Origin of the sequence: Sphingobacterium sp. UBA5670, from assembly GCF_002420705.1 — a bacterium.
Classification (GTDB): Bacteria; Bacteroidota; Bacteroidia; order Sphingobacteriales; family Sphingobacteriaceae; genus Sphingobacterium.
This window is the reverse complement of sequence record NZ_DIIM01000030.1, coordinates 15,260-72,930: the sequence shown is the minus strand read 5'-3', so window position 1 is coordinate 72,930 and position 57,671 is coordinate 15,260. Positions and strand designations below refer to the sequence as shown.

Here is a 57,671-nt window from a genome sequence, read left to right as displayed (position 1 = left end):
CCATTATTTTGACATACTGATGGATTCGGTGGAGTGGGTAAATGACCGAGCTATTATTTTTGGCAATGAAATCGTTACCAAACGAAAAGTAGCCTGGTATGGCGATCAAGCGTTTGAATATAGCTATTCCAATACCACCAAAAGAGCGCTCCCCTGGACAAAAGAACTCCTAGAGCTGAAGAGACTGGCAGAGGAAACAACACAGGAGACCTACAATTCCTGTTTGTTGAATTTATATCACAATGGCGATGAAGGAATGGCCTGGCACAGTGATGGGGAAAAAGACCTCAAAAAAAATGGTGCAATTGCTTCGTTAAGTTTTGGTGCCGAACGAAAATTTGCATTTAAGCATAAGACCAGTAAGGAAAAAATAGATATCATTCTAGGACATGGAAGTCTATTGGTCATGAAAGATATGACGCAAACCTATTGGCTACATCGACTTCCACCTACAAAGAAGGCTTTCCATGCACGGATTAATCTGACATTTCGGACCATTGATAATTTTTCTTAAAATATTCTTGAAGGCAATGAAAGACATCATCAAAGGCTAGATTCGCACTGCAAAGAACTTTATGCATGGCAAAATCGTGTCAGCTTCTGTAAATAAAAGCTGACACGACCGACTGAATTATTTTAGGTTGTCCCAGCTATTGTCTTTGGCTGTATAATCCATAAAAATACCACCATCCAATGTAATATTTTTCACCTTTTTAGTCGATGACCAAGATAAAGTTGCTTCTTTTTCATTATGTTGCCAAATTGCCGGCGTCTGGTGTTTTGTCTCTACAGATCCATCTGCATAGGTAACTAGCACATCAAAAGGAATCGCAAATCCCCCCACATTGGTGATCGTAAGCGTATTTTTACCACTAACTTGCTTAAAGCTACTCACTTTGAGGTCGATGTAGTTGTTGCTGAAATACCAGTTTTTCCAATACCAGTTTAGATTTTGTCCAGCACCAGCATTGATGCTATAAAAGAAATCCCATGGCGTCGGATGTTTTCCATGCCATAGCTTCATGTAATGATGTAATGCTTTTTTAAACAGTTCATCGCCCAGGTAATCCCGTAATGCAATATAAGACAATGCGGCCTTAATGTAGGCATTGTTGCCGTACCCTAAACCACTTAACTGAGAAGTCATCGTGATCAGGGGCTGATCTTCCTCTGTAGAAGGATCAAATATATATCGTTTTACGCGTGCATCTTTAAAAAGCTCTTTGTTCTTGTCTGCCCCGATCTCTGCATTTCCAATCCAAAATTCCAGTGCCGTAGCCCATCCTTCATCCATATAGCCGTAGCGTGTCTCATTGATTCCCATATAAAAAGGAAAATAGGTATGTGCGATTTCATGGTCCGCTGTTTGCCGCGCGTCCACAAAATTATCCGGCACACTCGAATCGTTGATCATCATCGGATATTCCATATCAGCAAATCCCTGAACCGCTGTCATCGTCGGATATGGATAGGTGACACCGGGCCAGTTTTTGGAAAACCAGTCGATACAGTATTGCTGCCAGCCAATATAGTGTTCAAAGTCTGGCGTTCCATCAACGTAGCTGGATTGAACACTCACTCGTTTGCTTCCTAAGTCGACACTTCCACCATCCCAGATATAATTATCACTCACACTGAAACAGAAATCAGGAACATAAGCGGCTTTAAATTTCCAAGTATTCCACGCTTCCTGTGCTGTCACTTTTCCCGCTTTTATCTCAGCATCTGTAGCAATATGTATTGGGGTATCGCTAACTTTTGATTTTTCGAAACGTTCTAAAATAGGTTTCTGCAATACTGCTGCGGCATTTGTCAGCTCACCTGTAGCCCAAACCACGAAATTCTTTGGAACGGATATTTCAAATTGATAATCATTGAAACCATTGTAGAATTCCTGTCTCCCATTATGTTCCAAAACATCCCAGCCATTATAATCGTCGTATACAGACACTCTTGGATAAGAATAAGCACAATAAAAAGTAGAAGCATTTAACAAACCGTCACGGTCGCTTTCTACAGATAAAGGGTATTCCCAGCTGATCTCCAATGTTGCAGTGCTTCCCGGAAGGATCTTCTGTCCAAAATCACCTAGTTTGACGGTCCCCCAATCTTTACTGTTTACATCGTAGACCTGGCCATTCAGTTTAAAGGATTTAATCTTCAATCCCGAAGTTAGGTAATCGTCTGAAGCGTAGGCCGCACGTACCGCATTGGGCTTGTGTACATTGTTGACAAATCGTATAGCCAGCCGTTTCAAGGTATCCGGGCTATTATTGCTGTATAAAATGGTTTCTGTTCCACTGACCGTTTTTGTGGTAGGATCCAATTGAACCTGCACATTATATTTGCCAAAATTCTGCCAATAGTTTTTCCCTGGTTCACCCGTAGTTGTACGCGTGCCCTTTTCTATCGCTTGCTTAACATTTCTTGGGGTATACAATTCTTGTGCATGAACAGCTCCAGTCAATAAAAGCAAAGTCAATCCGTAATTAATTATAGTGCGTCTTATCATATCCTAGTTTAAATAATCAAACTAAGATAAATTTGCTGTGATTTGCAAGTTTAATTCTCCAGCTCCGCCAGAAAAATAAACTTCTTCAACACAATACCGGATTTGCATTTGTTCAAAGATCAAAAAAGGCAGGCTCCGAGTGCCTGAGAAAACATTTTAATTTTTTTTACGTTTAGTTTTAAGATAAACCCGAATGTATGCATCAACTTCTACGTTATAACGATTTCTTCCGATTCGCTTTTTTAGGAATGCTTTTTATTTCAATCCCCACGTTGCTTTCTGCCCAAACCGATGCAAAAACAGACTCTCTTGCAGAGTACAATCATCGTCGCGATTCTATCCTTGCCAGTCAATATGATATATCTGACCTCATTGGAAGAATAATACATCCAAAACGGAAAAAAGAACATTCGAGCAAACGTTCCCCCATCACCTTGATGCCCAATATTGCATATAACCCGACAATTGGCGGCCAGATTGGAATTAAAGCTGTCGCCGGAAAAGTACTTGGTGACCCGAAAACGACTACCATGTCGATCGCCGCAACATCTGCCTCGATTACGACAAAAAATATTATGGTTTTTTATATCAGCCACAATGTATTTACGCCAAACAACAAGCTGAATTTTCAAGGGGCTTTTGCACTCGTCAAGATGGTTGCTTTAGATGCAGGCTTGGGCATGACGCCTCATGGAAAATGGACCAATACCGATGAAGAAATACTTGCAAATCCTGACCATAAGAAGTATGGCGCCAAGTACAATGCCTTTACATTTAACGAAAAAGTCTACAAACGTATCGCTGATGGGCTGTTTGTGGGAGCTGGATTAGCTTTTGACTTAAGGCGCAAAATCACCAGCAGTGGTCCTAATGGCAATGTTACTCCCAATACTATCTATACGGAAAAGCATGGCTTCGAGCCAGACAGCTATAACTCCAATGGGTTATTGTTCAATTTGCAGTATATGACAAGAGACAATCCCAATAGACCTTACAAAGGCATCTATTCCGATATCGGTGTTCGATGGAACACCACACTGTTGGGCAGCAGCAAAAGTGCAGTACAGCTTACAACCGATTTTCGGAAATATTTTAGTCTATCTCAGTCTGACCCAGCTCATGTACTTGCCTTCTGGTACTGGGGGTCTTATAAACTTGGCGGTACACTCCCTTATTTTGACCTCCCAGGAACTGGAAGGGATGTCGCCGTGAGGAGCGGCCGTGGTTATACCATCGGTTATTTCAAAGGAATTTCTTTCGGTTATGCCGAAACAGAATACCGCTTCCCAATTTTAAAAAATCGCTTCTTGAGTGGAGCTGCATTTTTTAATCTACAGACAGCAAGTGACGAACTTGGCACCAAGCTTTTTGAAAGGTGGCAGCCCGGCGGCGGTGCCGGATTGCGGGTTCTATTTAACAAAGCAACGCGCACAAATCTCTGTCTAGACTATGCTTTCGGAAAATATGGATCTCGGGGTTTCTTTTTGGGGCTCAATGAAGCATTCTAATTCGAACTTAACAGAACCTTCTTTCCCATAAAATAACTAAATTAGCCGATATTGTTGCTTCTTCAGGGTGTAGAACGTGAAGAGATGCATCAAAGGGACTTCATCATGAATTTACAAAACATCCTGCTATACATCTTATTTCTGGGTCTAGTTTCCTGTCATCAGACAAAGGCCCCGAAAACACAGATCACAGCAACAAAAGATACAGCTGCGCGCAGTCAAGAGCAAGTCGCGACCTCTACTTCCGTGCAAAATGCACCAGATACCTCTTGCTATGAAAAACCCCGTTTTGCTGACAGAACAAGCGAACAAGAACAGCAGCTAATGAAAATGGCCAACGATGGCCTTTTCGATAAACTTCATCAGAAATTGACACCCGCGTTGAGTGCCGACCAAAAGGATTATTTTCTAAGCCATGTAAACTACACTATTTTAGCCCTCACGAAAGGGAATATATTCGAGAATGGCGGCAACGATTTAGGATATATTGTTTACAATAAGGACAACCAGCGCATTGAAATCGTACTCTTTGATCAGAAAAACAATAGTTTCAAAACATTGTACAGGGAATTAAAAGTTGTCAATACGCTCCAAAACATGGACTGTTCCTCCAGCTTTTGTACCCTGGATTACCTGATCGCTTCCGAACTGATTTATCAAGAGGATTATATCCGCTTAAATGAATCGAATTATCTGATTGACGACAACTCCTTTTGTGTTGACAATATCGCTACGAACAAAAATTTTGATCTCCAGCGCGGATGTTTAAATAAAAAGTTTTCAAAAGATGCTATGTCAAATACCTTATGTGTACCGACCAGCTCCGTATATGCTAATTTTCAATGCCTAAAATATAACAGGACAAAGCAAGTTTTTGAAATTTATTTCAGTCAGGAATTTGCAGACTAAGCCGACCTAACAATAACAATGAAAAGATTATACATTCTTGCTACCCTGAGTTTATGTGGCAAATTATATGCGCAGGAAGTAGATACCACAACTAATAGACTAGAACAAGTCGAGGTGAAAGCGTATTTCAATAAACAACCTTTATTGCGGTTAACTTCTTCGGCCGCTGTTTTAAGCCGGCAGATGATCCTATCCCAACAATCTCCGACGCTGGTTTCAGCAATGAATTTGATACCGGGCATACGGATGGAAGAACGTTCCCCTGGCAGTTATCGTCTGGCACTGCGCGGCAGCATGATCCGCTCACCGTTCGGTGTCCGGAACGTAAAAATCTATCTGGATGACTTTCCGCTAACCGATGCTGGTGGAAACACTTATCTTAATCTGATAGATCCTTACGCATTAGGCCAAATCAATATCTTAAAAGGTCCTGACGGTTCAATCTATGGAGCCAATTCAGGTGGTGTAGTCTCCTTGTACAGTAAAGGGTTTGATCAGTCTGTCAAACCAGAAGTCAACCTGCAATTAACAGGCGGCTCTTATGGTCTCTTTCAGGAGCAGCTTAATGCAATATTGCCGGTAAGTCAGACACAACAGCTAGCGATCAATCAGAGCTGGACCAGAAGTGACGGATATAGACATAATTCGGCCTTAAACAAGAAGAATATTCAGCTCAATTACAATTGGAAGTACACAAAAATTTCCGAATTAAAATTTACGGGATTTTACTCAGATCTGGGTTACCAGACTCCGGGCGGTCTCACCGCAGCACAAATGGAAAGCGATCGAAGACAGGCCAGGCCAAAGGGGGGACCAAATCCCGGCGCGGCCGAACAGAAAGCTGCGATCTATGATAAAACATTCTTTGGCGGACTCAGCAACCAGACACAAATCAGTTCTAAGATGACTTTGTTTGCCAGTGTATTTGGCTCATCCAATCAGATCAGAAATCCCTTCATTACCAATTATGAAAAAAGGGATGAGAAAAATCTGGGAACACGCTTGTATTTATCCTACACGGACTTGTTGAGCAAGGCCCTAAAATACGAAGTTCAAGTGGGCTTAGAGGCTCAAAAAGGCTGGTATGCTATTGATAATTATGACAATGATAAAGGGATCGCTGCCGATCCTCAGGCCAAAGACAAACTGGAGAATAGTCAACAGTCATTTTTTGCCCGCACCCAACTGGAGTGGCTTGAACGTTTGCAACTAGAGCTGTCGCTCGGATTGAATGGAAGTAAAATAGCCTATCAACAGCGCTATCCTCTTGCCCAAGAAAACAAATCAAGTATCGATTTCGGAAATTCATGGATGCCAAGAGCTGCACTATCCTACTTGGTCACACCAACAGTTGCGCTTAGAGCATCGATTTCCAAAGGTTTCTCCGCGCCGACAGTTGCAGAAGTCCGCTCCTCAGACAATATGGTCAACACGATGCTGAAACCAGAAACGGGGACAAATCATGAGCTGGGGATACGCTGGCATTTATGGAATAGACGGATTATTGTAGATGCAGCAGCTTACACTTACCAAATGAACAATGCTATTATCCGCCAGATACGAGATACAGGAGCTGAATATTTTCAAAATGCGGGTAAAATAAACCAAAAGGGAGTGGAAGCATCGATATTAACTTATTTGATTACACCCCAGACAAGCGGTATTGTTCGGAGCTTACAACTCGCCAGTAATTTTTCCTTCAATGACTATCGTTTCAAAACCTATCAGGTTGGCGACAATGATTATAGCGGTAATAAGCTCCCTGCTGTTCCAAAAACAGTATGGGTAAATTCGTTAAATGTAATTTTCCCGAAGGAATTTCGATTAGATCTTCTTTCCAATCTAACAGCAGCGATACCATTGGATGATGCAAACACCGTGTATGCCAAACGCTATCACCTTTTACAGGGTAAATTATCATGGACCAAGTCCATCGGTTCAGGTCACAAGATCAGAATCTTTGTGGGGGCGGATAACTTGCTGAATGAAGAGTATAGTCTTGGAAACGACATCAATGCTTTTGGAGGCCGATATTTCAATCCTGCCCCTTTACGTAATTATTATGGCGGCATGAGTTTTAATCTTTAAGCTAATAACATGGAATTCCATCAGCACATATTGACCAATATCGACTTCAGAAGGGTGAACCGTTATTCTTATTTTCCGTGGATGGAAGTGGCATTGGCACATTTTCAGATCAATGTTGTGGAGATGACGGTCAATCAGGCTACCTTTCAAGTACTGGAAAATTACACCAACTTTGAGGTCATGATCATCTATACAGCTCCCACAACTGCTGTATTTTGTAACTGTCCAGAAACAGCATTCTGCCGGCATCAAAAAGCCGTTTTAAGCAAACTGTTTACTCAGGAAAACTGGCTGGCTTTTTTTGATCACATCCGCTATCAGCATCTCCTAAAAAAAGTTGCCATTCAATATGGACTAGAAAATGAATCCTCTTTGGAAAACTATTTCTCTGCTCATATCCATGCGGGAGAGCTCCAGTTTTTATTAAAAGACAAACAGCTAACTTCGATAGATGACTTTGATCTGCTGGATGAATCCCAGGCTCCAAAGGTGAAAGAAGGGGCCAAACAGCAACATACTTTTGTTGTGTTAACACGCAATCGCTACTACAAAAATTTACAGATACACCTCTGCCAGGCTCCATTAACCAAATCGGGCATGCCAAAAAATCCCATTTCGGTAAGCGAAAGCCAAGCGCGTATCTGGCGGACCAATGCGGTCGAAGAAATGCAATTTTATACGGCTATCCATCAATTTTCCCAAGCCGTACAACAGGATATCGACGTTACATCAAGCCTACGGGCGATTATAAAAAATCCTTTGCATCTCGATTTTTATCTTCATGATTACGAGAAATCGGAAAATATAACAGCTACATCCCTTTCGCCAATACAGCTTAGTTTAAACAAAGGCGAGATTAAACTCTTTATTACCAAAACCGATGCATTCTTTGCTGTTAAGGGAGAAATTCACATGCATACCCTAACGTACAATTTACAGGATCTCGGTATTCTTCTGGACCATTTTGTGTTGATCGGAAACCAGGTTGTGCTGATCGAAAACAAACTCCACTTCAAATTGATTCGTTTATTTATCCATAAAGGTGAACAGCTGTTGATTCATCAAAGCAAGTTCAAAGAGTTCAACAAACTATTTCTAGAACCACTTGCCCATGCGGTGGAATTGAATTTTAAGGATATTCCCAAAGCCAGCAAGCCGCAACTAAAGGAAAATCTATATTATCAGGATATGCAGGCACTCCTCTTTTTGGAGGAATCGGAAGATTTTGTCAATCTTATTCCTGTCATGCGTTATGGTGAAGTCGAAATTCCAATACTCAGCAAACGAAATATATTCGGCACAGATCATAAGGGCAAACAATTTTTAGTCGATCGGAAGCTGAAAAAGGAAACAAAAGTCATTTCACTTTTACTCAAGCAGCACCCCTATTTTCAAGAACAGATGGATGATGGCAGCTTTCAGCATTTTTACCTGCATCGCAAATATTTTTTGGATAAAGACTGGTTTTTAGATGCTTTTGATGAATGGCAGCATCATGGCATACAGATCGTTGGCTTTAATGCACTCCGAGGAAATAAACTAAGCCAATTTAAAGGAAAAATCCATGTAGAGGTGCTCAGTGGGCAAAATTGGTTCAATGCCAATATACAGGTCAAGTTTGGTCCAAAAAGTGTTTCCTTAAAAAAATTGGAGAAAGCCGTACGTAACCGCTCGCAGTTTATCCCTTTGGACGATGGTACCCAAGGAATCTTGCCTCAAGAGTGGCTCGCTAAATTTGAAGCTTACTTTAATGCCGCCGAAGTGTTAGCCGATGATTTTATTGAAATCCCCAAATATAAGTTCAATGAAATTGACCAAATCTTCGCTAAAAGTGAGATGGATCCCATCGTAATCGCAGAGCTTAGTGAATTGAGACAACGGCTTTCCTCCTTATCCTTATCTGAGGTACAGGTACCACCAACTTTTGTCGGAAACTTACGCCCTTATCAGCAACAAGGACTACAATGGCTGCATTTCTTGGATGGGCTTAACTTTGGAGCCTGTCTGGCCGATGATATGGGGCTCGGAAAAACAATTCAAATTCTGGCTTTTCTAGCCGTTCAAAAAGCGCAGGGACACATTGCCCCTACTTTGCTTGTGCTTCCTACCACACTGATTTTTAACTGGCGACATGAGATCCAGCAGTTTCTCCCTTCTTTTCAGGTGCTCATCTTGGATGGCCCCAGTAGAATAGAAAAAGGCCTGCAATATGAGTCCTATGACCTTGTTTTAATCTCTTACAATAACCTGCTGACGGACATCAACATCCTCAAAAAAGTCATATTCAATTATGTTATACTGGATGAATCGCAGCAGATTAAAAACCCAGATTCCCAGCGCTATAAAACGGTAAATCTGCTAAAATCAAGAAATCGCATCATCTTAACGGGAACTCCGATTGAAAATAATACGATGGACCTTTATGCGCAGCTTTCTTTTATTGTACCGGGTCTTTTAGGAAGCAAAAAATATTTCAAAGATGTGTATACAACACCAATCGATGCGTTCCATGACCGCAAAAGAAAGAAAATGCTGAAAGAAAAAATAAAGCCATTCATTCTCCGAAGAACTAAGCAGGAGGTACTGGATGATCTTCCCACAAAGAACGAGCTGATTCTTTATTGTGAAATGAAAACTGCACAACGGCGTATTTATGATCTCTATGAAAAGGAATTTCGGGATTTTATCTCAGCCAAAGATGGCGATGAAATCAAGAAAAGCCCAATGCATGTGCTGAAAGGATTGACCAAGTTGCGCCAAATATGTAACTCAAGTAAGCTTCTCCAAAACGAGGATCTGACAACATCTGAAGATTCTGCAAAAATCGAAATGCTGATCGAGCAGATTCAGCATAAAAAGGACCAGCATAAAATTATTGTCTTTTCACAGTTTGTAAGTATGCTGAATCTAATTAAGGAAGCCTTGGATAAACAGAAGATTCCGGCGTTAATGCTTACTGGGCAGTCTAAAAATCGAGGTCAGTTGGTTAGTGATTTCCAATCTGACAAGGATATTCCTGTTTTTCTTGTTAGTCTAAAAGCTGGGGGTACGGGGCTTAATCTTACCGCAGCGGATGTTGTGTACCTGGTTGACCCCTGGTGGAATCCTGCTGTCGAGCAACAGGCGATCGATAGAATCTATCGCATGGGGCAACAAAAAGCTGTTACGGCAGTTCGGTTAATCAGTCCAAATACGGTTGAAGATAAAATTCAAACCCTACAGCATCATAAAAAGGAAATTAGTAGCAGTATTCTGGATGATGGTGGAAGTTTAAATGCCTTTTATCTGGATAAAACCTATTTATTGGATCTTCTTCGGTAAATTTTAAAATAAAAAAAAGGACATCAAATGATGTCCTTTCTCCTCTAATAATTCGTCTTCAGCTGCTATTTATTTTTTGTCAGAAATGTAGGTTTTGTTTCCATTTCCATTGATATAATATTTACCTCCTTTTGGACCTAGATAGACCGTATGGCCATTGTATTTTTCACTTGTTGCTTTATCTGAAGTAGCGACTGCATCTCTTTTAACAGCGGTTACCTGTTTTTGCACTTTAGCAGTTTCCTTTTTGACCGCTTTATCCTTTACCTCTTTTTCCTTGACATCCACCGCCGCTACTTTTGCATCAGCCATCTTCTTCGTCTGCATAGACTTTTCCTTGACTGCTGTCTCTTTCTTCTCCGTTGTTTTCACCGGTGCCGCCTTCGTTTTCATTTCGGCCTCAGTAGCCTTAGTTTTTACTTCCTTTACGTTTTGTTCAGACTTTTTGGCTTCTTTTTCCATTTTTTTTGGAGCCGTTTGTGCATAGGATTGTCCGATTCCGAATGCAGCGATCAAAGCTAATGTAGCTGTAATCTTTTTGAAACGATTTATTGCTTCCATAACGCAATTGTTATTTAAATAATTGTAAATAAAAGTACAATGTAAATGCCATATTTCGATTTAATTTTCTAAAATAATACTTTTAACAAAATTTTAACCTGAAAAACGAACTATTCAACAATCTGCTTTCTAAATTTCGAATCAATTATATATTTTACCCCTTTAGCATCTACAAATACAGGTTTTCCATGGTAGCGCTCATTAATCTGTCGATCAATTGCAACGCGATATCTAGTCGTTGAATTAGAGGAGCTATAAGTGATATTTCCCCCAGATTCACCTGAAGCAGTGATGACTTCCGAGCCTTCATATACGCGCTCACTCACTCTTCCTGTAAAACGCTGTCTGCCTGTCGAATTTTTGACTTTCTCCTGTTGATCAGGCTCTTTATCAAGCGGAGCAAGGTCCCAGTTTATCGCATCAACCTGTTGGCTTAATGGGAAAAAGGGATCTACCCACCGATATACAGTATGATAATCGGTCCCCAAGTTATTAAAAGCGTGCATTTGCTGCCCCCTGACGACACTTATCCATCCTCCTAAAATTAGCAGCGGCAGTAAAAAACGTCTAAAGAATATTAATTCAACTCCTAACATATCTTTTTTTCCTTTCGTTCAAATACTCCCAAATAAAATGCCATCTCTCCTTTAAGCTCTCACCTTTAACACATTTTTAACTAAAGTAAATTAGTTTGATATTTAACTGTTTTATATTTAACTTTGTAACATGAAAAATGAATTCACGAATCCAGTAAAACCTTTGGTGGATAGTATCATCGCGTTACGAACGAGCTTAAAACAGTACTATATCCAAAAAATAAAGGAGCAGCGATTGGATATCACCTACGAGATGCTGCAAGTCTTGGCGGCGTTGTGGAAAAATGAACAGATGAATCAGCAAGATATTGCCATCGCTATACAAAAGAACAAAGCAAGTGTCACTCCGCTGATCGACAACCTTTGTAAGCGGGATCTAGTTAGACGCGTCAGTGACCCCAATGACAGGCGAAATAACTTAATCGAATTAACCGTAAAAGGAGATGAATACAGAACATTATTGGACCCTGTCCAGCACGATCTTTATAGCGCCATCCTGCAGGAGATCGCAGAAAAAAAAGTATTGGAAATTACAGCAAGTCTAGAAAAATTGACAGCCATTATTGAGAAGCAATAATGTAGGTTGCCTTGCTTTCCAGAAAAAAAATAGAAGATAAGCAAATGAGTCATGAGTAATTCAACATTAAGTGAAAAAGAAATAAAACGAAGACGGAAGATCTGGACCATCAATATCCTATCTGTTCTGGTCATTGCGGTCACAATTATATGGGGTATCCTGGTCTTCTTCCACATCAACGAATCTGTATATACAGATGATGCCCAGGTAGACGCCCATATTACCCCTATAAATTCGCGGATCAATGGTTATATCAAAACAGTTCGATTTGATGAGCACCAAAAAGTCCACAAGGGCGATACACTCGTCATCATTGATGATGCCGAGTATAGAATTTTATTACAAAATGCACAAGCCGCGCTAGCGGATGCCAAAGCGAGCAAAACAATATCCCAATCTGGAATTGCCATTGCCAGCAATAGCACGGCAATTGCAAATGCCAATATTGATGAAATGAAAGCCCGCTTAGCTAATATGGAAACAAATTACAGGCGATATGAAAGTCTCATCAAAGATGAAGCTGTTACGCAATATCAATTCGATCAGGTAAAATCGGATTATGAGGCCATGCTGGCTAAATATAAAGCCCTTTTGGCACAGGAACGTGTATCCAAACTCAATACACATGAATCCGAGCAGAAACTATCTGTCAATGATGCTTCCTTATTAAAGGCACAGTCAGCAATAGATCTGGCCAAATTAAACCTTTCCTATACGGTTATCACTGCTCCCTATGATGGGGTATTGGGAAGAAGGACAATCGAGGAGGGCCAATTGGTGCAAAATGGAACGCCGTTGGTTAATATTGTCCGTGACGAACAGAAATGGATAACAGCAAATTATACCGAAAGTCAGCTAAAAAGTATTAGCTTAGGAACAAAGGTCAAGATTGAAATTGATGCATTGGCAGGAAAGACCTTTGAAGGTGAGGTAGCCGCTATATCCGAAGCTACCGGCTCCAAATATTCTGCTGTTCCAGTGGACAACTCCACGGGAAACTTTGTCAAAGTACAACAGCGAATCCCGGTCAGAATTAATTTTACGGCATCCAATACGCCTAAAGACCTCGCCATGCTTCGCGTCGGTATGAATGCCATCATTCGTGTTCAATAATTATGAGAGATCGTATATTCAGGGATTGGTTGAGTACTGGATGGGAGTTGTTTTTTTTGTTTGTACTCAATATTCTATTATCTTTCAATAATGGGATCCCCTCTTCCATCAACAGCTATGTCATGAGCGGATATGCTGGTATTAGCGCAGATCTCAGCATGGCCACTTATTGTTATTATGCGGGAATGGTATGTGCCATACCTTTGGTATTTAGGTTATTGAAGCTATTCTCTAAAAAGTCTATATTAATTGTTTCCATCTTTATCATTCTTGCCTCCAATGCGGTTTTGGAACATGCCAATAATGGTGTCAATATCTGTATGGCGACATTCTTCATCGGGAGTGCCAAGATTATCGTCACCATGGCTATCATTGGTGAAATGATCCCTTTCCTCATGCCCCGTGGGGAACGTTATCAGCTGTATGCAGTCTATTATCCGATGACAATGGTCATTCCAGCCTTGGCAAGTTATGTATCGGCACTATTTGCCACACGCTTTTATTGGGAAACTGTCTTTCTATTTCAAAATATATTACTGGCCGTAGCACTGCTCATCTGCATTATCTTCCTGAAATCTACTGATTTCAAAAAGGTACCACTGTATCAATATGATTGGTTCGGAAGCATTTTACTTTGTATTTCTTTATTGAACTTTGCCTATTTCAGTACGTATGGCCTGACACAAAACTGGTTTCACTCCAAGTTTATTTTGATCACCGGCATTGTATCGCTTTGTTTTTTTGTCCTTTTTATCAATCGAAGTGCACTCATCAGAAAATCGCTGTTAAATTTTGAAGCGTTTCGAACACGAATTCTACCCATATCCATTGGAACAATTTTTATATTTGGCATTTTCTATAGCTCCACTTCGCTATATAGCTCTCTTTTAGGAATTACGCTTGGCACAAACCCTTTGAAAGCAGCTGAAATAAACACCTATGTTATCCCGGGCTATATTATCGGCGCAATAGTTTCTTATGTGTATTTTAAAATAACAAAGAAATGTAAGTTTATTCTCGCATTTTCTGCAGCGTGCTATGCGTTATCCAGCTTTTTCTTTGCACGCATTGTTGATCAACAGACAAATGCAGTTTTTTTCTATCTTCCTTTGATATTAAGAGGCATGGGGGTCATCACTTCCTACATTGGGATAGGGGTCTATATGGCCGGAAATATCCCAAGCAAATATTACCTCTCAGGATTGGTATTCTTGATTCTTACACGTTCATTTTTGGTACCTGTAGTTTGGTCGAACATGATTGCTAACTGGTATTATCACCTACAGGTCTACCATGCCAATGATCTGGCCAGCGTCATTGATAGAACCAATAGTTTGGTTTTGCAAAGAGGAAACATGATGAAATCCGCTCAGATTCAGGCGGCGCTACTTTCTGTACGTGATGCCTATACCTGGCTCTTTATTATTGGAGTGGTTCTGACACTTTTAATTTTAGTCTTTCCCTTTCATTCTTCACCAATCAGAAGAGTCTTCGACTGGAAAAGGAAAAATGCGACAAAAGAAGCCTTACAAATTCCAATCTCTTAGTTTAACTGATATAGATGTCAGTCATGTACTTAAATACAATGCGATCTGAGATTGCGTACTTATCGAAAAGTGTATGGAGATCGTCATAGAGCGTTTTGTTTTCAGCTTGCTCTTTTGGAAAATAAGAAGACGAGCGCACTCTTCCCAAAAAAGATCGAAGATCTAATATCTGCTGATTGGGCAAAGATACCTTAGTCATTGGCCGGGATTCAAAAAAAAGCCTGAGGTCATCGTCACTGATGTTTTTGTGGCTGACAGATTGATAGCTTGGGATATGATTGAGTAGAAACTGTTCGTACTCCTGCTGAAAAGCATCTTCTGGATCGCGTTGGTTCCAGACCAACACAATATGTCCATTTTCCGTGAGGATACGATCAAATTCTTTTTGACAGGCCAGACGGTCGAACCAGTGAAAAGATTGTCCCGCAAAAATGAGGTCGACACATCCAGATTCTATAGATGTATCCTCAGCTGTCGCATTCAAAGCAATTAAATTTCTATAGGTCTTAAAATGGTGCAGCAAAGATTCCCGCATCTCCCGATTGGGTTCGACGGCAAAGACGTCATTTCCATTTTCGAGAAAAAGTTGTGTAGATAATCCGGTTCCGCTACCGATATCGGCAACTAGCCACTTTTTGTTCAGTCCAATATGCTCTTTGAGCACCTGAATGATTTCATTGGGGTAGCTAGGTCTAAATTTCTCGTAATCGACAACCCTGTCTGTGAATCTTTCAATACTGTTTTTGTTCATATTAAGAATGCTATAACTAGTCTATTATGCCTTCATCTTTAAAGCTATAATAGCCGTTATCGGTAAAGATTAAATGATCGGCAACTCTAATATCCATAATTTTGGAGGCTTCGGCAATTTTTTGCGTCAGAATTTTGTCAGCATTGCTGGGATACAAAGTACCTGAGGGGTGGTTATGAACTAATATAATCGCGTGTGCCTTTAGGCTAAGCGCACTGCGTAAGATGATCCGCACATCGACAGGTGTAAAATCATTACCTCCACGACCGATCAGCTGCTTGTCTAATATTTTATAGCCTGTATTCAGATACAGGGCCCAAAATTCTTCATGCGGCAGATCCTGTAGTATGGGTTTCATCAGGTTATAAACGAAGCGGCTACTATTTACCAGCTTACGTTCTTCTGCGGGTAGCTCATTTTTACGGCGAGCCAGCTCCAATGCAGCAATAATGGCGATTGCTTTCGCTTCGCCGATCCCTTTATATGCGCTAAGCTCACTGACATCCATCATCGAAAGTGTATGCAGGCTGTTCTTGGCATCTGCCAATATACGCCGGCAAAGTTCTACGGCACTTTCATCGTGAGATCCAGAACCGATTAAGATAGCCAATAATTCGGCATCGGTAAGTGCCCTACGCCCCTGATTTAATAGCTTCTCCCTGGGGCGATCGGCCTCAGACCACTCCCGAATGACTAACTTATACGAATTTGACATTTGCAGTTATTTATAATTGGCTAACGTACATAAATATACATAATATTTTGGTTATTTATGCCCCAGATAAATCCTCAATTCATCAATTAAAAAAAATTGGTATTCGGGATTTACTTCACATTTCACTCTGAAACGTTATCTTTGTATTTCATAAAAATTTTTGAATATGAGTAAAGCGATTATTAAAACAGAAAAAGGCGACATGACTGTGGAGTTCTACACAGCTGATGCTCCAAATACAGTAGCTAACTTTATCAAACTTGCTAAGTCAGGATATTATGATGGACTCGCGTTTCACCGTGTGATCCCTGATTTTGTTATCCAAGGTGGATGTCCAAATTCGCGTGAAGGTGCTGCTGGAATACCTGGAACTGGTGGGCCTGGTTACAAAATTGACTGTGAATTAACAGGTGAAAACCAATACCATGATAGAGGTGTGTTGTCTATGGCTCATGCAGGCCGTAATACTGGTGGTTCGCAATTTTTTATCTGCCATAGCCGCAACAATACAGCTCACCTTGATCGTAACCATACATGTTTTGGAAAAGTAATCGAAAACGTAGATATCGTTGACGATATCAGACAAGGCGACCGTATTTTATCAATTGAAGTTATCGAAGATTAATTCTTGGAGATTTAAATAAAATTAAAATGAATTTAAGAGCATTAGTATCCGTAACCGGTAAACCAGGATTGTTCAAATTGGTTGGACAAAATAAGGGTGGTTTTATTTTGGAAACCCTTGATCAGGCGAAAATTAAAACTGTTGTAAGTTTGTCTTCTACAAAAATGGCGACTTTGGAAGATATCACCATTTATGGCGAAGAAGAAGAAATTCGTTTGTTGAATATTTTTGAAACAATTAAAGAGAAAGGCATTGCTTTACCTGACACAAAATCTGATGGCGCTACGCTAAGAGATTTTTTCCGTGAGGTAGCTCCTGGCCACGATGAATCACGTGTTTATTCCTCGGATATTAAAAAGGTTATTACTTGGTACAACATTATCAAAGAATTTCCTTTATTTGAAGAAGAAGCACCTGCTCCATTGATGTAACATCTACATGCCTACAATAAAAAAATGAGCTGATAATTTTATTTATCAGCTCATTTTTTTTCTGAAAGTGTCTGCTATTATTTGGCCAAAAAGAACTTTCAGTCAGCTTTCCTTATCACAAAAAAAGCCCCGAAATAATTAATTTATATCCGGGGCTTTTTAACCTGTGGCTAAGCTTTCACTCTTGGCTCCAGTTAATGTCCTTTTGGTTCCGCATCGATACGTTTAATATCTGCCCCTAATTTGCGTAAGCGTTCTTCGATATCCTGATAACCACGTTCAATTTGTTCAATATTATGGATAACGGATTTACCCTTGGCAGATAATGCTGCGATCAATAAAGAAACTCCGGCGCGGATATCAGGGGATGTCATCTCAATACCTCTTAGGTGATGTGATTTATTCAATCCGATAACTGTTGCACGGTGTGGGTCACACAAGATAATCTGAGCTCCCATATCGATCAATTTATCCACAAAGAACAGGCGGCTTTCAAACATTTTTTGATGGATCAATACATTTCCTTTCGCTTGGGTTGCAACAACAAGCACAATACTCAATAGATCCGGTGTAAAACCCGGCCATGGAGCATCCGAAATAGTGAGAATAGATCCGTCGATAAATGTGTCAATTTCATACGATTCCTGTGCAGGAATAAATATATCGTCCCCACGTAATTCGAACTTGATACCCAGACGGGAAAATACCGATGGGATAACGCCAAGTTCTTCGAAACAGACGTCTTTAATGGTAATTTCTGAACCTGTCATTGCAGCCAGTCCGATGAAGGAACCGATTTCAATCATATCAGGCAACATACGATGTGACGTTCCCCCCAAACGTTCCACGCCTTCGATAGTCAACAAATTAGATCCTATACCCGATATTTTAGCGCCCATGCGATTCAACATCTTACAAAGTTGCTGTAAGTAAGGCTCACATGCCGCATTGTAAATTGTCGTTGTACCTTTCGCCAATACAGCTGCCATCACGATATTGGCAGTACCTGTCACAGAAGCTTCATCCAAAAGAATATAGCTTCCCTTTAATTCGGTTGCATCAACATTAAAAAAATGGGTAGTAGCATCGTATACAAACTTGGCTCCCAATTTTTCAAAACCCAAAAAGTGCGTATCCAAACGTCTACGTCCAATTTTATCGCCCCCTGGCTTAGGAATGGCAGCCTTTCCAAATCGAGCCAACAAAGGTCCGACGATCATGATAGAACCACGTAAGCCGCCGCCTTTTTCTTTGAACTCAGGTGACTGGAAATAGTCTATGTTTATATCTTTAGCTTCGAAAACGTATGTGTCTTTATCGATACGATTAATTTTAACACCTAATGCCCCCAATAGATCGATCAGCTTATTGACATCCTTAATATCTGGGATATTACTGATGGTCATGGGCTCCTCTGTCAGTAAAACTGCAGAAAGGATCTGTAAGGCCTCATTTTTTGCTCCTTGAGGAATAATCTCTCCCTTTAACGGTTTTCCACCGATTATTTCAAATGCGTTCATTTATATATAAGTGATATCTTCTTAGTATAGTAACCTTACGCCTATCTCTGATGCTTTAGATATAACTCCTGTAGGCAATTCAGAAAGACCTATAAGCTGCCTTAAACCTGAGGTTTTCAAAGGAGCAGGACTGAAGAAGCTTGTTGCTCCTTAAAACAGCGAGGTTAAATAAAAAAGAAGGCAATTGTAAAGAAATCTGTTAATCACTTCGCAATTGCCTGCTCCTTTAAACAAAATTTTAAAGAACTAGCCTCTTTTATTATTATAATTTCCTTGAGGCTTTCTATTCCTGTTATTGTTATTATTACTTCCGTAATTATTATTGTTGCTACTACCGCCGTAATTATTGTTGTTACTACCGTAGTTATTGCGCTTCGCATTATTATTATTGTTTGTCATGCGCGGCTTGCCTCCGCCTTTCGATTGGTGGCCCGAAGAATTATTATTGTTATTGTTATTATTTCCGCCCGAATTACTATTAGCTGGACCTTTAACACGATTTCCCGGAGGCGGTGTTTTAAAGTCAAGTTTTGTCAATACAGTACCTTCCGGTAAGGTCAATTGATAACCTGATAATTCTTTTAGATCCTGAATGATCAGCTCGTCAGAAACCGAGTCTTTATTCCAGGTGAGGTAAGCCATTTTCATAAAATTAGCGATCCCGATCACCATCTGTTCTCTTTTGGCTTCATCAGTAGCCAATAAAGCTTTCTCAATCATTTTCTCTACGGTAAAACCATAGTGTTTGAATCTAATCGAGTGCTGTGGATAGCCCAAATGCTCAACTTCGTGTTTCACACTCTTTGCAGTAGCAATCGGATAAGGCGAGTCAATATCCAATTTAAAATCAGAGATAATCTGTAAGTGATCCCACAGTTTATGTTTGAAATCAGATACATCTCTCAAATGCGGATTTAAAACCCCCATCATATCGATTACAATCTGCGCGTGTTTATTTCTTTCTTCCTTTGTGGGCAAAGTACAGATGTAATCTACCATATTTTGCACATTGCGACCATATTCTGCAAGGATCAATTTTGGTCTAGTGCTGTTGTAGTCAAAGTTCATATAGCTAATATAAGTACCTAATTAAACGATCAAGATGCCGTTTTGGTATTTTATTATTGAATTATTCTAAGTTTTGCAAATTTAAGCAACAATTGTTTCTGTCCCAACTCTTTAAAGAAAATAGTTGCTTTTATATCTCCTTTGTTTCCTTCGAGATTAACAACTTTCCCAAATCCAAACCGTTCATGTTCAACTTCCATGCCGACTTGAAGATTTGATGTATCTGAAGGAGCAAAACCCGCAGTAGGTTTGTGGGCTTTCGGCAGTATTGAGGTCGTCTTCACCATCGGCTTAGGCTTAGGTTTAGAAAACGTATCATCACTGTCCTTTTGTTGCCATGCAATTCGTTCGCCTTGAAAACTTCCGGCTGAGGCAGAAGTTTGTCGTGGTTTAAAATCCAATGCAAGACATGCCGGATTCAATTCATCCAAGAAGCGACTAGGTTCGCAGTTATTCAGCGTTCCCCAACGATATCGCGAAGTAGCATACGAAAGTAATAATTTTTTTTCAGCTCTGGTAACAGCGACGTAAAAAAGTCTTCGTTCTTCTTCCAATTCCGACCTGGAATTCAACGACAACTGCGAAGGAAATAGGTTTTCTTCTAAGCCCACGATAAAAACAATCGGAAATTCCAATCCTTTGGAAGAGTGGATTGTCATTAAGGATACTGTATCGGCATTGGGATCTTTATCATTATCGTCGTTTGTCAATAGAGCAATATCTTGCATATAGACGTCAAGTCCCCGTTCTTCGATATCTTCACGCTCAGAAAATTCCTTGATACCATTGAGGAGCTCTTGGATATTTTCGTAACGTGCTAGTCCTTCTACTGATTTATCTTCGTATAATTCTTTCAGAATGCCACAGTGTTGGGCAATATGCATCGCCGTATCAAAAGCGTTATTATTTTTGGCCAAGGCCTGAAAACTCTGTATCATTTGCGCAAAACCGCCCACAGAAGTTGCACTTCGCCCGTCAAGAAAATGAGCCGCATTTGCAACAACATCCCAGATACGGTATTGATTCTGATCTGCAGCAATCATAATCTTTTCTATAGTCGTATCCCCTATGCCCCTGCGAGGATAATTGATCACACGTTTTAATGCCTCCTCATCATTGGGGTTGAATGTCAGTCTGAAATACGCGATCAAGTCTTTGATTTCTTTCCGCTGATAAAAAGAAGTACCACCATAAATTTTATACGGGATATTGATTTTACGTAACGCTTCCTCCATTGCCCTGGATTGCGCGTTGGTACGATAAAGAATGGCAAAATCTTTATAATTAAGTCCCTTTAACGATTTTTCCTCGATAATCAGGTCTGCCACGATCTTTCCTTCCTCATTATCCGAAAAAGCACGTGAAACCTTGATCTTCTCACCTTCTTCGTTATCCGAGAACACATTTTTTTCCAATTGGTTCTGGTTATTGGCAATAACCGAGTTAGCGGCATTCACAATCATCTTGGTTGACCGATAATTCTGCTCCAATTTGAAGATCTTGACATCTGGATAATCCTTTTGAAAATTCAGGATATTCTGGATGTTTGCCCCACGAAATGCATAGATAGACTGTGCATCGTCCCCTACCACACAGATATTTTCGTTGACTGCTGCCAAACGTTTTACAATAAGATATTGCGAGAAGTTTGTATCCTGATACTCATCAACCATCAAATAGCGAAACTGATGCTGGTATTTATGCAGGACCTCGGGATGTTTATTCAACAAGACATTGGTCTTAAATAGCAAATCATCGAAATCCATTGCTCCTGCACGATAGCATCGCTGCGCATAGGTCATATAGATCTGTCCCAATTGACCACGGCCATTGGAAATATCTTCGGCCAATATGGCTTCATTTTTATTATACTCCTGAGGTGAGATCAGGTTGTTTTTTGCTTGTGAAATCCGTCCGTACACGTGATTGACATTATACAGCTTATCATCCAGATTCATCTCCTTTAAGATGGCTCGCAATAAACTTTTGGTATCGTCGGTATCGTAGATTGTGAAATTTCTGGGATAACCGATCAATTCAGCTTCAACACGGAGTATTTTTGCAAATACGGAGTGGAATGTTCCCATCCAAATATTTTTCGCTTCGCTCCCAACAACAGAAACGATACGCGCACGCATTTCTTTGGCTGCTTTGTTGGTAAATGTCAATACCAAGATATTGAATGGATCAACACCTTTTTGAATCAAGTGTGCTACACGATAGGTAATTACCCGTGTTTTTCCTGAACCAGCTCCCGCAACAATCATCACAGGACCTTCTGTTTGCTGTACGGCTCCTCGTTGTGAAGGGTTTAAACCCGCTAAATAATCCAAATTAACTCCTTAAATTTTAAAACCTGAGAATAGGGTATAAAAGTACAAATTTCCTATCGATCAGTGGAGCTATCCTGCTAATATTTTTACACAAAAAAAACCGATAATCAAGATTATCGGTTTTTATATCATTTAGGCGATGTTTAGCCTCTGCTATTATAATTTGGAGCTTCCTTCGTAATGGAAATATTATGCGGATGTGATTCTCTCAATCCTGCTCCTGTAATACGTACAAATTGCGCTTGCTGCAATCTTTCAATTGTAGCAGCTCCACAGTAGCCCATTGAAGCACGTAATCCACCGATATATTGATAAACAACTTCTGCTAGTGTACCTTTATAAGGAACACGACCAACAATACCTTCTGGAACCAACTTTTTGATATCATCTTCTACATCTTGAAAATAACGGTCTTTAGAACCTTTCTCCATGGCTTCGATTGATCCCATTCCGCGGTAAGATTTAAACTTACGGCCTTCATAGATAATTGTTTCACCTGGAGCTTCTTCTACCCCAGCAAATAAAGAACCAGCCATGATTGTGCTTGCACCCGCTGCTATTGCTTTTGCAATATCACCAGTTTGCTTGATACCGCCGTCGGCGATCAATGGCACACCTGTTCCCTTCAATGCTTTAGCAACCTCATATACAGCGTACAGCTGCGGAACACCAACACCGGCAATGATCCGGGTTGTACAGATTGAACCTGGTCCGATACCTACTTTTACTGCATCTGCACCTGCTTCAGCCAAAGCTGTCGCCGCCGCACCTGTTGCAATATTTCCAACGATCACCTGCAACTCAGGAAAATGGGATTTAACCAATTTCAATTTATCGATAACACCTTTGGAGTGCCCGTGTGCTGTATCGATTGTCACTACATCAACACCCGCTTTTACTAGCGCTTCAACACGCTCCAATGTATCTGGTGTCACACCAACAGCAGCACCTACCAATAAACGGCCATGGCTATCTTTGGCCGCATTGGGGTAATGTTTATATTTTTGGATATCTTTAAAAGTAATTAACCCCTTCAAAATACCTTCGTTGTTAACCACAGGAAGTTTTTCAATTTTTTCGTTTTGAAGAATCTCTTCAGCCTTCACTAAATCCGTTCCTTCGGGAGCAACGACAAGATTATCTTTGGTCATCAATTCGTTGATTGGACGACTCATATCTTTCTGGAAACGAAGATCACGATTGGTCACAATACCTACCAATTGGCCTTTTTCGTTTACAACTGGAATCCCACCGATCTTATGCTCCTTCATAATGTTGAAGGCATCACCTACTGTTGCTGTTGCCAACAAGGTTACTGGATCCTGAATCATACCGCTCTCCGAACGTTTTACTTTGCGTACTTCAGCAGCTTGTTCTGCAATTGTCATGTTTTTATGTAACATACCAATACCGCCAGCTTGTGCAATCGCTATTGCTAAATCAGCACCAGTTACCGTATCCATTGCTGCAGAAACCAATGGAATATTTAATTTGATTTTTTTTGTTAGCGAAGTGCTCGTATCAACGTCACGGGGTAAAATTTCAGAATAAGCTGGAATTAATAAGACGTCGTCGTATGTGAGACCTTCTGCTACGAATTTTTGTGGATCTAATTGCATGGCAAATATGTATTGGGTTTTCTATTTGCCAGGCAAATTTAAGAAAAATAAGCAATAATAAAAAATAAAATATACAAATTACAATCAGGAGACAAATTAGAAACATTATGAATTAAACACAAACAGGTGGTATTGCTGGGGCATATTCATTTTTTGGCAAGCTATTTGCTTTTGTTGTAACACGAAAAGTTATTTTAATTAATAAAAATATAAAGATAAGATAATTATGAAAAAGACACTACTCTCATTAGCTGCTGTCGCAGCATTGGCATTTGGCGCACAGGAAGCGAAAGCTCAATCTCCATTTAGATCAGCGATAGGTGTTGTATTCGACGGTACAACAACTGACTTATGGGGTGTTCAATATAAGCAATCTTTTGGTGGCGCCAACATGGGACAAGCACAAGTGATGTTTGACGACCACGTTGTTGCTGTAGGTGCGGATTATCAATATGCAAGACCTTTCCAAGGCGTCAATGGTCTGGGATGGTATGCTGGTGTCGGTGCACAATTGACCTTTATTGACGTGGGTGATAACATCACAAACGTTGCTTTGCGTCCTCAATTAGGTTTAGAATTTAAAATTCCGGTTGCTCCAATTGCTTTCCATGCAGACTGGAAACCAGACTGGAGATTGAACCACAACAGTGATTTTGATGCGTCAACATTCTCGTTTGGCATCAAATACACGTTGAAATAGTATAAACAACTAAACAGTATAAAAGGTCCTTCTCTATTTGAGCAGGGCTTTTTTTTTTAAAGCATTTGCTTCTATTGGCCAGAAAGAACCTCCAGTTACCTTTCATAGCTATTATTGATTATTTAATCGTGCAGGTTTTTTATAAATAAAATCAATTAATATTTCTTTTTTTCTTCAATTCTCCTATTTTTATGCCATTGACCTGATTGGCGTAAATAAAACTTTTCATTCTACAAAAATTTTATACCTTTGCCATTCTTGGTAAAATGTGATTAAACGAGAACTAATTATCAATTACATAAACAGTATTTAACATTAAAATTAATACAATTATAACAGACGATGCAAGGTAAAGGGCTGATTAAACTTTTAGTGATAGTGGTGTCATTAGCGTGTCTATACTCCCTATCATTTACTTGGGTGACCCGCAATGTAGAGCGAGATGCAGAGAATTTTGCCAAAGGAGACTTGGCGAAAGAGAAGAGCTATCTAGACTCAATGGCAGGTGAAGTAGTGTACAATTTAGGTTTTGCAAAATACACCTATCGGGAAGCCAAAGCAAATGAACTCGCTTTGGGATTGGATTTGAAAGGTGGTATGAACGTGACCATGGAAATCTCATTGGACGAATTGATCCGCAATTTGGCCAACAATCCAAAAGATGAGAAATTTAACAAAGCGTTGGAGCAGGCAGTAGCAAAAAGCAAAACGAGTGCTAAAACAGTTGTTGCTTTGTTTATGGAAGAATACAAATCTATTGGTGCTACAACCCCACTTTCGACATTCTTTTCAACAAAAGATAATGCTACTCTAATTAAACCGGGCGATTCAGACTCCAAAGTGGAATCATTCCTTCAAAAAGAAGCAGACAATGCCATCCAAAACTCCTACAAAGTACTCCGTACGCGTATCGACAAATTTGGTGTTGCTTCTCCAAACATTCAAATTCAACAAGGTACAAACCGTATTTTGATCGAGTTACCTGGTGTAAAAGATGAAAGCCGTGTCCGTAACTTACTCCAAGGTTCTGCTAAATTGGAATTCTATGAGACGTATACGAACCAAGAAGTTTATCCAGTATTAGAAAATATCGACAAAACTTTAGCTGCAACGTTAAAAGCTGCTCCAGCAGCTACGACAAACGCTACTGCAGATACAAGCAAAAAATCAGATGATTTATTGTCTAACCTAACCGGTGGTAAAAAAGATGCTAAAAAAGACAGTGCTGCCGTAAATCTAGGTCAGAAAAACCCGTTATTTGAAATTTTAAGAGCAAACGCTTATCTAAACGAAAACCAGCAGCCAACACTTGGCCCAGGTCCATTAGTAGGAATTGCTTCGTTAAAAGATACAGCAAAAGTAAATGCGTATTTACAACGTCCTGAAGTAAAATCAATCCTTCCTGGAAATCTGAAACTTTTATGGGCTGTTAAACCTGAACAAAAAACACCTGAGCAACTATCTTTATATGCAATTAAAGGGTCCGGGCAAGACAATGGTGCTGTATTGACAGGAGATGTCATTACGGATGCAACAGCTAACTTTGATGAGAAAAATCAACCAGTGGTTGGTATGCAAATGAATAGCGAAGGTGCACGTGAATGGAAGAAAATTACAGCAAAAGCGGCTCAAAACAGAGATGCAATTGCCATCGTGCTTGATAATGTGGTTTACTCAGCTCCTTCCGTTAACGGTGAAATCCCGAATGGTAGTTCATCGATATCAGGTTCTTTCACTGTCGAAGATACCAAAGATTTGGCCAACGTATTGAAAGCTGGCCGTCTTCCAACGACTGCTAAAATTGTTGAAGAGGCTATTGTTGGTCCTACTTTAGGTCAAGCTGCAATCGATGCAGGTGTCAACTCGGCTGTTATCGGTATTATTGTGGTCATGATCTTTATGATCGCTTACTACAATACTGCAGGTATCGTGGCTAACATTGCGGTATTGTTAAACGTATTTATCATCATGGGGGTATTAGCCTCCCTAAATGCCGTTCTGACTTTACCTGGTATTGCGGGTATCGTATTAACAATGGGTACTGCGGTCGATGCGAACGTCTTGATCTATGAACGTATCCGTGAAGAACTGGGCTTAGGTAAATCGATCCGTCAGGCTGTTGCAGATGGTTACAAACATGCTTTACCTTCCATCCTGGATTCACAGATCACAACCTTCTTAATTGGTATTATCCTATTCTTATTTGGTAGTGGCCCAATCTTAGGTTTCGCAACAACGTTAATGGTGGGTATCATTACTTCCTTGTTTACTGCGATCTTAGTTACACGTGTTATCTTTGAATGGATGTTGGCAAAAGACTTCAAAATTAAAGTCTCTTTCCCTTGGTCCGCAAACACCTTGCATAATGCAAACTTTAAATTCGTTCAGAAACGTAAAATCTTTTATGCGATTTCAATTGTTGCGGTGTTAATTTCTGCTGCATCAATTTTCACCAAAGGATTTAGTTTAGGTGTGGATTTCCAAGGTGGACGTACTTATACTGTTCGTTATGACAAACCTGTGGACTTAGAATCTGTACGTACAAACTTGGATGATATCTTCAAGAAAACAACAGAGGTAAAAGTATTTGGCGCCTCCAACCAGCTTCGGATCACAACAACTTATCATATCGAAGAAACTTCGGACACTGCTGATAAAGAAGTATTGGACAAATTAAACCAAGGTCTATCGAAAGTAGATGCTTCCAATAAACATGAGATCCTTTCATCTCAAAAAGTTGGACCAAGTATCGCTACAGACATCAAATCTAGAGCAACCAGCTCAGCAATTTTCTCGATCATCATTGTTGCAGCTTACATCTTGATTCGTTTCCACAAATGGGAATATTCAGTTGGAGCAGCTATTGCAACAATTCACGATGCGATTATTTTATTGGGATTATTCTCTATCTTGGATGGCATTGTACCATTCTCGCTTGATATTGACCAACACTTTGTGGCTGCGATATTAACGGTAATAGCTTACTCGGTGAATGATACGGTGGTTGTATTCGACCGCTTGAGAGAATTCGTATCGAAACCAAATGCACATAACGAAGATCTTGGCGATGTCGTAAATCATGCGATCAACTCTACGTTAAGTAGGACGATCATTACTTCATTGACAATCGTATTCGTTCTTGCAGTATTGTTTATTTTCGGTGGTGAGGTTATCCGTGGATTCTCATTCGCGATCTTAATCGGTGTTATCGTAGGTACTTATTCGTCGATTATCTTAGCGGCACCTTCGGTATATGACTTACGTAAAGGAAAGCATTTAGCAGAAGGTAATACGGCTAAAAAAGCTGAGGTTGTAAGACCATAACAGCTGATATTTATAACATAAAAGAGGGCGTTCGAATGAACGCCCTTTTTTTATTGCATTCAAATTACTTGTCACACTAAATATTTTAAATATATTTGTTGTACTAAATATTTGTATGCTAAACGAAAAATTTGACCGCTACTCATTCATCTTGGACCAAACGGCCAAGAAAGTAAAACAGTTCGCTCAGTCTTCCTTTGCGGAAAAAGGATTTGATATTACTGTAGACCAATGGACCATCTTAAAGGCCTTATACGAAACGGATCAACTTTCACAAAAAGAACTGGCAAAACGCTGCGGAAAAGACCAGCCCACACTGACACGGATTGTTGATATTCTTCTTAAAAAAAATCTGGCTGAACGGGTCATTGACGAAACAGACCGACGGAGTCTCTACCTTCATTTAACGGAAGAAGGCAAATTAAAAGTAGCATCGCTTTCTCCGATTGTTGCCGAGATTCGCATGAAGGCTTGGGAAAATCTAGCAGACGAAGATTTCGAAGCTTTTACACGGATTTTGAACACGATATATAACAATTTAAACATCGAATAGCTATGATAAATACTGATATCTGTATCATCGGCGCAGGACCTGTTGGCTTATTTGCAGTTTTCGAAGCGGGGCTTTTAAAAATGCGCTGCCATCTGATCGATGTGCTGCCCCAGGTGGGCGGCCAGCTTTCGGAGATCTATCCTCACAAGCCTATCTACGACATTCCTGGTTATCCAAGTATCACTGCACAGGAATTGATCGATAAACAGCTTGAACAGATTAAACCCTTCGATCCCACATTTACCTTAGGTGAGCGTGTGGAATATATTGCAAAACAGGACGACGGCTCTTTTATTGTAAGAACCAATGATAATACGATTGTCCACACCCAAGTCATTGTCATCGCTGGGGGCTTAGGCTGTTTTGAACCACGCAAGCCCGAAATCCCGAATCTTCATCTCTTTGAAGGAAAAGGTGTAGACTATATGGTAAAAGATCCCGCCAAGTACCGGGATAAAAAAATTGTCATTGCCGGTGGCGGAGACTCGGCTCTTGACTGGACCTTTCATCTTGCAGATATTGCGCAACAGGTTACCTTAATCCACCGAAGTGATTCCTTTAGAGGCGCTCCAGACTCTGCGGAGAAAGTATTCAAATTGGCCCAACAGGGTAAGATCAATCTATTGCTGTCCCACAGTCTGACCAATATTCATGGCAATGGCAGTTTGTCCCATGTTGAAACAACAAATAAAGACAAGGAAGTCGTCGCGACAGATGCGGACTATTTTATCCCCTTATATGGCCTTACGCCTAAGCTCGGTCCCATTGCAGATTGGGGATTGCAAATTGATAAAAACGCTATAGAGGTCAACACTTTTGATTACTCGACCAATATAGAACGTATTTACGCGATAGGTGACATTAATACCTATCCCGGCAAATTAAAGCTCATCCTGTGCGGTTATCATGAAGCGGCCTTAATGTGTCAGAGTGCGTTCAAATTTGTTTATCCAGATCAAAAACTGACATTCAAGTACACCACTGTAAACGGTATAAATACATTCTAACCATGGAAGATAATCTAATTCACGTTACTGTCATTGATCGTGATGGTACCCAAAATGTACTGGAGGTGCCCACCGATATCAATCTTTCACTTATGGAGATTTTAAAGGCATCCGAATACGAGATATTGGCTACTTGTGGCGGTATGGCCTTATGTGCTACCTGTCATGTTGAGGTCGTCGAAGGCCTGGAAACACTTCCTTCGCCGAGTGATCAGGAGCTCGACATGCTGGACACGCTTCCTGATGCCGATGATCAAAGTCGACTTGCCTGTCAGCTTCATCTGCAAAACAGCAACAACGGCATGAAAATCAAGATCAAAGGGGCGCTGCAATAGTCTCATCATTGTGTATAAAATACACAATGATGAGACCGCAAATAGTTTTTTTTTAATTGCCCTACAGGACACATAAAAGACTAAAAATCAAAAGACTACAAAACATCTTATTGAAAGAATCGGCCTTTTAACAATAAAATTCACAACATATCGGCACAATAAATAAATATTTTTTAGCTTTTTGAGTCAAAATTTAAGATATTTGCAGCTTAATTCGATTGTACCGAATTTTTACAACAAACTATTAAAAATATGCCAAGCAATAGTTCAAATAAAAAATTCCCAAGAGTAATCATTATTGGTGCTGGATTTGGAGGAATTGAAGTTGCTAAAAAGCTTAAAAATAAGGAGGTTGAAGTTCTGTTGCTGGACAGAAACAACTTTCATACTTTTCAACCATTAATGTACCAAGTTGCCACGGGTACTCTTTCAGCGGACTCTATTTCCTTCCCTGTTCGCAAAATGTTCAAAGGCCAAGACAACTTTCATTTTAGACTTGCTGACGTAAAAAGCGTAGACAACGAGGCTAAAATTGTAAGAACGGATGTTGGCGATTTTGACTACGATTATTTAATTGTTGCAACAGGTGCTACCACGAACTTCTTCGGGAATCAGCAAATCACGAAATATGCTTTGCCGATGAAAAACATACAAGAAGCATTGAATATTCGAAGCTATGTTTTACAGAACCTTGAAGAGGCCGTACGAATAGAAAACCCTGCTGACCGTAAGGCTAATTTGAACTTTGTCATTGTTGGAGGTGGTCCAACTGGTGTAGAACTTTCTGGTGCAATCGCAGAAATCAAAAACAATGTTCTTGAGAAAGATTATCCGGAACTGAAAAAATCTGAGATGTCGGTTTACCTGGTCGAAGGACTTCCAAAAGTACTGGCCAACTTATCCGAAAAATCTTCTAAAGATTCAGAAAAGTACCTCAAAGATTTAGGTGTAGAAGTACTATTGAATGTTCAGGTAACAGGCTATGATGGTAATTCGATTACATTCGCCGATGGTAGAAGTATCGAAACAAAAACAGTTATCTGGGGAGCAGGTGTAGCTGGGCAATATCCAAATGGTTTCAAAAAAGAGATTATCCAACGAGGTAACCGTATACAGACAGACGATCAATGTCGTGTTATCGATATGCCAGGTGTCTATGCAATTGGTGATGTGTCGGCATTTATCACAGATGATCTTCCGCGCGGCTTGCCAGGTGTTGCACCAGTAGCTCAACAACAAGGAGCTTATGTTGCAAAACACATTCTTCAGACAATGTCCAATCAACCAACAGAAAAATTCAATTATTTTGACAAAGGCTCTATGGCTACTGTAGGTCGTAACAAAGCTGTTGTTGATATGGGAAAAATCCATTTTAATGGCTTCTTTGGCTGGATGACATGGATGTTTGTCCACTTAATGTCCATTTATGGATTCAGAAATAAATTGATCACCTTTGTCAACTGGTCGATCAAATTCTTCACCAAAAATAGTGGTGTACGTTTGATTTTCCACAAATATGATGAACCGACTCCGGAAAAGGAGCAGGCAGAAACAGCCCAATAATTTACTATTAGGTTTAACTAAGATATCTCTATAATCCGCGCAGCGCCATGATCCCAAAGGATTATGGCGCTGTTTTTTTTCTTTATTTAATCGACTTACTACGTTTATTCTACCTACCGCCAATGCGATCAGAAAGACAGGCTTAATTCTTATTTGACAATGCATCCAATTAAAAATAACTTCACTTAGGACGTAAGAATTACAGATTATATTCGTTAAATTTAAGGACAGTTTTTTCCAGATCGAATTTACTTTCAGAATGTAGTTTTTTTTGATGTATAACCTCAAAAAGATTAATTTTTTTTGTGTAGGTTTGCATATTATTTTAAAATAGCTTAAGGATTAGCAGATGGGCTTATTTAATTGGTTTACGCAAGAAGTTGCGATTGACTTGGGTACTGCAAATACCCTAATAATTCATAATGACAAAGTAGTAGTGGATGAACCTTCTATTGTTGCATTTGACCGCACCACAAACAAAGTGATTGCCATTGGTCGTCAGGCCATGCAAATGGAGGGTAAAACACACGACAATATAAAGACTGTACGTCCTTTACGTGACGGAGTAATCGCCGATTTTACAGCAGCTGAACACCTGATCAGAGGGATGGTAAAATTGGTAAACAATGGTAAAAGCTGGTTTTTCCCTTCCCTACGTATGGTTGTCTGTATTCCTTCCGGCATTACAGAGGTAGAGAAAAGAGCGGTACGCGACTCTGCGGAAATTGCTGGTGCTAAGGAAGTTTATTTAATTCATGAGCCTATGGCTGCTGCCGTTGGTATCGGTATTGACGTGGAAGAGCCAATGGGTAATATGATTATCGATATTGGTGGTGGTACAACCGAAATCGCTGTCATCGCTTTATCGGGTATCGTATGCGACCAGTCTATTCGTGTTGCAGGAGATAACTTCGACTCTGATATCGTACAATACATCAGAAGACAACATAACATCATGATCGGTGAACGTACGGCTGAAAAAATCAAAATTGAAGTCGGCGCTGCACTTCCTGAGCTCCAGGAACCACCGGCAGATTTTGCTGTTCAAGGCCGGGATCTGATGACAGGCGTTCCGAAACAAATTACTGTTTCTTATACAGAGATTGCGCATTGTCTAGATAAGTCCATTTCAAAAATTGAAGAGGCGATCTTAAAAGCACTTGAAATCACGCCACCAGAATTATCAGCGGATATTTATCAAACAGGTATTTACCTGACAGGTGGTGGTGCATTATTACGTGGCTTGGACCGTCGTATACAGGCAAAAACAAAACTTCCAGTGCATATTGCCGAAGATCCATTACGCGCTGTCGTAAGGGGAACCGGTATTGCGCTTAAAAATATTGGACGATTTAAATTCTTGATGCAATCATAACCGTTCAATAATTAATAACAATATTTTATTAAAGAGCGATATAATAAGCAAAATTATTATATCGCTTGCTTATTAAATACCCACATTAAAAAATGAGAAACCTTTGGTTATTCCTAAGACGATATAATGCATTCTTTTGGTTTATCCTATTTTTTGGATTCTCGTTATTTTTGGTGATCACCAACAATTCTTTCCAACGTAATTCTGTTTTAAATTCTTCAAATAGCATCATCGGAGGCCTTTATGCGAAAGTCAATTCCTGGAAAAGTTACCTGCACCTCGGAGAGACCAATGATGCCCTTGCAAAGGAAAATGCACAACTAAGAAAAGACTTACAAGCCTATCGTTCAACAGACAGCATCAAGATCGGCCCTGTCCCCGCGATTGACAGCAGTGAGTTTGGTCGTTACGAATTTATTATTGCAAATGTCATCAACAATAGCATTCACCAAAAAGCAAATACGATAACACTCGATAAAGGCAGTAAAGATGGTATTGAGCGAGGAATGGGTGTAATCGCTCCCAACGGAGTTGTCGGTATTGTATTGAATGTTTCACCGAACTTTTCGACGGTCCAATCCCTATTGCATCCAGATACCCGTATCTCTGTCACACTTGGTCATACCGAAGTTTTTGGCTCATTAGTATGGGGCAACAGCATGGATTACCGCGCCGCGATGGTCAAGGAAATTCCAAACCACATCAAGGTCAATAAAGGCGACAAAGTATATACCTCTGGGTACTCGGGGCATTTTCCGAAAGGAATTTTTGTTGGAACGGTCATTCAGACAGGTATTTCTTCTGGAGATGCTTTTTTGGATCTTAGGATATTACTAAGCACCAACTTCTCCAACTTACAGCATGTGTATGTTGTAAAAGACCTGTTAAGCAAAGAATTAAAGACATTAGAAGAATCGACAAAGGACAATGGCTAGGATTTTAATATTTAATATTATTCGATTTATCGTTTTGATAGGAATGCAGGTTTTCCTATTTCAGAATATCGGTTATTATAATCTTGTTGCTGCATTTCCTTACATCTTATTTATTTTTTTACTTCCGACAGGAACACCCAATTTCCTGGTGTATTTGATCGCATTTCTAACTGGACTTACCGTAGATTCATTTTACGATACCCTGGGAGTGAATACGGCTGCTTGCGTCGCATTGGCTGCCTTCCGTATTTTCTTCATGCAGATTACACTTGAAGTGGAAGAACGCGAATCTTTTTTTACCCCAATGCTGGGCTTTATGAATATTCGCTGGTTCTTTTCCTACATCTTTTTTGGAACATTGATTCATCATACATTTTTGTATCTGCTGGAATCTTTTTCCTTCCAACACATCCAATACACCTTATTGAGTATAGTTTTAAGTTGTATATTTACAGTAATTATCATGCTATTATTTAGCATATTATTCTACAAAAAGAAAGATCGGTTGTAGTAGATCGATGGATAGAAATTCATTTCTATGAACAGTTTTTTTGCTCGTAAGTACGTCGTTTCTGGAATCTTTATTGCCATCACGCTGACCTTGGTGGCACGCTTATTTTATTTGCAGATCATAGACGATTCCTATATACATTCCGCAAACAGCAATGTGATGCGCAAGGTCATCGTTTACCCTGCCAGAGGGGTTATACTGGACCGAAAAGGAAAAGTGCTGGTTCAGAATGAACCGGTATACGACCTCATGGTTACGCCACGTGAGGTGAAAGAAATCGATACTGCTTTGTTTTGCAAATTGATAGATATTGACAAGGAAGGCTTTATCAAACGTATGGAAAAAGCCAGGGTGCATTCGCCCTACCGTGCGTCGATTTTCGAAAAACAACTTTCGGTAAGAACATGGGCTCAATACCAGGAATACCAATATCAATTTCGTGGTTTCTATGTTCAAAAAAGAACAATCAGAAGCTACCCAGACAGTATAGCTGCTCAATTTTTGGGATATGTGAGTGAGGTAAATGAAAAGGATATTGAACGCTCCAATGGATTTTATCGAAGCGGTGACTATATTGGCCGAAGCGGGGTGGAACGTTCCTACGAAGACCTCATTCGTGGAAAACGTGGTGTTAACAATTTGATGGTTGATGCACTAAACCGACCTAAGGGTGTATTTATGGAGGGGAAATACGACACACTCGCTGTTGCAGGGGAAGGGCTGGTTTCCTCATTGGATAAAGACCTTCAAATTCTAGGGGAAAACCTGATGAAAAATAAATTGGGATCCATTGTCGCTATCGAACCTGCAACGGGTGAAATCTTGGCCTATGTAAGTAGTCCAAGCTATAATCCAAACATGATGGTCGGTAGACAGTCTGGAAATAATTATATGAAGTTACTGGAGGATAAAACAACAAATCCTTTGTTTAACCGGCCTATTCAAGCTTCTTACCCGCCGGGATCGGTATTTAAAGTTGTTTCGGCTTTGACTGCCCAACAAGCGGGTGTGATTGATCGCAATACGGTATTTTTCTGTCCACATGGATATAGTTATGGCGGTGGACGCGGCTGGATGGGATGTACACACTATCATGGCTCAACGACCTTACAGCGATCCGTAGCTGTATCGTGTAATACCTATTATGGATTTACCTATGCTAAAATGATCGACGGACGTGGACTGTCCGGACCTAAAGCTTACGATCTATGGCGCAATGCAGTGACACAGTTTGGAATTGGCCATAAATTGGGCATCGATCTACCAGGCGAAAAACCGGGTTTATTACCGACATCAGATTTTTATACCAAACGATATGGTAATGATAAATGGCGTTCAAGTTTCAACATCTCCTTATCTATCGGACAAGGGGAGATGGGTATAACACCATTACAAATGGCTAATATCATGGCTATCGTTGCCAATAAAGGTTTCTATTATAGACCCCACTTGATCAAAGGTATTGGTGCGCAGAAAATTACCAAGAAGGAATTCACGGAAAAAATCAGTGCCGGTGTCGATGAGAAATATTACCCAGTTGTCATTCAAGGAATGAGTGATGCTGTCAATACACCGGAAGGTACTGCCTGGGCCAATCGTATTCCTGGCATCGAAATGTGTGGAAAAACAGGTACAGCACAAAACCCCCATGGTGAAAACCACGCCGTTTTCTTTGCCTTTGCGCCGCGAGAAAACCCCAAAATTGCTATTGCTGTCTTTGTTGAAAATGCGGGTTACGGTGGAACCTGGGCAGGACCTATTGCAAGTATGATGGTCGAAAAATACCTCAAGGACACCATAACTGCTCCAAAATATATTCAGGACCGCATTTATAAAGCGAATTTTCTTCCTGCGCCTAAAAAAGTGGTCGATCCAAAAGTTAAAGATGTAAAAAAGGCTGATTCGGTCAAATCAAAAACGGACACGTTAAAATCAAAACGCCAACTGGCTGCTTTAACGAAACCAAAAGAAACAATTGTTCACCATAGCGAGATAAAGAGAAGATATGAATAATCAAAAAACTAGTTTCTTTGGAAAGATAGACTGGCTAACCATCACGCTTTGGCTTGCACTATGTTTAATTGGCCTATTCAATATCCGCGCAGCTGTGTTTAATCCTGAAATGCCCAATTTCTTTACCTTAGGGACAAATTATGGAAAACAGTCTTTATATCTTGTTTCCGCAATTATTCTAGGGGTATCCATTCTGATCATCGATGCTAAGTTTTTCAGTTCCGCCTCACCGATATTTTATGGTATAACGGCTGTATTGCTTGTCATCGTACTCGTTGTAGGACGAAATGTCGGCGGAAATCAGGCCTGGATTGACTTAGGCTTTTTCCGCTTACAACCTTCGGAATTTGCTAAGCTTTCGACCTGCCTTCTTTTGGCTAACTTTTTAAGTTCTCAAAGTAATAAAGCGCCCACCATGCAAACACTGGCAATGGGGGCCGGTATTGTCTTATTCCCTGTATTTTTGGTTATGTTACAACCCGATACGGGATCTGCCCTTGCCTTCTTCTCGTTGATTTTTGTCTTTTACCGTGAGGGCTACGTAAATAATGAGCTACTTATATTTGGCGGTCTCTGCATTTTACTTTTTGTCCTTGCTTTATTGGTCAACCCATGGATACTTATCTTGATTTTGGCATTGCTCATTGGCCTTGTCATGTGGAACTACCGCAAGAGAAGGAAATACATTATTAATTTGAGTATACTTTTTGCAGCCTGCGCTGTATTTGTTCTCTGTGTGGACTTGGTCTATGAACATGTGCTACAACCCCATCAACGCGACCGTATTGACATTATCCTGGGTAAAATGGAAGACCCCAAAGGCAAAGGATATAATTTGAATCAGTCGAAGATTGCCATTGGATCGGGGCAGCTTCTAGGCAAAGGTTACTTACAGGGAACCCAAACGAAATACAATTTTGTGCCTGAGCAGAGCACGGACTTTATTTTCTGTACCGTTGGAGAAGAGTGGGGCTTTGTTGGATCGGTTACCTTATTACTTATCTATCTCACCTTACTGCTACGCATTATTCATATCGCCGAACGACAGCGTTCAGCCTTCGCCAGGATATATGCATACGGTGTAGCGTCCATCCTCTTTTTTCACTTATTTATCAATATCGGTATGACAATAGGTATTGTTCCGGTTATCGGGATTCCACTACCCTTTATCAGCTATGGTGGCTCATCTTTATGGAGCTTCACCATTTTGCTGTTCATCATGCTTAAATTTGATTCAAATAGAAAAGGAGTTGTTTAAAAACGACTCCTTTTCTATTTAAAAATTATCTAGTTCTTCTCAACTCTTTTACTGCACCAATTGAGAAAAATCAACATCTCCCCCGCATGACACAGAGAAACTGTCAAATACGCTGCAAAACGAGCTGTATAGCCTTATCAACAACTTCTTCAGGTGTGGAAGAAAACCGACCATCGACCCTACTTGCCAAGATCGCATTGATGGATAAAGCTTGATGTCCAAACATGTTAGCCAATGCATAAATACCAGCTGTTTCCATTTCCAGGTTGGTGAAACGCTGACCTTTATATCTAAAAGAATTAACTAGGTCAATAAAATTAGGAACTGTATTCTTTGAGCGAACACAGCGTCCCTGGGGAGCATAAAATCCGGGCGCAGTCAATGTAACTCCTTTCGGTAAATCAAAGGCGACCCGATCCAGAAGGCTTGTGCCAGCTTTCGAAACGTAAGGCTTCAGATTTAATGCGGAAAAATAGTTGGCTAGTTCTGCCTGAAACGTCTGCTCCTCGCCATCGTAAGATCCCTGATAATAGTTCATCAATGCATCAAGTCCTACTCCGTAAGCGGACGCTAAAATAGTTCCCATCTCGATATCTTGCTGCACAGCTCCAGAAGTCCCAATTCGAACGATATCCAATGAAGTCAATGCAGGTTTAACGGTTCTGTTTGCAAAATCAATATTGACCAGCGCATCCAGTTCATTAAATACAATATCGATATTATCGGTACCAATACCTGTTGAAATTACGGTAAGCCGTTTATTGCCAAGATATCCGGTATGCGTAATAAATTCACGTTTTCCTTTCTTGAGTTCAATACGGTCGAAGTATTTTGACACCTTCGCAACACGATCTGGATCACCCACCGTAATTACGGTACTTGCCAGATCCTCTGGCAATAAATTCAGATGGTATATACTGCCATCTGCGTTTAAAATCAATTCCGATTCGTTAATCATATGGTGTACAAATAAGTTAACTGACAGCCTTCTATTTTGGAAAATCGGTCTACAATTCGATTAACTTGCATTTTCCGGACCCCAAACTCCAAATAACACTGATTGTCGAATTCCTGTTTTTCAACTTCCACCCCTTCTTCCTTAATTATCCGCATGACATCATTCATATGGAGGTAGTCAAAGGTAATCCCGTAGTGGTCATTAACTGTCCGTTCTATAATTTCTGCCTGGGCCAAAGCATCTTGAGTTGCTGATTTGTAAGCATTGATTAACCCCGGAACTCCCAACAATGTTCCCCCGAAGTATCGAACGACAATTACGATAATGTTAGTCACGTCCATAGACAGGAGCACATTCAAAATAGGCCGGCCTGCTGTGCCAGAAGGCTCGCCATCATCATTGACACGAAACAACGCCCGATCGACTGTCAGACGATAAGCCCAGCAATGATGTCTCGCTTTCGGATGAATGGCTTTCACTTCTAAAATAAGATCTTTCAATTGGTCCTCGGATTTAAAAGGAAAGGCATAAGCAATAAACTTACTTCCTTTATCCCTAAAAATCCCTTCATATTTGACATCAATAGTCCGATAAGTATCTTCAAATAAACTCATAGATAAGCTATGATTAAAACTGAAACAATGGAAAGTGCTATACCAAGATAATTCAATAGCGATAGCCTTTCCTTAAAAAATAAGACGCCAATTAAAGCGCCTAAGGAAATCACACCGATGTTCATACCAGTAAACACAACAGACGGGTTTTCTGGCAAGGCCCGATGTGCTTTCATATAGAATAGAATATTACAAAAATTGAATACCCCCAAAACCAATCCATATCCTACAGCTTTTCGCGAAAAACTTTGCTTTTCAACGAAAAGAAAATAGAACAGCAATAACGTGGCAACAAACATCGCCATCACAAAGATAATAAACATGGAACTGATATAGGGTATATTGACATGCAGAGCGACTTGTTTAAAAAGAATATCTATAATCCCCATACCAACAAATACCAACAAGGGATAACGCATTTTATAACGACCATCTTTCGTCCCCTCATCATTCTGGCTTTTCTGCCAGCCAATCGAACATAAAATTGCCAATAAACCAATAGATATCCCCAGCATTTTATGTTCTTCCATCTTTTCATGAAACAAGAAAAAAGATGCAAGCAGCGGTATAAATAAAGATAAGCGCTGTGCGACTTCTGTCTTGACCAAACCACTGTACCGAATAGACAAAGCGATGAAAACAAACATTCCCGGGAGCAGTATCGCAAGGGTTGTATACAATGTAACCGGCATCGTATCCCATTCCAGCAATTTTAAGTCAGGTTGCAATACAAAATAGGTCAATGCAACGGCTGCGGGATAATTCCAAACGATAACTTGTTTGGTTTCAACTCCATTTTGTTTAGCCAATTTCAATAGTACAGCTACGGTCACACTACAGATGACACTTAATAAGACAAAAATCATTCTTCAAAATCTATTTATTTCCAGAGTCCACGTTTTTCCCGGCGGGCCTGGCGTTCCAATTTCACAAATAAATCCGCATACTGCACATTCGGTGCTAAAGTATAAGATACCGCGTAGCCTTGCTCGACCAGATCCCGATTGACAAATTTATTTCCAAGATACACATAAGCAAGAAGCCTTCCATATCGATCGCGTTTTCCCACATCAAACACAAGCTTGACCTGTTTCCCATTCAGCATCGAAGTTAGGTATTGTTTTGCCTCTTGGCCGTAATAACCTATTTCTTTGCGTGGCGTCCTTCTTGTTTCAGGCGCGTCTATTCCTATTAACCTTACTTTTTCTCCTTTTGAAGTGCCATTTTCAATCACAAAGGTATCCCCGTCGATCACCCGTTTTACCTTCGCCCCTTTTTCCTCCCCTTTGAAATTTAAAGCCGTCGATAGTAGAAAAACCACACCAACACATCCATAAAAATTAATTCGCTTTAGCATAAATCCAGAATTTGGTCAAAGGTAGTAAAATACTTTTTCAACAAAACAGCAAAAAAAAGAGTAAATATTAACAATAAAAACACGTATTTTTAACATAAAAAACAGCAAAAAAAACACCATAAAATCAAGCTATTTTAACCAATAAAAAACAGTAAAATAAAAGCCATTTAACACGAATAAAAAGCAGAAATAAACACACAAAACATTAAAAACAAACATTATAAAGCAATAAACGTATAATAAAATCAAAAAAATACCTCACAAAAAAGTTTATAAAAAACACTAAAAAAACAATATAAAAACACTTAAATAAACACCATAATATCAATAAAAAAATATTTTTTTCTTTGATATTTCAAAAACATTCGTACATTTGAAATGTCAAACAACAACAGGATGAACAGAACATATACATATTTCTATTTTAACTTCTTTTATTTTAAAAATAAGAGCCGGGATTAGATTGTGTATAAATCATAAAAAATACAAACAAAAGAGTCCCGGTTTAAATGATCGGGACTCTTTTTTGTTTAAGGACAAAATCGCAAACATAGAACAATGAGTTTAAAAATTGCAATACAAGGAGCTAAGGCTTCATTTCATGAAGAAGCCGCATTTAAATTTTTCGGCAGAGAAGTTGAAATTGTAGAATGTGATTCATTTAAGAAAACTTGTGAATTGCTCAAGCAAAGAAAAGTCGATTATATCGTGATGGCGATCGAAAATTCCATTGCTGGGAGCCTCTTACCAAACTATAATTTGCTAAGAGATTACAAGTTCCATATCACGGGCGAAGTATACCTAAACATTCAACAGAATCTCATGGTATTACCTGGTGTTAAATTAAAAGATATTAAGCATATCGAATCACATCCGATTGCCATTCGCCAATGTGAAGAATTTCTTTCAGAACTAGAAGGAGTACGTATCACAGAAGGTTCTGATACAGCGGCAACTGCAAAAATGATTGCTGAGCGCAAATTAACGGACACAGCTGCGATCGCAGGCACATTGGCTGCTGAGATTTACGGCCTTGAAATCCTTGAAAAGAGAATCGAAACCAATAAAAAGAACGCTACACGTTTTTTAGTATTATCCAATGAGGTGGTAGAACATAAAAATGCGAATAAAGCGTCATTATCTTTCCAAACAGGAAATACGGTCGGATCTCTAGCAACCATTTTACAATGTTTCGCTGAGCAGAATATTAATCTAAGCAAAATTCAGTCTATGCCTGTCATTGGGAAACGCAATGAATATGACTTTTTCGTTGACGTGGAATGGAAAAAACAGACTGATTACGAAGCAGCGATCCGGAAGGTGCTCAAACATAGTATCAATTTCAATATTATGGGCGAATATGTCAAAAACGAAAAATTATAATTAACAATAGCGTATACAATATAAAATAGATAATCAAACTTAACATGAAAAATACATTAGACATCACTCCTTTAAAATCTTGGTTGGACACAGGAGACAAACCTTTAATCATTGCAGGTCCTTGTAGTGCTGAAACAGAAGAACAATTGGTTTCAACAGCACATTTGTTGGCAAACACAGGAAAAGTAAACATTTTACGTGCCGGCATCTGGAAACCTCGTACCCGTCCGGGAGAATTTGAAGGTATCGGTTCAATTGGCTTGGAATGGTTAAAAAGAGCAAAAGAGGAAACAGGTCTTTTAACAGCTACTGAAGTGGCAACAGCAAAACACGTAGAAGAAGCATTAGCTGCAGGTGTAGATGTTTTATGGGTAGGCGCACGTTCGACGGCTAATCCATTTACTGTACAGGAGATTGCAGATGCTTTACAAGGCGTTGATATCCCAGTATTTGTTAAAAACCCAGTGAACCCTGATTTGTCGTTGTGGATCGGTGCATTGGAACGTATCAATCGTGCTGGTATTAAAAAATTAGGTGCCATCCATAGAGGTTTCTCTTCTTACGAAAAAACAGCATTTCGTAATGAACCGATGTGGGATTTGGCGATTCAGTTAAAAACTGCTTGTCCTAATCTACCAATCATTAACGATCCAAGTCACATCTGCGGAAACCGAGAGTTGTTGCCATATATCGCACAAAAAGCAATGGATATGGATATGCAAGGATTGATTATGGAATCACATATTGATCCATCTGTCGCTTGGACTGACGCAAAACAACAAGTAACGCCAGCTGCTTTGGCCGAGTTGATCGACCACTTGACCTTACGTAAAGCAGCTTCTGATAACCCTTCTTTCGAAGATAAATTAGCAGAATTGCGTAGCAACATCGATAAATTAGATGATTTAATCATCCAAAAAATTGGTGAGCGTATGAAAATTGCGGAGAAAATCGGAGAATACAAACGCGACAACAATGTTACTATTTTACAAGTTAACCGTTGGGACGAGATTGTTCAAAAACGCACAAAATTAGCAGAAGCGCTTTCATTAGGAAGTGAATTTGCGACAAAATTCCTCGAATTAATTCACAACGAATCTATCCGCAAACAAAATGCGGTTATGAACACGCAGGAACAACCAACAGCAGAAGCATAATGAATCAACAAGTCATCACGCTGACGCATCCATCAAAAACGATACAAGGCACGGTCCAACTCACAGGTTCAAAATCTGAGAGCAACCGTGCTCTTATTATCCAATCGCTGAGCAAAGGACAAGTTGAAATCGCCAACCTTTCTGAAGCCGCCGATACCGTAACGCTAAATCGAGTATTGCAGATCGCATCAGATCCCCAACCGGGCTACAACACCATTGATATAGGTCCTGCCGGGACAGCTATGCGTTTCCTGACAGCTTATCTCAACCTAGTCAAAGGAAATTTTATCCTTACGGGGACAGAACGCATGCAACAGCGTCCTATCGGTATATTGGTCGACGCTATGAAAGAAATTGGCGCTGAAATCCACTACGAAAAAAAGGCAGGTTACCCGCCTTTAAAGATCGAGGGCGGACTATTTCAAGGGAAAGACCGTGTTAAGATTAAGGGAAATATCAGCAGCCAATATATATCGGCCCTCTTATTAATTGCACCGGCTTTAAAAAAGGGACTGACTTTAGAAATTGAAGGCGAATTAACTTCCAGACCCTATGTATCCATGACGTTGGATATGCTCAAAAGTGTCGGGATTCAACATGAATGGAAAGACAATGCGATTAAAATTGCGCCGCAGGTATTTGATAAGCAAACGATATATGTGGAGCCGGATTGGAGTGCTGCTTCCTATTGGTACGCGATCGTCGCACTGGCAGGCGCAGACGCATCGATAGTATTGCCTGGATTAAGACAAAATAGTTTACAGGGTGATATTGCGATTGCAAGCATAATGGAACATTTCGGTGTACAATCAAGCTTTGAATCAGACGGATTACATTTAAATAAAAAGCAGATCGATTCGGACAAAACCTTATTTGACTTTAAAGAATGTCCCGATCTTGCACAAACTGTCGTTGTTGTTGCTGCGGCATTAAAACGTGACATATCGTTTACAGGACTAGAAACCTTAAAAATTAAGGAAACTGACCGCATTGCCGCACTACAGACTGAAATTGCAAAGTTTGGAGCTGAACTGCTTGAGGACGGCGACACCTATCACCTTAAAACAGCAAAGGTATATCAGCCTGAACAAGTAACCTTCGATACTTACGAAGATCACCGCATGGCGATGGCATTCGCACCTTTGGCATTAGTTTTTGACCAGATCAAGATTGCTGAACCGCAAGTTGTGGAAAAATCATATCCTGATTTTTGGAAACATTTGCAGGCACAAGCTTTTATAATTGACTAACATTTTTACAACGGGGATTAAATCAACATTAATCCCTGTTTTTTACCTATTTTATCCCAGAAGAGCTTTTAGCTTGGGCAAATAATTGTGACGCAATCAGTGAAGCTTTACTTGAGTGACGGTTCCATAAATTTCTGTTCCGTCCAACGCTTTAAAATTGCATATAAAGGCAAATTTATCTAAGTTTATTGAAATTTAATTTTTATGGCAGGAAATTCATTTGGCGATTTATTCAGGATCAGCACTTTTGGCGAATCACACGGCAAAGCTATAGGTGTAATTATTGATGGTTGCCCTTCAAATATAACAATAGACGAGGAATTTATCCAGTCTGAGCTCGACAAACGAAAACCAGGTCAATCGAAGATCACGACGCAAAGGAAAGAGAGCGATACAGCTCAGATATTGTCCGGCGTGTTCGAAGGAAAATCAACTGGAACGCCCATTGCGATTATCATTCCAAATGAAGACCAGCGTTCGAAAGATTACACACATATCAAAGATATCTTCAGACCTTCCCATGCTGATTTCACCTACCAAATGAAATACGGGATCCGTGACTATCGCGGTGGGGGACGTTCTTCAGCGAGAGAGACAGCAGCCCGTGTTGCTGCTGGCGCTGTAGCGAAAAGTTTTCTAAAACAATTTGGCATAGAAATCTTTGCCCACGTTTCTGGAGTCGGTACTATTGAAGCACCAAATGTTGACACAAAAGACCTAAAAGCCCTTCTTGATCTACGGGAATCAAATATTGCACGTTGCGCAGATCCAGCAACTGCAAATGAAATGGTTGAATTTATCGATTCGGTCCGAAAAGCTGGAGATACTGTTGGCGGGCGCATATCAGCAGTCATCAGACATGTCCCCGTCGGATTGGGCGAACCGGTCTTTGATAAACTGCATGCGGACCTTGCCAAGGCAATGATGAGCATCAATGCTGTACATGGTTTTGAATATGGTTCAGGTTTTGCTGGATCGGAGTTGCGAGGTTCCGAACATAATGATATATTTGTAGCAGATGACCATGATTTAAATCGAGTGCACACACATACCAACTTCTCTGGAGGTATTCAGGGCGGGATTTCAAATGGTATGGATATTACTTTCAAAGTAGCATTTAAGCCTGTTGCCACTATCATGAGAGATCAAGAGACAGTGGATATCCATGGCAACCCTGCTATTGCAAGTGGCAAGGGAAGACATGACCCTTGTGTTGTTTCGAGAGCGGTAATTATTGTGGAAGCTATGGCAGCACTTGTAATCGCGGATCATCTACTTAAAAATCAAAGTTACAAACATGCTGCAAGATAATTATGTCGTAGGTGTTGATATTGGAGGCACACATATTTCTGCCTGTATCATCGACACAAAACAATGGAATATATACCTAGAAAACGTGGCCAGAAACCACGTTTTTTCTCAAGGAGATGCTAAAACGATTTTACACACCTGGGCATCAACTATACAGGATATCATAGCCACTTCACCTACTCCCATTCAGTTCATTGGTATTGCCATGCCGGGACCATTCGACTACGAAAATGGAATATCAGAGATACAGGGACAAAGTAAGTATGACGATCTTTATCAAAAAGATATCAAGGGTCTTTTAGCAGAAGAATTGGGACTTTCTAAACAATCCATTCACTTTATCAATGATGCTGCCGCCTTCCTACAGGGCGAGATATTCGTACAGAACTTGCAAACAAACAATCGGATACTGGGCATTACCCTTGGAACCGGGCTTGGATCCGCAGTATGGAATAAAGGCGAAAAGGCGTTTGATGCAGCCTTATGGAATAGCCCTTATGAAGATTGTATTTTCGAAGAATTTCTTGTTACCCGATGGTTCGTCAGACGTTTCAAGGAAATAGCGGGAAAAGATGTTACGGGGCTTAAAGAAATTTTGGATAATTATAGAGAATCTGAAGAGTTTCAAATCATCAAAGATGAATACGCTAAACATCTATTTGATTTTATGCAGTTTTTCGCTGAGAAACATGCATCTGAAATATTTATAGTCGGCGGCAATATTGCAAAAGCACTTCCTATTTTCATCGCAGACCGAAAAGAATTTGAAAGATTTCAAATCCACACAGCCATACTTGGGGAGAAAGCAGCTATGATTGGTGCTGCAAGTATATTCAGTTAAGAAAAGATATCAATCCAACCATCAAAATCTTTGGGTTGGTTATTTAGGAAAATATCCATCTATTAAAACATAGATGGATATTTTTCTGGATTAGCTTCATGCATAATTGCATACACTGTCTCTACCACATCGTCGGAAGATGGCTTGGAGAAATAGTCTCCATCTGATCCATATGGTGGGCGATGTGCTTTCGCCGTCAGTGTTCGCGGTTGACTATCCAACAGGTAATAGCCATTTTGCTTCTCTAATATCTCTTGTAAGATAAAGGCAGAGGCCCCTCCAGGAACATCCTCATCTACAATTAATAGTTTATTTGTTTTTTTCAGTGATTCCGCGCACAGCTTCCCTTTATCAAAAGGTTGCAATGTTTGTGCATCAATTATTTCGATAAAGATCCCTAGACGTTCCAATTCCACGGCAGCTTCCTCAACGACACGCAAAGTTGAGCCATATGATACCACGGTAATGTCACGTCCTTCTTTCACGCATTCAGCATAACCGATTGGCACTGTAAATTCACCGACATTTTCTGGCAAACGCTCCTTTAAACGATAGCCATTCAAACATTCCACAACAATTGCCGGCTCATCCGAGCGGAACAGGGTATTGTACATTCCGGCAGCCTGCGTCATATTGCGGGGCACGCATACATGCAAGCCTCTCAAGGAACCCAAAATTACCGACATCGGCGATCCGGAGTGCCATATCCCCTCCAATCGATGGCCGCGCGTACGAATAATAACAGGTGCCTTCTGGCCGGCAAAAGTACGATAACTTAAACTTGCTAAATCATCACTTGCTACCGTAATACCATATATTAAGTAATCTAGATATTGGATTTCGGCAATTGGACGAAGTCCACGGATTGCCAAACCAAGTCCTTTTCCGATAATTGAATTTTCTCGGATTCCTGTATCAAATACACGGTGCACACCAAGCTTCTCTTGTAACCCAGCAAACCCTTGATTTACATCCCCGATTTTTCCAACATCTTCTCCAAATGCCAATAGTCTTTCGTCACGTCTAAAGTTTTCTTCAAAACATAGATTCAGAACTTCACGTCCATCGACAACTTTAGCTTCTTCACTGTAAATTGCGGGTACCGTAGCTACATGAGCAGGTGAATCTACACCATCCGTAAATAACTTTGAGTTATAACGTTTCTCATTAAGTTCTTGCTTCTTCTTGTACCAATTCAATAAATGCTGGCGCCCCTCGCTATGCTGACCTTTCAGCTCGTGCAATACTTTCCGGACCTGACCGTACACTTCTTTCAAAGAAGGTTCTACCATAGACTGTAATTTCTTTGACGCAAAATCAGCCCTTTCATTTGGGATGCGCTGAAGCAAATCTATTGCCTCCTTCGCCTCGATGCTCAAAGTCTGGATATAGTCGGCCCAAGCTCGTTTTTGTGCTTGACGAACATGATCTTTAGCATGTTGATCCAATTGATCCAACTCCTCTAAAGTAGCAATACCAGAACTTAAGATCCATTCTTTCATTTTTGCTATACAATCGAAGTCAGTCTCCCACTGCAATCTTTCCTGCGATTTATACCGTTCATGCGAACCAGAGGAAGAATGTCCTTGAGGCTGTGTCAATTCGGTCACGTGGATTAAACATGGAACGTGTTTCTCGCGAGCAATTTGTGCAGCCTGTTCGTAAGTTTCACATAAACCCGCATAATCCCAGCCCCTCACTTTGAAAATTTCTATTCCATTCGTCAATTCTTCCTTCTGAAAACCTTTAAGGATTTCTGAAATATCACCTTTTGTTGTTTGAATTTCATTAGGAACGGATATGCCGTATCCATCATCCCAAATGGAGATAACTGTTGGAATCTGATGTACACCCACGGCATTGATAACTTCAAAAAATACACCTTCAGAAGTAGCTGCATTGCCAATAGTACAGAATGCAACTTCACTCCCTCTATTTGAAAAATAGGATAGATAATCTAAGTTTCGATTCTGCTTATATAATTTAGAAGCAAGCCCCAAACCCAGCAATCGCGCCATCTGACCGCCCGTTGTCGAAATATCTGAAAATGAATTTTTCTGAACCGTTTGATCCAGCCAATTACCTTGATCGTCCACAACACGTGTCGAAAAATGGCAATTCATTTGTCTTCCCGCAGAGGAAGGATCTGCCTCCACATCTGGATGAGCATATAACTGAGAGAAAAAATGGTAGACATCACTGATGCCTGAAGCAAATATAAATGTTTGGTCACGGTAATATCCCGACCGCCAGTCCCCATTTCTGAACACTTTAGCCATCGCGATTTGTGCCAATTCTTTTCCATCGCCAAAAATACCAAACTTAGCCTTACCTGTAAGCACTTCTTTACGTCCCAATAAACTCACGTAACGACTTTCCAAGGCAGTTCGATAATCATTCACAATAATCTTTTTGAACTCGTCAAAGCTCAAAGTGGAAATAGATTCATTGTTTTGGTCAAATGCAGTATCAAACATATTCTTTTTTGTTTCAACAAATTTAACAAAAATATTATTCTATATAATTGGTGTTTGTCAAATAAATTGACAATCTGTAGTTCATATTTAAAATAGAATATTCTAATTTTTCAAATTAGTACTTTTTGATAAAAAATCCTAATTTTTATCGATTTTTTGATACCCATAGCTAGGTAAAACCTGCTTTGTCCTTTTTAATTTTTACTTTTGGGTTTTATATTCATTATTTTGAATTTTTCAGCACTAAAACTCGATAAACTCCTTACCGCTAATCTTGAAAAACAAAAGCTTTCTTCGCTTACACCTGTTCAAGAAAGAGCTATCCCTGCCATTTTAGAGGGCAAAGATTGTTTAGCGATTGCCCCCACCGGAACGGGAAAAACAGAAGCTTTTGCCATTCCGATTATTCAGCGTTTAAAAACTAAAGTTACCACCAGCCGTCTATCAATCCTTATACTGCTCCCGACACGGGAACTTTGTATTCAAACACAACAGCGCATAACGAATCTTATCGACGGAATGGATTTGATCATAGCCAGCTTTTATGGCGGCGGAACTTATGAAAGTCAATTGGATGTTTATCCGGAAGCACACATGATCCTTGCTACTCCGGGACGTTTGCTAGATTTTATTGATCAGGGGATTATTAATTTAAAGACGATAGATACATTGGTGATCGATGAATTTGATCAATTGCTCGACCTTGGTTTTGCTGCGGATATTAATAAAATCATCAATAAACTGCCAGCCGAAAGACAGTCTATTTTTAGTTCGGCAACAAAAACCGTTGAAATCGAAAAATTTGTTCGAAAAAAGTTAAATAACCCTGTCGAGATCATCATTGATGAAACCGTAAAAAAAGGCCAGATAGAGGAGTTTGTGTTATATGTAGATAAAAATGATAAAAAGAGCTTATTGCGCCATCTCCTTGAAAACCGAATTTCAGGGCAGGCGATCGTTTTCACACGAACTGTCCATGCCGTCGAACGGATCGAAACAGATTTAAACCGAAATGGCATTTCTTGTTCAGCTTTATATGGCGATAAATCACAACAAAAACGAGAAGAGATCATTGCTAAGTTTAGACAGAAAGAAATACGTGTTTTGATTGCTACAGACCTCTTGGCGCGTGGAGTAGATTTTCCAGAACTGGAGGCAATCATCAACTATGAAGTTCCAGATTCACCCGAACTATATACTCACCGCATTGGTCGGACAGGCCGTTCTGAGGCTGACGGAAAAGCCTTCACTTTTTGCGATGCGGAGGACAATGAAAAGTGGATCAAATTGCAGCTATCCTTAAAGCGGCAAATTAGAATTGATGATCAGCACCCTTACTTGCTCAGCTGGGAGAAAATGCTCTCCAGTAGTCAAACCAGTGCACGAAAAGGTTCTTCAAAATCTAGAAAACGTCGTTAATTAATAAATATTCTTTTACTTTTACCAGCAAATCATAAAATCACAATCCGAGATGAATACAATACATTTATTTGATGATAGCAATAACGCAAATGATAACCGGTTAGGAGACCTGGAAAAAACGATTATAGTCAATAGCCTGATGGAGATTCCTTTTGAAGAAAGGGATGAGCAGTGGCGTGATATATTTCTAGCTAATATTGCTGAATGTACACTAAAATTAGCCGAGACAGAAGTTGTTGTTGGCCCGGATGGATTCCCGTATTTTCAACTCGAAAGTGTTCCGAAAGACCAGAACTTCCAAGCATTTGTCATTAAAAATCGCTTAAAGGATTTTGTATTACCAAAAGGTTTTGGTATCGCCATCAACACACAAAACGAAAATCCGGATTGGGTATTTACCTACGGTGACTTAGTCAACTACTTTCTAAACGGAGAATTCTATACCGACGATAGCATCTTTACAAAGAAAAATGAACAGACTATTATCGGCAAAGATGAAGAAATATTGGTTGGGCAACCCGCCGAGACCATTCTACCGCAAGCAGTACGCACGCAATTACGTGAGTTTTTGGATTATTATGGTGTAAAGAATGCGAAGGTTATGCTCCTGGCCCGTAATTATAAAGATGAAGAAAATGCTTCACAAGATTTAGCCTTCAATATTGTGGCAAATCAATTCCGGACAGAAAAGGAATTTACAAATATCATGGAGGCTATAGGCTGGTTTCTTCCCAGACATTATTCCTATATAGGATTGGATGAATTTGCGGTAGACAATGGTTTTATGCCACTGTAAATAAAAAACTATATATATATACAAACACATAATTAACTCATGTTTCCATTTAACGTAAGAGTATACGGAATATTGATCAATGAAAAACAAGAGGTATTGATCAGTGACGAAAGAACGGAAAATGTTTCATTTACCAAATTCCCTGGTGGAGGCTTAGAATACGGAGAAGGCTTATTGGATGCTTTGATCCGCGAGTATCAGGAAGAGTGTGATTTTGACATTGCTATTGTTAAACATATTTACACGACAGACTTTTATGAGAAATCAAGCTTTAATGATAGCCAAATCATATCGATTTACTACCAGGTAGAGAATACCTCTCCTATTCAAATCAGAACAACAAACACCGCTTTTAATTTCGATCCGGAGCAAAGGACCGAAGATAATAAACTTCAATCTTTTCGATGGGTGCCAATAGCATCTGTTTTAACGGAAGATTTGACCTTCAAAACAGATCAAATCGCTTGGGAAGAATTCTTAAAAACCATCAAATAATAATAATTTTTCGATTTTCACCATTTTTATTTGTATTTTAAAAATAAAGACATATCTTTACGTAAACCAATGGAAATACTTGTTTTTTTTAAAGTATTGACCTTAATAATTACATTTTATTATTTATTTGATACCTCGCATGTGATGAGGAATAAAGGTAGAAGAGCGTGGGATGAGAAAGACATTGGTTTATTGAATTTGTAAATTCCTAGTCCTATAGGTTTTTTAATAGTTAGTGTGATTTTATGGCGATACTCCCCGTATCGCCTTATTTGTTTTACTCCCATTTAATGCATTTAAGCCCGCTATTAACAGCATGTGTTACAAAAAATACTTTAAAATATTTTTTTTCAACATGGCTCAGATAGTTTTTGAAAGCACATCTGTATCAATCTACATTTAAAAAAATCACTTAAATGCCATAAAGGACGCAAAACATAGATTTTTGTGTAAAACATCAATATTTTTGAAGCCTACCTGTGTTAATAAATTGAGTTGATAGATCAGGGATCTCGGGGTATCTTCATGTTCGATATAGTCAAAAACATGATCACGATATTCTTCATCCCGCAGCTTCGATAAATATTCCCCATATTTTTCCTTAAAGATTAACTTCTGAAGATGTTCATTATTTTGCTCAATTAAATCAAAGATCCATAAGCTTCCTCCAGTTCGCAATAATCGGAATAACTTCTTAAAGGTATTTTCCCAATCTTCATCGTCTCGCAGATGATGTAAAACTGACGTTGCGATAACAACATCAAATTGGTTTTCCTCCAAAGCGGCTTCCCTGAAGTCCCCTTTTATTAAATGAATTTGACCATTAGTCAATGCTCCCACGCGTTCTTTTGCTCTATTCAACATAGGCTGACTTAAATCCACTAAACTAACATTTGGATTAGAATGCAATTTTTGCAGAAGCTTTACATCGTAATTTCCTGCTCCGCATCCGATATCCAGAATATGTTTTGCATCGGGATAAAGACTAGAAATGGCATCTGTGATCAGTTCCATATTCCAGACCGCATCCAAGGTCGTAGCTTGGCCTGTTTCTAAATTTGAAAACCGTTCCACGTCATTGTCAAACCGCGTTTCAATTTCCTGTAGTGTCGCTTTGTTCATCTTTAAATTTATTTGTTGTTTGAAGTTCAAATGAATTATCCATTCATCAGCTTTTTATATTCACCGATCAAAAGTATTTCATCCACTAATTTTTAATAATTTAAAGGTAGGACTAACTAGAATTCATTAAAAATATTTATTTTGTCATCAATTCATACCAAAAAAGTATCGATGGAAATCCGACATCTTATTTATTTCAAAACAGTAGCCGAAGAACTTCATTTTGGCAGAGCAGCAGAACGCTTATTTATGTCTCAGCCGCCATTAAGCCGGCAGATTAAAGATTTAGAGGACGAATTAGGCGTCATTCTTTTCTTTCGCACAAACAAACGAGTCGAATTAACGGAAGCTGGTAAATACTTTTTGGAAGAGGTTGCTGAGATCTTGCAGAATATCGAGCATAGCAAAACAATCACTAAGCAGATTCACAACAATATCTCTGGAGAATTCAAATTGGGCTATATCAGTTCAACGCCCAAAAAGATGCTTGCTACGGTATTGAAGCAGATTCAACAAAAGTTTCCATACCTACGGGTTAGCCTTTTTGAAACTTCGACACAGAAACAAAAGCTGGCTTTGGAAAATGGAAAATTGGATCTGGGTATCATGCGTGCTCCAATTTATTCGAGTGAATTGCTGACAACCTTACTTTTCGAAGACCCTATGGTGATTGTAGGACATGCACAGGTTGACTTCAATGCAATCAACTTCTTTAATGAAAGTTTTATTTCTTTCAATCAGAAATACGCTTCCGAATATCATCGCCTAGTTATCAATACCTGTAACCGTATGGGATTCGAACCCAAATTTGTCCATCAGAGCAATTCGATGTCTTCCATTCTCGAATTGGTATCGCAAGAATTAGGGCTTGCAGTAGTGCCCGCATCCACCATCAAACAATATCCGCACTTAAAATTAAAAGTCAGGAAACTTGAAGATGTGGACAGTAAAACAGAAGTTATCCTCGTTTCCAATATAAAAAGCAAAAACAGCGCTTTAGGAGAATTTATGGAATGTATTCAAAGAGAGTACCTCAATTTCAATGCCTCCTAAAAATATATCTATCGAGCTTGTCAACATAAAAAAACGAAGTCCACAGCATGCGGGCTCCGTTTTTTTATATATTGGAGAGTAGTCTTACCTCTTCTCGAATTTATAGGCTAATGTTGCCATAAAACTACGTGGGGGAATCGGGTTCACACTATAGTTTTCATGAATATAGTAGTTGAACGCATTGGTAATATTAGATAGCTTACCCAGGATACTCCAGTTTTTGTAAGCATAGCCAACGGAAAAATCTATTGTTGTAAATGGACTAACTGAAATCAAACGATTTAGGCCGTCACGAACATTAATCTTACTGTTATTCCAACCGGCATTACGACGGCCAGTATAAAATGCAGAGAAACCTAATTTCAATCCTTTGACTGGTCCATTTTGAATAGTATAAAATACAGTTCCATTAGCGGTATGCGCCGTTGTTCCTACCAAACGTACATTTTCTTCGCTTCCTGAGATCTCTGTCACTTTTTCCTTACCATCAACTATGGTAGTATAACTTGAAATCGGATTGGTCTCAGTATAGCGCATATAATTGTACGAATAACCAGCAATAACATTTAATCCTGGCAACAAGGTTCCGGTAACATCTACTTCCAAACCACTGGAGGCCGTCTTTCCGGAAAATTCCTTCATATTTGTATCGCTATTATTTGTACCATCAGGCAATACCAATAATTGCTGCGCAAATTTATTATTGTTGATTCTATACCAAGCGACATTTGCCGATAAACGACCATTGAAAAAGTCATTTTTCACACCTGCTTCATACTGATCGATGATGGAGGGAGCCAATGGTTGATAATTCACATCGTATCCGGAATTCGATGTAAAGTTATTTGCATAAGTAACATAGACACTTGAAGAAGGAATCGGCTGATAAATTAATCCAAATTTCGGTGACCATGCTTTATCCACCTTAGCTCCGATCGGATTTTTTTGACCATCTAAATTTATGATTTCTTCCGATAGATTTGTCGCATAGGTATATTTTTCCGAATTCGGTGTACGTTGATAGCTATAACGAATACCAGCCAATACTTTAAACTTTTCGGTAACTTCAATTAAATCCTGAAAAAAAACACCATAACGGTAAATATCCGTCGTTGTTTTGGTCAATAAATCCGCTTGTGGCATATCTGTCCGAAGTCCCTTTCCCGAAGCCAAATGCTGCGCAGTTTGCGAGGGATTAAAGACGTAAATAGAATCGTATGCACCGCCCACATTTTTAGATGCATCGATTTTATAGGCATACGCGTTTGCATGCGATTGATCGGCATCTGCTCCTACCAAGATCTTATGCTTGATCGATCCTGTTTTCACAGTTCCTGTTAGATTCAATTGCTGATTGGCTGTAAACTCATTTGATTTGGATCTGGTCAAACTCCGCGGAGCAATTCCATTTTTATTCGCTTGAATCCGATCTGATCCATAATAATCTCGATCGTATGTTTGGTAGCTTGCTATTGCATTAAGATTCCATGACTCATTAAACTTATGATTCAAATTGATCTGTCCGTTTGAAGTGTTTGTCCTGTTGAAAGCAAAAGGCACATTCATAAAAGTGTTTCTTCCAACTTCATTATTCAACTTTCCATCCACGGTTCCCATTCCAAAGTCGGGCGTAAAATCACTTTTTAAGTAATCGAATGTAAAGTTGAGTTCTGTTTTATCCGATATTTTATATAGAACAGAAGGATTTACATAAGTTCGTTTTGACTTGACCTGATCCCTAAAGCTCCCCGCTTTTTCATAAGTTCCGATAACCCGGAAAGCAACCTTATTGGAGATAGGTCCATATACATCTACGGTTGGTTTATAAAAGTCGTAACTTCCAACACGCATCGAAGCTTCCCCCCCATAATAAAACTTCGGCTTTTTTGTAACTAAATTGACAACAGCACCCCCGGATACTCCTCCATACAACAAGGCCGAGCTACCTTTTAGAATCTCCACAGACTCCAAAGTACTTGCCTCTATCGAACCACCATTGTTGGTTCGTGCACCATTCTTAAATATATTATTTCCTCCTAAACTATATCCTCTCGCGTAGAAGTTTTCATTTACACCGCCTCTATTCGCCCCCATGGCGACACCATTTGCATTTTTAAGCGCATCACTTAAGCGATTGACCTGTTGATCAGAAATCACCTGTTCATTTATAATTTGTACGCTCTGAGGCAGATCCCTATCAATAATCCCTGCCTTACCGACATTAACGGTTTTACTGTTATGCGAATTGTAGCCCACAACTTCCACTTGCTCCAATTGAGATTCAGAGATATTCAAAGCAACATTAATAGCTGTCGCCTTTCCATTTTTAACCTCAATAGTACGCTCCTCAGCACCATTTCCGATACTTTTGATCCGAATAGTATAGGTTCCATCTGGGAGATTAGAAAAATGAAAGCTTCCATCGCCGGAAGTCGAAGTCGACCTGCCTAAAGAAACTATCGTTACCGTCGCCGATTCAATTGGTACACCATCTTTGGTTTTAACTCGGCCATGTATCCCCTTACTTTGTGCCGATGCATCCAAATGAATTGCTCCTACCAATCCTAGACTTAAAACAAGTCCTAGAAAAGATCTTTTCATGTTAATAAATTGTGAGTTGTAAAAATTATTTGTCGGCGCAAACATACAATAATATTTTATTGTTTAGAATAGTTTTAAATAAAAATAGCTTTCACCTAGATAACTCGGTATCATAGCTTTATACTGGGGATAAGTTAATAAGGGGCTTATTCCAATTAATCGCGTAGATTTCTTACATTTATACCATAACTAACACTCCAACTTATCGATTCTATGAGAAAGCATCCTCTCCTACTCTTTTCCCTGATTTTCTTGTTTTTTCCCAGCAACTTGTTTGGACAGCATACACCAATCGACCATGATTTAACAGAAATTATGCAGCGGTATGATGCAATTGGGCTTAGCGTTGTCGTAGTTAAAAACAACGAGATTGCGTTCCACAAAAATTACGGTTACAAAAATTTGGAAGCAAAAACGGCTCTTGGGGAAAATGATCTCTTTAGAATCGCTTCAATTTCAAAGTCATTCACCGCAACATCATTTATGCAATTAATAGCAGATGGGCGGTGCGAGCTGGACGACGACTTTAGTGATCTGATTGGGTTTCCAATCAGAAATCCCAATTTCCCAGACAAAAAAATCACACTTCGGATGGTCCTTTCTCATACCTCCAGTATCAACGATAAAAACGGTTATTTTAATCTTGATGTTATTAACCCGACCAAAAACCCAAACTGGAAAGATTCGTACAATCCCTATGAACCAGGTACACAATACCAGTATTGCAATCTCAATTTTAATATGGCAGGCGCAGTTCTCGAGAAACTAACCAATAAACGGGTAGATAGCTATATTGTTACCCATATCCTCAAACCGCTCAATCTATATGGCGGTTATTGCATAGACTCTTTGGACCAAAGGAGATTTGTTCCTTTATATTCCTTTGACGGAAAGGGAACTCCGCATGAAGAACCTAGTGCGTATAATCCACGGAGGGAAGAACTTAATCAATATATTTTGGGCTACACCACGCCTACACTTTCCCCAACAGGCGGGATGAAAATATCTGCCTTGGATTTAGCTAGATATATGATGATGCATATGAATTACGGTCATAGTCAGGGAAGAAACATCATCAGTAAAAAGTATGCGAAGATAATGCAGACAGCCATAAATAAGGAATCTGGCTATGGATTGGCCATTATGAACAACTCTAAAATTGTTCCGGGAATTACGTTGACAGGACATACAGGCTCGGCCTACGGACTTTATAGCGCCATGTTTTTCAATCCTGCGAAGAAATATGGCTTTATTGTCATCACAAATGGCTGCAATATTCCTGATAGCGATAACTTCAACCCTTTGCTTAAGGACTGTATAAGAGCGTTGTATAATACATATATCAAATAAGTAACAATTCACATCAAATAAACAAAAGCCATACAGGTAAAATCGCTCGCTTTTACCCGGGATTTATAAGAAAATCATGGGCTTTAGGATTCCTTGAATAGTAATAAAACAAAAAA

47 protein-coding genes (1 of these 47 cut by a window edge) are annotated in these 57,671 nt (G+C 39.7%); 31 read left to right on the top strand and 16 right to left on the bottom strand.

Annotated elements, in window-relative coordinates; all coding sequences use genetic code 11:
- Positions 1-514: the 3' portion of an alpha-ketoglutarate-dependent dioxygenase AlkB family protein gene (locus B3C94_RS22455; protein WP_293908008.1), read on the top strand. The gene continues 101 nt to the left of window position 1, outside the view; 514 of the gene's 615 nt are visible here — the last part of the coding sequence; its start codon lies beyond the left edge, outside the window; the stop codon is at positions 512-514.
- Between the two features lie 117 nt (positions 515-631).
- Here B3C94_RS22455 and B3C94_RS22450 read toward each other — a convergent pair whose 3' ends face one another.
- Positions 632-2,512, bottom strand: coding sequence for a M1 family metallopeptidase (locus B3C94_RS22450; RefSeq protein ID WP_293908007.1), 1,881 nt, complete (start codon positions 2,510-2,512; stop codon positions 632-634).
- Positions 2,513-2,709: 197 nt separating this feature from the next.
- Here B3C94_RS22450 and B3C94_RS22445 point away from each other — a divergent pair, with 197 nt between their 5' ends.
- From B3C94_RS22445 to B3C94_RS22430, 4 genes are all read left to right on the top strand, one after another.
- Complete coding sequence (locus tag B3C94_RS22445) at positions 2,710-4,020, top strand: BamA/TamA family outer membrane protein (RefSeq protein WP_293908006.1); 1,311 nt, start codon at positions 2,710-2,712, stop codon at positions 4,018-4,020.
- A gap of 105 nt (positions 4,021-4,125) precedes the next feature.
- Entirely contained in the window at positions 4,126-4,929 is an 804-nt protein-coding gene (locus tag B3C94_RS22440) for a hypothetical protein (RefSeq protein WP_293908005.1), read from the top strand.
- Positions 4,930-4,947: 18 nt separating this feature from the next.
- Positions 4,948-7,017 (top strand): TonB-dependent receptor, encoded by a 2,070-nt coding sequence (locus tag B3C94_RS22435; RefSeq protein WP_293908004.1) that lies wholly within the window; start codon positions 4,948-4,950, stop codon positions 7,015-7,017.
- A 9-nt stretch (positions 7,018-7,026) separates the two neighbouring features.
- On the top strand, positions 7,027-10,338 hold the full coding sequence (locus B3C94_RS22430) for a DEAD/DEAH box helicase (protein WP_293908001.1): 3,312 nt from the start codon (positions 7,027-7,029) through the stop codon (positions 10,336-10,338).
- Between the two features lie 69 nt (positions 10,339-10,407).
- Here B3C94_RS22430 and B3C94_RS22425 read toward each other — a convergent pair whose 3' ends face one another.
- Together B3C94_RS22425 and B3C94_RS22420 are read right to left on the bottom strand one after the other, a co-directional pair.
- Positions 10,408-10,899 carry a hypothetical protein gene (locus B3C94_RS22425; RefSeq protein ID WP_293907998.1) on the bottom strand — a complete coding sequence of 164 codons (492 nt, stop codon included), beginning with the start codon at positions 10,897-10,899 and terminating at the stop codon, positions 10,408-10,410.
- 110 nt (positions 10,900-11,009) lie between these two features.
- Entirely contained in the window at positions 11,010-11,495 is a 486-nt protein-coding gene (locus B3C94_RS22420) for a hypothetical protein (RefSeq protein ID WP_293907996.1), read from the bottom strand.
- 130 nt (positions 11,496-11,625) lie between these two features.
- Between B3C94_RS22420 and B3C94_RS22415 the strand changes: the two genes are divergently transcribed.
- The 3 genes from B3C94_RS22415 to B3C94_RS22405 are packed head-to-tail and all read left to right on the top strand — an operon-like array spanning position 11,626 to position 14,732.
- Positions 11,626-12,072, top strand: a complete 447-nt coding sequence (locus B3C94_RS22415) for a MarR family winged helix-turn-helix transcriptional regulator (protein ID WP_293907994.1) — start codon at positions 11,626-11,628, stop codon at positions 12,070-12,072.
- A 51-nt stretch (positions 12,073-12,123) separates the two neighbouring features.
- Positions 12,124-13,185, top strand: a complete 1,062-nt coding sequence (locus tag B3C94_RS22410; protein ID WP_293907991.1) for an HlyD family secretion protein — start codon at positions 12,124-12,126, stop codon at positions 13,183-13,185.
- A gap of 2 nt (positions 13,186-13,187) precedes the next feature.
- Entirely contained in the window at positions 13,188-14,732 is a 1,545-nt protein-coding gene (locus B3C94_RS22405) for an MFS transporter (RefSeq protein ID WP_293907988.1), read from the top strand.
- Position 14,733: 1 nt separating this feature from the next.
- Here the strand turns inward: B3C94_RS22405 and B3C94_RS22400 are convergent, their stop codons facing one another.
- Together B3C94_RS22400 and radC are read right to left on the bottom strand one after the other, a co-directional pair.
- Complete coding sequence (locus B3C94_RS22400; protein ID WP_293907985.1) at positions 14,734-15,483, bottom strand: class I SAM-dependent methyltransferase; 750 nt, start codon at positions 15,481-15,483, stop codon at positions 14,734-14,736.
- Positions 15,484-15,499: 16 nt separating this feature from the next.
- The gene (radC, locus tag B3C94_RS22395; RefSeq protein WP_293907982.1) at positions 15,500-16,198 is read right to left on the bottom strand and encodes a RadC family protein; all 699 of its coding nucleotides are present in this window, start codon (positions 16,196-16,198) and stop codon (positions 15,500-15,502) included.
- A 166-nt stretch (positions 16,199-16,364) separates the two neighbouring features.
- Here radC and B3C94_RS22390 point away from each other — a divergent pair, with 166 nt between their 5' ends.
- Together B3C94_RS22390 and B3C94_RS22385 are read left to right on the top strand one after the other, a co-directional pair.
- Positions 16,365-16,823, top strand: a complete 459-nt coding sequence (locus tag B3C94_RS22390) for a peptidylprolyl isomerase (RefSeq protein ID WP_046671802.1) — start codon at positions 16,365-16,367, stop codon at positions 16,821-16,823.
- A 26-nt stretch (positions 16,824-16,849) separates the two neighbouring features.
- Positions 16,850-17,254 carry a DUF5606 domain-containing protein gene (locus tag B3C94_RS22385; protein ID WP_075993972.1) on the top strand — a complete coding sequence of 135 codons (405 nt, stop codon included), beginning with the start codon at positions 16,850-16,852 and terminating at the stop codon, positions 17,252-17,254.
- A 194-nt stretch (positions 17,255-17,448) separates the two neighbouring features.
- On the opposite strand, the gene murA is transcribed toward B3C94_RS22385, so the two are convergent.
- The 4 genes from murA to guaB form a co-directional block, all read right to left on the bottom strand.
- Positions 17,449-18,774 (bottom strand): UDP-N-acetylglucosamine 1-carboxyvinyltransferase, encoded by a 1,326-nt coding sequence (murA, locus tag B3C94_RS22380; protein ID WP_293907977.1) that lies wholly within the window; start codon positions 18,772-18,774, stop codon positions 17,449-17,451.
- Positions 18,775-19,020: 246 nt separating this feature from the next.
- The gene (locus B3C94_RS22375; RefSeq protein WP_293907975.1) at positions 19,021-19,842 is read right to left on the bottom strand and encodes a DUF4290 domain-containing protein; all 822 of its coding nucleotides are present in this window, start codon (positions 19,840-19,842) and stop codon (positions 19,021-19,023) included.
- 53 nt (positions 19,843-19,895) lie between these two features.
- Complete coding sequence (locus B3C94_RS22370; RefSeq protein WP_293907973.1) at positions 19,896-22,175, bottom strand: ATP-dependent helicase; 2,280 nt, start codon at positions 22,173-22,175, stop codon at positions 19,896-19,898.
- A 143-nt stretch (positions 22,176-22,318) separates the two neighbouring features.
- Positions 22,319-23,794, bottom strand: coding sequence for an IMP dehydrogenase (guaB, locus tag B3C94_RS22365; RefSeq protein WP_293907971.1), 1,476 nt, complete (start codon positions 23,792-23,794; stop codon positions 22,319-22,321).
- A gap of 226 nt (positions 23,795-24,020) precedes the next feature.
- Between guaB and B3C94_RS22360 the strand changes: the two genes are divergently transcribed.
- The 11 genes from B3C94_RS22360 (at position 24,021) to rodA (ending at position 37,368) form a co-directional block, all read left to right on the top strand.
- A complete protein-coding gene (locus B3C94_RS22360; protein ID WP_070565992.1) occupies positions 24,021-24,494 on the top strand; it encodes a hypothetical protein in 474 nt (157 codons plus the stop codon).
- Positions 24,495-24,836: 342 nt separating this feature from the next.
- Positions 24,837-27,818, top strand: coding sequence for a protein translocase subunit SecDF (secDF, locus tag B3C94_RS22355; RefSeq protein ID WP_293907968.1), 2,982 nt, complete (start codon positions 24,837-24,839; stop codon positions 27,816-27,818).
- 115 nt (positions 27,819-27,933) lie between these two features.
- Entirely contained in the window at positions 27,934-28,371 is a 438-nt protein-coding gene (locus B3C94_RS22350) for a MarR family winged helix-turn-helix transcriptional regulator (RefSeq protein ID WP_293907966.1), read from the top strand.
- A gap of 2 nt (positions 28,372-28,373) precedes the next feature.
- Positions 28,374-29,378: an NAD(P)/FAD-dependent oxidoreductase gene (locus B3C94_RS22345; RefSeq protein WP_293907964.1), complete on the top strand. Its 1,005-nt coding sequence runs from the start codon at positions 28,374-28,376 to the stop codon at positions 29,376-29,378.
- Between the two features lie 2 nt (positions 29,379-29,380).
- A complete protein-coding gene (locus B3C94_RS22340; RefSeq protein ID WP_293907962.1) occupies positions 29,381-29,713 on the top strand; it encodes a 2Fe-2S iron-sulfur cluster-binding protein in 333 nt (110 codons plus the stop codon).
- A 252-nt stretch (positions 29,714-29,965) separates the two neighbouring features.
- Positions 29,966-31,276, top strand: coding sequence for an NAD(P)/FAD-dependent oxidoreductase (locus tag B3C94_RS22335; RefSeq protein WP_293907960.1), 1,311 nt, complete (start codon positions 29,966-29,968; stop codon positions 31,274-31,276).
- Positions 31,277-31,625: 349 nt separating this feature from the next.
- Positions 31,626-32,651 (top strand): rod shape-determining protein, encoded by a 1,026-nt coding sequence (locus B3C94_RS22330; RefSeq protein ID WP_046671815.1) that lies wholly within the window; start codon positions 31,626-31,628, stop codon positions 32,649-32,651.
- 92 nt (positions 32,652-32,743) lie between these two features.
- Positions 32,744-33,586, top strand: a complete 843-nt coding sequence (mreC, locus tag B3C94_RS22325; protein ID WP_293907958.1) for a rod shape-determining protein MreC — start codon at positions 32,744-32,746, stop codon at positions 33,584-33,586.
- Positions 33,579-34,097 carry a rod shape-determining protein MreD gene (locus B3C94_RS22320; RefSeq protein ID WP_293907956.1) on the top strand — a complete coding sequence of 173 codons (519 nt, stop codon included), beginning with the start codon at positions 33,579-33,581 and terminating at the stop codon, positions 34,095-34,097. Before mreC ends, B3C94_RS22320 begins: the two co-directional genes overlap by 8 nt.
- Positions 34,098-34,124: 27 nt before the next feature.
- Positions 34,125-36,110 carry a penicillin-binding protein 2 gene (gene mrdA / locus B3C94_RS22315; RefSeq protein ID WP_293907953.1) on the top strand — a complete coding sequence of 662 codons (1,986 nt, stop codon included), beginning with the start codon at positions 34,125-34,127 and terminating at the stop codon, positions 36,108-36,110.
- Entirely contained in the window at positions 36,103-37,368 is a 1,266-nt protein-coding gene (rodA, locus tag B3C94_RS22310) for a rod shape-determining protein RodA (RefSeq protein ID WP_293907951.1), read from the top strand. Before mrdA ends, rodA begins: the two co-directional genes overlap by 8 nt.
- A 103-nt stretch (positions 37,369-37,471) precedes the next feature.
- Here rodA and B3C94_RS22305 read toward each other — a convergent pair whose 3' ends face one another.
- Genes B3C94_RS22305 through B3C94_RS22290 form a run of 4 tightly spaced genes read right to left on the bottom strand, consistent with a single transcriptional unit; the run spans position 37,472 to position 40,297 of the window.
- Positions 37,472-38,326: a nucleoside phosphorylase gene (locus B3C94_RS22305; protein WP_293907949.1), complete on the bottom strand. Its 855-nt coding sequence runs from the start codon at positions 38,324-38,326 to the stop codon at positions 37,472-37,474.
- Entirely contained in the window at positions 38,323-38,940 is a 618-nt protein-coding gene (locus B3C94_RS22300; protein ID WP_293907947.1) for an IMPACT family protein, read from the bottom strand. Before B3C94_RS22300 ends, B3C94_RS22305 begins: the two co-directional genes overlap by 4 nt.
- Positions 38,937-39,806 carry an EamA family transporter gene (locus B3C94_RS22295; RefSeq protein ID WP_293907945.1) on the bottom strand — a complete coding sequence of 290 codons (870 nt, stop codon included), beginning with the start codon at positions 39,804-39,806 and terminating at the stop codon, positions 38,937-38,939. The genes B3C94_RS22300 and B3C94_RS22295 overlap by 4 nt, the downstream gene beginning before the upstream one ends.
- A gap of 14 nt (positions 39,807-39,820) precedes the next feature.
- Positions 39,821-40,297, bottom strand: a complete 477-nt coding sequence (locus tag B3C94_RS22290; protein ID WP_293907943.1) for a thermonuclease family protein — start codon at positions 40,295-40,297, stop codon at positions 39,821-39,823.
- A gap of 558 nt (positions 40,298-40,855) precedes the next feature.
- Between B3C94_RS22290 and B3C94_RS22285 the strand changes: the two genes are divergently transcribed.
- The 5 genes from B3C94_RS22285 (at position 40,856) to B3C94_RS22265 (ending at position 46,239) form a co-directional block, all read left to right on the top strand.
- Positions 40,856-41,680, top strand: coding sequence for a prephenate dehydratase (locus tag B3C94_RS22285; protein ID WP_293907941.1), 825 nt, complete (start codon positions 40,856-40,858; stop codon positions 41,678-41,680).
- Between the two features lie 44 nt (positions 41,681-41,724).
- Entirely contained in the window at positions 41,725-42,837 is a 1,113-nt protein-coding gene (locus B3C94_RS22280) for a chorismate mutase (protein WP_293907939.1), read from the top strand.
- Positions 42,837-44,087: a 3-phosphoshikimate 1-carboxyvinyltransferase gene (gene aroA, locus B3C94_RS22275; protein WP_293907937.1), complete on the top strand. Its 1,251-nt coding sequence runs from the start codon at positions 42,837-42,839 to the stop codon at positions 44,085-44,087. The genes B3C94_RS22280 and aroA overlap by 1 nt, the downstream gene beginning before the upstream one ends.
- Positions 44,088-44,291: 204 nt before the next feature.
- Positions 44,292-45,398: a chorismate synthase gene (aroC, locus tag B3C94_RS22270; RefSeq protein ID WP_293907935.1), complete on the top strand. Its 1,107-nt coding sequence runs from the start codon at positions 44,292-44,294 to the stop codon at positions 45,396-45,398.
- Positions 45,385-46,239, top strand: a complete 855-nt coding sequence (locus B3C94_RS22265) for an ROK family protein (protein WP_293907933.1) — start codon at positions 45,385-45,387, stop codon at positions 46,237-46,239. The genes aroC and B3C94_RS22265 overlap by 14 nt, the downstream gene beginning before the upstream one ends.
- 62 nt (positions 46,240-46,301) lie before the next feature.
- Here B3C94_RS22265 and B3C94_RS22260 read toward each other — a convergent pair whose 3' ends face one another.
- On the bottom strand, positions 46,302-48,716 hold the full coding sequence (locus B3C94_RS22260; protein WP_293907931.1) for an alpha-ketoacid dehydrogenase subunit alpha/beta: 2,415 nt from the start codon (positions 48,714-48,716) through the stop codon (positions 46,302-46,304).
- Between the two features lie 228 nt (positions 48,717-48,944).
- Between B3C94_RS22260 and B3C94_RS22255 the strand changes: the two genes are divergently transcribed.
- From B3C94_RS22255 to B3C94_RS22245, 3 genes are read left to right on the top strand one after another with little or no spacing between them, the layout of a single operon-like run.
- On the top strand, positions 48,945-50,135 hold the full coding sequence (locus tag B3C94_RS22255; RefSeq protein WP_293907929.1) for a DEAD/DEAH box helicase: 1,191 nt from the start codon (positions 48,945-48,947) through the stop codon (positions 50,133-50,135).
- Positions 50,136-50,187: 52 nt separating this feature from the next.
- Positions 50,188-50,934, top strand: coding sequence for a hypothetical protein (locus B3C94_RS22250; protein ID WP_293907927.1), 747 nt, complete (start codon positions 50,188-50,190; stop codon positions 50,932-50,934).
- 39 nt (positions 50,935-50,973) lie between these two features.
- Positions 50,974-51,429 carry an NUDIX domain-containing protein gene (locus tag B3C94_RS22245; RefSeq protein WP_293907925.1) on the top strand — a complete coding sequence of 152 codons (456 nt, stop codon included), beginning with the start codon at positions 50,974-50,976 and terminating at the stop codon, positions 51,427-51,429.
- A 408-nt stretch (positions 51,430-51,837) separates the two neighbouring features.
- Here the strand turns inward: B3C94_RS22245 and B3C94_RS22240 are convergent, their stop codons facing one another.
- Entirely contained in the window at positions 51,838-52,551 is a 714-nt protein-coding gene (locus B3C94_RS22240) for a class I SAM-dependent methyltransferase (RefSeq protein WP_293907923.1), read from the bottom strand.
- Between the two features lie 141 nt (positions 52,552-52,692).
- Here B3C94_RS22240 and B3C94_RS22235 point away from each other — a divergent pair, with 141 nt between their 5' ends.
- Positions 52,693-53,604, top strand: coding sequence for a LysR family transcriptional regulator (locus B3C94_RS22235; protein ID WP_293907921.1), 912 nt, complete (start codon positions 52,693-52,695; stop codon positions 53,602-53,604).
- Between the two features lie 84 nt (positions 53,605-53,688).
- On the opposite strand, the gene B3C94_RS22230 is transcribed toward B3C94_RS22235, so the two are convergent.
- Positions 53,689-56,205 (bottom strand): TonB-dependent receptor, encoded by a 2,517-nt coding sequence (locus tag B3C94_RS22230; RefSeq protein WP_293907918.1) that lies wholly within the window; start codon positions 56,203-56,205, stop codon positions 53,689-53,691.
- Positions 56,206-56,418: 213 nt separating this feature from the next.
- Between B3C94_RS22230 and B3C94_RS22225 the strand changes: the two genes are divergently transcribed.
- Positions 56,419-57,555 (top strand): serine hydrolase domain-containing protein, encoded by a 1,137-nt coding sequence (locus tag B3C94_RS22225; protein ID WP_293907915.1) that lies wholly within the window; start codon positions 56,419-56,421, stop codon positions 57,553-57,555.
- Positions 57,556-57,671 lie beyond the last annotated feature (116 nt).

Excerpts from the sequence above, each read along its gene's own strand:
- B3C94_RS22450 (WP_293908007.1), bottom strand. The coding sequence starts at position 2,512 with ATGATAAGACGCACTATAATTAATTACGGATTGACTTTGCTTTTATTG.
- B3C94_RS22445 (WP_293908006.1), top strand. The coding sequence starts at position 2,710 with ATGCATCAACTTCTACGTTATAACGATTTCTTCCGATTCGCTTTTTTA.
- B3C94_RS22440 (WP_293908005.1), top strand. The coding sequence starts at position 4,126 with ATGAATTTACAAAACATCCTGCTATACATCTTATTTCTGGGTCTAGTT.
- B3C94_RS22435 (WP_293908004.1), top strand. The coding sequence starts at position 4,948 with ATGAAAAGATTATACATTCTTGCTACCCTGAGTTTATGTGGCAAATTA.
- B3C94_RS22430 (WP_293908001.1), top strand. The coding sequence starts at position 7,027 with ATGGAATTCCATCAGCACATATTGACCAATATCGACTTCAGAAGGGTG.
- B3C94_RS22425 (WP_293907998.1), bottom strand. The coding sequence starts at position 10,899 with ATGGAAGCAATAAATCGTTTCAAAAAGATTACAGCTACATTAGCTTTG.
- B3C94_RS22420 (WP_293907996.1), bottom strand. The coding sequence starts at position 11,495 with ATGTTAGGAGTTGAATTAATATTCTTTAGACGTTTTTTACTGCCGCTG.
- B3C94_RS22415 (WP_293907994.1), top strand. The coding sequence starts at position 11,626 with ATGAAAAATGAATTCACGAATCCAGTAAAACCTTTGGTGGATAGTATC.
- B3C94_RS22410 (WP_293907991.1), top strand. The coding sequence starts at position 12,124 with ATGAGTAATTCAACATTAAGTGAAAAAGAAATAAAACGAAGACGGAAG.
- B3C94_RS22405 (WP_293907988.1), top strand. The coding sequence starts at position 13,188 with ATGAGAGATCGTATATTCAGGGATTGGTTGAGTACTGGATGGGAGTTG.
- B3C94_RS22400 (WP_293907985.1), bottom strand. The coding sequence starts at position 15,483 with ATGAACAAAAACAGTATTGAAAGATTCACAGACAGGGTTGTCGATTAC.
- radC (WP_293907982.1), bottom strand. The coding sequence starts at position 16,198 with ATGTCAAATTCGTATAAGTTAGTCATTCGGGAGTGGTCTGAGGCCGAT.
- B3C94_RS22390 (WP_046671802.1), top strand. The coding sequence starts at position 16,365 with ATGAGTAAAGCGATTATTAAAACAGAAAAAGGCGACATGACTGTGGAG.
- B3C94_RS22385 (WP_075993972.1), top strand. The coding sequence starts at position 16,850 with ATGAATTTAAGAGCATTAGTATCCGTAACCGGTAAACCAGGATTGTTC.
- murA (WP_293907977.1), bottom strand. The coding sequence starts at position 18,774 with ATGAACGCATTTGAAATAATCGGTGGAAAACCGTTAAAGGGAGAGATT.
- B3C94_RS22375 (WP_293907975.1), bottom strand. The coding sequence starts at position 19,842 with ATGAACTTTGACTACAACAGCACTAGACCAAAATTGATCCTTGCAGAA.
- guaB (WP_293907971.1), bottom strand. The coding sequence starts at position 23,794 with ATGCAATTAGATCCACAAAAATTCGTAGCAGAAGGTCTCACATACGAC.
- B3C94_RS22360 (WP_070565992.1), top strand. The coding sequence starts at position 24,021 with ATGAAAAAGACACTACTCTCATTAGCTGCTGTCGCAGCATTGGCATTT.
- secDF (WP_293907968.1), top strand. The coding sequence starts at position 24,837 with ATGCAAGGTAAAGGGCTGATTAAACTTTTAGTGATAGTGGTGTCATTA.
- B3C94_RS22350 (WP_293907966.1), top strand. The coding sequence starts at position 27,934 with ATGCTAAACGAAAAATTTGACCGCTACTCATTCATCTTGGACCAAACG.
- B3C94_RS22345 (WP_293907964.1), top strand. The coding sequence starts at position 28,374 with ATGATAAATACTGATATCTGTATCATCGGCGCAGGACCTGTTGGCTTA.
- B3C94_RS22340 (WP_293907962.1), top strand. The coding sequence starts at position 29,381 with ATGGAAGATAATCTAATTCACGTTACTGTCATTGATCGTGATGGTACC.
- B3C94_RS22335 (WP_293907960.1), top strand. The coding sequence starts at position 29,966 with ATGCCAAGCAATAGTTCAAATAAAAAATTCCCAAGAGTAATCATTATT.
- B3C94_RS22330 (WP_046671815.1), top strand. The coding sequence starts at position 31,626 with ATGGGCTTATTTAATTGGTTTACGCAAGAAGTTGCGATTGACTTGGGT.
- mreC (WP_293907958.1), top strand. The coding sequence starts at position 32,744 with ATGAGAAACCTTTGGTTATTCCTAAGACGATATAATGCATTCTTTTGG.
- B3C94_RS22320 (WP_293907956.1), top strand. The coding sequence starts at position 33,579 with ATGGCTAGGATTTTAATATTTAATATTATTCGATTTATCGTTTTGATA.
- mrdA (WP_293907953.1), top strand. The coding sequence starts at position 34,125 with ATGAACAGTTTTTTTGCTCGTAAGTACGTCGTTTCTGGAATCTTTATT.
- rodA (WP_293907951.1), top strand. The coding sequence starts at position 36,103 with ATGAATAATCAAAAAACTAGTTTCTTTGGAAAGATAGACTGGCTAACC.
- B3C94_RS22305 (WP_293907949.1), bottom strand. The coding sequence starts at position 38,326 with ATGATTAACGAATCGGAATTGATTTTAAACGCAGATGGCAGTATATAC.
- B3C94_RS22300 (WP_293907947.1), bottom strand. The coding sequence starts at position 38,940 with ATGAGTTTATTTGAAGATACTTATCGGACTATTGATGTCAAATATGAA.
- B3C94_RS22295 (WP_293907945.1), bottom strand. The coding sequence starts at position 39,806 with ATGATTTTTGTCTTATTAAGTGTCATCTGTAGTGTGACCGTAGCTGTA.
- B3C94_RS22290 (WP_293907943.1), bottom strand. The coding sequence starts at position 40,297 with ATGCTAAAGCGAATTAATTTTTATGGATGTGTTGGTGTGGTTTTTCTA.
- B3C94_RS22285 (WP_293907941.1), top strand. The coding sequence starts at position 40,856 with ATGAGTTTAAAAATTGCAATACAAGGAGCTAAGGCTTCATTTCATGAA.
- B3C94_RS22280 (WP_293907939.1), top strand. The coding sequence starts at position 41,725 with ATGAAAAATACATTAGACATCACTCCTTTAAAATCTTGGTTGGACACA.
- aroA (WP_293907937.1), top strand. The coding sequence starts at position 42,837 with ATGAATCAACAAGTCATCACGCTGACGCATCCATCAAAAACGATACAA.
- aroC (WP_293907935.1), top strand. The coding sequence starts at position 44,292 with ATGGCAGGAAATTCATTTGGCGATTTATTCAGGATCAGCACTTTTGGC.
- B3C94_RS22265 (WP_293907933.1), top strand. The coding sequence starts at position 45,385 with ATGCTGCAAGATAATTATGTCGTAGGTGTTGATATTGGAGGCACACAT.
- B3C94_RS22260 (WP_293907931.1), bottom strand. The coding sequence starts at position 48,716 with ATGTTTGATACTGCATTTGACCAAAACAATGAATCTATTTCCACTTTG.
- B3C94_RS22250 (WP_293907927.1), top strand. The coding sequence starts at position 50,188 with ATGAATACAATACATTTATTTGATGATAGCAATAACGCAAATGATAAC.
- B3C94_RS22245 (WP_293907925.1), top strand. The coding sequence starts at position 50,974 with ATGTTTCCATTTAACGTAAGAGTATACGGAATATTGATCAATGAAAAA.
- B3C94_RS22240 (WP_293907923.1), bottom strand. The coding sequence starts at position 52,551 with ATGAACAAAGCGACACTACAGGAAATTGAAACGCGGTTTGACAATGAC.
- B3C94_RS22230 (WP_293907918.1), bottom strand. The coding sequence starts at position 56,205 with ATGAAAAGATCTTTTCTAGGACTTGTTTTAAGTCTAGGATTGGTAGGA.
- B3C94_RS22225 (WP_293907915.1), top strand. The coding sequence starts at position 56,419 with ATGAGAAAGCATCCTCTCCTACTCTTTTCCCTGATTTTCTTGTTTTTT.